The sequence below is a fragment of the Acidovorax sp. GW101-3H11 genome (assembly GCF_001633105.1).
Classification (GTDB): domain Bacteria; phylum Pseudomonadota; class Gammaproteobacteria; order Burkholderiales; family Burkholderiaceae_C; genus Acidovorax.
The window spans coordinates 1-54239 of the sequence record NZ_LUKZ01000029.1; the positions used below are offsets into that span (position 1 = coordinate 1).

Sequence of the window (54239 nt, forward strand, 5' to 3'; positions counted from 1 at the left end):
GGCTATGGCACCACCGACCACTTCATCGCCATGGCGTTCCTGATCGCTGGAAAGCTCACTCACCTGCCGGGCAGTCCTTTGCAAAAAGCAAGGGCCTGACCATGGCTATGGTGGGGAATGTGGCTTTCCACCCGAAACGGAAGAGAGCCGTTTTTTGGCCGCTACCGCGCGACCATCAAGCTTTTTAAGCTATCAAAAGTATAGTAATTGGCTGCTGGCCCAGCCGCTGGCTTGGTCGCTGATCAGTCTTCCACCGGGCGCACAGGCTTGGGGCGGGGGGGCTTGGTGGTGTGGATCAGCAGGGTGGCCTTGTCCATCTCGCCTGCCAGCATCGCGGGGTAGGCCTTGAGCGAATGGATGATGCAGTCCTCGATCAGCGTGCGCTGGTCGGGCGACGGCTTTTTCAGCACCCAGTTGGCGACTTCGCTCTTCACGCCGGGGTGGCCAATGCCGATGCGCAGGCGCCAGTAGTCGGGTGAGCCCAGCTGGCCGTGGATGTCGCGCAGGCCGTTGTGCCCCGCGTGGCTGCCGCCGCGCTTGAGCTTGACCTGGCCGGGGGGGATGTCCAGCTCGTCGTGCACCACCAGGATTTCCTCGGGCTGGATCTTGAAGAACCGCGCGAGCGAGGCCACGGATTTTCCCGAGAGGTTCATGAACGTCTGGGGCTGCAGCAGCCACACGCTCTGGCCGTGCACCGTGGTGCGGGCCACCAGCCCGTGGTAGCTGCGCTCGGGCACCAGCGTGGCCTTGAGTTCGCGCGCCAGGGCGTCAATCCACCAGAACCCGGCGTTGTGGCGGGTGGCCTCGTAGTCGGGCCCCGGGTTTCCAAGGCCTACAAACAGCTTGATCATGGGCGGGATTATCCGTGCGCGAAGGGTGGCAGAGAGGCGAGGGCACGCAGGTGCTGCGCGGCCGCTGAAAAACAAACGGCCCACCGAGGTGGGCCGTTGGTCAGGCCATATCCGCCGAGACGGGGCCTGGATGGAAAAGCAAGTGGATCAGCGAGTGGCTGATTACTTCTTGCCCTTGCCCTTGCCCTTGGCATCGGCAGCAGGTGCTGCGTCGGCGGGGGTTTCCACGACCACGACTGGAGGCACAACCGACACCAGCACGGGGTTGTTGTTCTGGCCGCCACGGATCTTGGCCGTCACGCCCTTGGGCAGCTTGATGTCCTTCAGGTGCAGGGAAGCACCCTTTTCCAGCTTGGACAGGTCCACAGCGATGAACTCTGGCAGGTCCGAAGGCATGCAGGTCACGTCCAGTTCGTTCACGATCGGGTTGACCATGCACTTGTCCACCTTGACGGCATTGGACTCTTCAGCACCGCTGTAGTGCAGTGGCACCTTCAGGTGCAGCTTGGTCTTGTCGTCCACGCGCTGGAAGTCGATGTGCAGCACCAGTTGCTTGTAGGGGTGGTATTGCACGTCGCGCAGCACAACCTTGGCGGTGGTGCCGGCCACTTCCATGTCCAGCACGCTGGAGTGGAAAGCTTCCTTCTTGAGGGCGTGCCACAGAGCGTTGTGGTCGATCTCGATCAGTTGGGGTTCGGTGGTGCCACCGTACACGATGCCAGGCGTCTTGCCCGAGTTGCGCAGACGGCGGCTCGCACCCGTACCCTGCTTGGCGCGCTCAAAAGCGACGAAGTTCATAGTTAGCTCCTGGAAAGAGGCGACCGCGACCAGTCATCCTCTGTTTTAAAAAGGCTTGCGGCATCATCGCCACCCGCCCACTGGTTGTTCCCAAACAGACAACAAGCCTCCCGAAGGAGGCTTGTGTGCAACCGCTGTGCATCGCTCCCGGTGGGAGCGGGTCAGAACAGGTTGTCTTGGTCCGAGAACAGGCTCATCACCGACTCACCCTTGGCAATGCGCTGGATCGTCTCGGCGATCAGCGGGGCCACGGAGAGTTGGCGAATCTTGGTGCATCCCTTGGCGTTGTCGCTCAGGGGGATGGTGTTGGTCACGACCACTTCGTCGAGGGCCGAGCCCTTGGCGATGCGTTCAATGGCGGGACCCGAGAAAATGGGGTGCGTGCAGTAGGCGTACACGCTCTTGGCGCCGCGCTCTTTCAGCACTTCGGCCGCCTTCACCAGCGTGCCGGCGGTGTCGATCATGTCGTCCATGATCACGCAGTTGCGGCCTTCGATTTCGCCGATCACATGCATGACTTCCGACACGTTGGCCTTGGGGCGGCGCTTGTCGATGATGGCCAGATCGCAACCCAGCTGCTTGGCCAGGGCACGCGCACGCACCACGCCGCCCACGTCGGGCGAGACAACGATCAGGTCTTCGTAGTTCTTCTGGCGCAGATCGCCCAGCAGAACCGGAGAGGCGTAGATGTTGTCCACGGGGATGTCGAAGAAACCCTGGATCTGGTCAGCATGCAGGTCCATGGTCAGCACGCGGGCCACGCCCACGGCCTGCAGCATGTTGGCCACGACCTTGGCGGTGATGGGCACGCGGGTGGAGCGGGGGCGGCGGTCCTGGCGGGCGTAGCCGAAGTAGGGGATCACGGCGCTGATGCGCTCAGCCGATGCGCGCTTGAGCGCATCGACCATGATCAGCAGTTCCATGAGGTTTTCGTTGGTGGGTGCGCAGGTGGACTGCACCACGAAAACATCGCGCGCACGCACGTTTTGCTTGATTTCGACGGTGACTTCACCATCAGAGAAGCGACCCACGTCGGCTGCACCCAGGGTGGTGCCGAGGTGCTGGGCGATTTCAGCTGCCATGCCAGGATTGGCATTGCCAGTGAAAACCATGAAGTCGGGGTGATTGGCTTGCATGAGAGTCCCAGCAATCTGAAAAAAAAGCCCGTACGCGAGAAGATATTTGGCAGGGGAAGAAGGATTCGAACCTTCGCATGCCGGAATCAAAATCCGGTGCCTTAACCAGCTTGGCGACTCCCCTACACAGGTCAACTGCCGAAAGCAGCCAACCTTAATTCTCGTCTGATGCCCACCCTGCCAGAGGATGAATCATCAGGTTTTCACATGCTTTGACTTGCCAGCCTTCGGGGGCGTTGTTCAAGTCCACTTCATGTGACATTTGTGCAAACACTGCACTTCCAGAGCCTGTCATTCTAGCCTGTAATCCTCGGTCTTTAAGCCATTCGATGGCTTGCGTGACTTGTGGGCAGAGGGCCTGAGCAACTGGCTGCAAGTCGTTTCGACCGAAGTCAAAGTGTTCTGCAGCAAAGCCTAAGATTGTAGCACTATCTGAATCGCGTTTCAAATTCGGCGACGAAAAAATTAATTTTGTCTCCAAACCTGCTGCGGGCTTCACGATGGCAAAGCGCGCTTGCGGCAGTTGGTGTGCTTTCTCAAGCGGCGTGATTGTCTCACCAATTCCTTCCACCCAAGCGTTGTTGCCGCGTAAAAAAAAAGGAATGTCTGCACCGAGCTGCAAGCCGATCGTTTCCAGTGCGCGGCGTGACATGCCCAGGCCCCAAAGTCGGTTCAAGGCGAGCAATGCTGTCGCAGCGTCGGACGAGCCTCCACCCATGCCAGCCTGGGCGGGAATGCGCTTGAGAACGCCGATGTGCGCGCCCAGCGTGCAGCCCGTAGCTGCTTTGAGTGCGTGTGCTGCTCGCAGCGTCAGGTCCATCTCGGGCAATGGGGTGCCCAGGTCTTCCCTGGAGATACTGCCATCGGAGCGCCGTTCGAAGTGCAGGGTGTCGCACCAGTCCACCAGCATGAAGACCGACTGGAGCAGGTGGTAGCCGTCGGCGCGCCGCCCGGTGATGTGCAGAAACAGATTGAGCTTGGCCGGAGCCGGCACGTCATATAGCGCTTGCATCGCAGAATGGGAAAAGTGGCGTAGGCTGAAGGCAATCGCCTCAGCGGGTCAGCACAATGCGCAAGATGGCTTGTGGGGTGGGGTGTTCGCGCCGCGCGGTGAGGCGGCCGTCCTTCATGCCAGACAGATCGGCCTGCCAGCCGGGGGCTGTGGCCTGGGTGCCGTTGAGCCAACTGAAAAGGGCTGCAATCGGGATGCGTGTGCCTGTCACGTCCAGCAGCAGCGTCTCCAGCGAGTCCGAGGTCCGTGTCTCCTGCCCGTTCTGCAGCGATGCCTGGCCATCTTTCCACTCCAGTTGGGCGATGCGGTTTCCAAACGGGCTCAAAAGCACCAGGCTGCCGCTTTCAGGGTTGCCCTGCAGCTCAAATGTGGCGGAGAAGGACTGCGCAGCCTGTCCATCGACCTGCAGGGCAATCCGCCCACGCCAACTGTCTTCTTCTTGGGATGCCCTCGAGGCTGGCTGTGCGCAACCCGCGAGCCACAGCACACAACAGGCGATCCACGACACCATCCAGCCGCGTTGAAGCACTGTGCTCAACTCCAGGCGATGTCTTCTGCCGCAGGCGTGCATCAAAGCCCTGCCCCAAGCCGCTTGAGTGTTTCTTTCAGTGTGTCGTTGTCGGGGCTGATGCGCTGTCCTTCTCTCCAGACTCTGGTAGCGCCTTCCTTGTCGCCCAGGCTCCACAGCACCTCGCCCAGGTGGGCTGCTATTTCTACATCCGGGCGGGCCTTGTATGCGGTTTCCAGAAGGCGCTTTGCATCGGCCTTGTTGCCCAGGCGGAATTCCACCCAGCCAAGGCTGTCCATGATGAAAGGATCATTCGGCGCAAATTCCAGCGCTTTCATGATCAACTGTTTGGCCTCGGCCAGTCGAAGCCCCCGGTCTGCAAGCGAATAGCCTAGTGCGTTGTAGGCGTGGTGGTACTGGGGTTGGCGGGCAATCACCTGGCGCAGCAACTGCTCCATGGTGTCCGGGTTGCCCATTTTGTCGGCCAGCATTGCCTGGTCATAGACCAGTTCGGCGTCGTCCGGGGCCAGCGCCACCATTTCCACTTGCACTTGGTAGGCTTCTTTGTACAGGCGCTGTTCACGCAGCAGTTGCACTTCGGCTGACAGCTTCATGCGCTGGTTTTCGGGCGAGGTTCCTGGCAGGTTGCGCAGCAACGCCCGCGCCTGTGCGAGTTTGCCTTGCCGTGCCAGCAACGATGCCCGGCGCATCTGGGCGCCAAACACTTCGTCTGCGTTGTCAATGCGACCCAGCCAGGCTTCGGCGGCCGCGAAGTCTTTCTTTTTTTCTGCAATTTGTGCATAGAGCAAGTAGGCCTGGGTCAGGCTTTTTTGTCGCACTTCTGTATCAGGGCTGGCGGAGGCCAGGTCGATGAAGCGCTGCAAAGAGGTTTCAGCGGCGGGCAGGCGGTTGTCCTGAAACTGCAGCGTGGCGACCACGAGCCAGGCTTCCGCCAGATCGGGCTTCTCCTTGGTCACGGCTTCCAGCTGGCGGCCAGCATCGGGATAACGCTGCAGGCCCAGCAGTACACGCGCATAGGCCATCCGCAGTTCGGGCACAGGCTGTTTTGCCAGCGCCTGAATCACAATGGGCTCTGCTTCTGGGACGCTTTCGTCCAAGAGTTCCAGTGCCAACCGCGCGGCATCCTCACTGGCGTTGTCCAGGTCTTGCGCCTTGCGCGCTGCATTCAGTGCGCCGCCTTTGTCGCCAGCGGCCAAGCGCAGGCGCCCCAGCGCAACCCAGGCAGCGGGGCCTGTCGCGGGGTTGGTCAGCTCGTCTATGAGGGCCTGTTCGACGACCTTGGCTGCCAGCGCCTTGTCGCTGGCACGTCCGTACATTTGGGGCAGTGCAGACAGCGAGGCCGCCTTGGCGCGGGGTGGGGACTGTGCGAGTTCCTGGCGCAACAGGTCCGGGGTTTCTCCAATGCGGTTGAGTGCCACCAGGATTTGCAGCACATAGCGGTTGGCCTCGCGGGATTGGGGCAGGGCCTCTTTCCATGCCCGGGCTGCAGCCAGGGCGTATTCGCCCGAGCGGGCTTGCAGGGCGATGTCCGCCGCCCGTTGGTAGAGCTGGCCGTCGGCGCTGCGGCGTGCGGCTTCGAGCATGAACGCGTAGCCGGCGCCAGGGTCACCTGTGCGTGCGCTGACTTCGCCCAGAAAAATTTCGTAGAACAACTCAGCGTCCAGGGCCGGGTTGGATGCAGCCGGTGGCCCACTGGTGGTGGCGCGGTTGACACTGCTGGGTTGCTGGGCCCATGCGGATTGGGCGGCAACCGCCACTGCGGCAGCGAATGCGGCGGTTCGAAAGCTGTGAAAGAGCACCATCGGGCCATAATAATCCATGCCTGTGAAGCCGTTGCCCGGCCTTTTGTATGCCTGAGTTGCCCGAAGTGGAAGTGACCCGCCGCAGCTTTGCCGAAGCGATTGCGGGAGCCAAAATTCAAGCCGTGGTTCTGGGTAAGCCACTTCGCTGGCCTTTGGGCTGTGACCCCCTGTCGTTGGTGGGTCAACAGGTCATGGGGCTGCGCCGGCGGGGCAAGTATCTGCTGGCAGACACCAGCGGGGGGCTTTTGCTGATCCATCTGGGCATGTCGGGCAGCCTGCGCTTTGCGTATGGTTTGCCAGCAGCCGGGCCACATGATCATTTTGATCTGGTGACAGACAAGGGAACCCTGCGACTGCATGATCCGCGCCGGTTTGGAGCAGTCGTGTTTGCAGCGGGTGAACAAGCACCCGTGGCGGTGAAGCTGCTCGGCGCCCTGGGCATGGAGCCCTTGTCGGACGCTTTCTCTTTGCCGGATTTTCAGGCAGGTCTGAAAAAAAGCCGTATGCCCATCAAGCAGTTGCTGCTGGCTGGTCATCTGGTGGTGGGTGTAGGCAATATCTACGCCTCCGAAGTGCTGTTCATGGCGGGCATCCGGCCCACGGCGGTGTCTTCTCGCATCGGAGCCGAGCGGGTGCGCCGCTTGTACGAGGCCATTCGTGTGGTGCTGGCGCGCGCCGTGGAGATGGGGGGCAGTACCTTGCGCGATTTTTCGAATGCGGAGGGCATGGCGGGGCACTTTCAGACCACCGCCAATGTGTATGGGCGCGAGGGCGCCCCTTGTCACACCTGTGGCGCGGCGATACGGCTTTTACGCCAGGGGCAGAGGAGCAGCTACTTCTGCCCCCAGTGCCAGCGGCCCTAGGAAGGAGCCGTTCAACGATTGGTGCGGAGACCCGCTGGGGGCGTCTCATAAAAGCACCCGCGTCCGGGCTTCCAACAGCCTGCGTGCGGTCGATGCTATATTTTGTGTATGTCTACCTTGTAGGCCATTCATAGATCTGTGGGAGCAAAGTGGGACCTTCATTCAACGAACAGTTCGACCAGCACGGCGCCTGGCGGCGGGAGTTCGCCCAGCAGCTCAAGCGACTGGCCGAGTGGATGTCCTCGCATGACCTGATGGATGCCGCCGTGCAGGAGCGACTGCATCGCCTGGAGGAACAGGTCCGCAGCGACAAAGTCATGGTGGCCTTTGTGGCGGAGTTTTCCCGCGGCAAATCGGAACTGATCAACGCGATCTTCTTTGCCGACTATGGGCGCCGCATCATGCCTGCGAGCGCAGGCCGCACCACCATGTGCCCCACTGAGTTGGGTTATGACGCCAATGTGGCGCCCAGTCTCCGGCTGCTTCCCATCGAAACCCGTCTGCAGATGCAGGGTCTTGCCGAGTGGCGGATGAAGGCCGAACGCTGGACAGAAATTCCCCTGGATGTTGGCAATGCGGACCAGATCGCCAAGGCCCTGGAGAAAGTGGCCGAGGTGCGCAAGGTCAGCCTGGACAATGCCCGAGCGCTGGGTTTTTGGCACGATGAGCTGACCGATGAGAACCCTGTGCCCGATGCCCAGGGCCTGGTGGAAGTGCCCATGTGGAGGCACGCCATCATCAACATTCCCCACCCGCTGCTCAAGCAGGGGCTGGTGATTCTGGACACTCCCGGCCTGAATGCCGTGGGCGCAGAGCCCGAGTTGACCGTCAACCTGATCCCGCAGGCGCATGCGGTGGTTTTCATTCTGAGTGCTGATACTGGCGTCACCCGCTCTGATCTTTCTATCTGGCGTGAGCATCTTGCGATATCTCCCGACAGCATGGATGCGCGGCTCGTCGTGCTGAACAAGATCGACACGCTCTGGGATACGCTGAACAGCGCCGAGCAGGTGCAGTCCCAGATGGAGCGCCAGTGCAGCACATCGGCAGAGATGCTGGGCGTGCCGCTGGAAAGGGTGGTCCCCGTATCCGCCCAGAAGGGGTTGGTTGCCAAGATCACGGCGGATGATGTTCTGCTTGAAACCAGTGGTTTGCCTGTTCTGGAGGAAGCCCTGGCCAAAGGCATTATGGGTCGGCGCAGATCCATACTGCGGGCGGCAGTTTCCGCAGGGGTGGCCAGCCTGCGCACAGAGACCGGGCGGGTGATTAACATTCGTCGCCGGGATCTGGACGACCAGATGGCCGAGTTGCGCAGCCTGCGGGGCAAGAACGCCTCGGTGATCGAATCCATGCGCCACCGCATCGAGCAGGAGCAGCGTGAATTCGATTTGAGCACCGCCAAGATCCAGGCCGTGCGTGCTGTGCACCTCAAGCTCTTGCGGGATGTGTTCCAGCAGTTGGGCGCCAAAGCGCTCAAGGCTGAGTTGTCGGAGTTGGCGCAAACGCTGCAGCAAAAAGGCCTCAAGCTGGGCGTCAAAAAAATCTATGTCCAGACCTTCGACAAACTGCGTGGAACGCTGGACAAGGCGCAGGCCTCAGGCACAGAAATCCAGGCCATGTTGGGTGGGACCTTCCGTCAGCTCAATGCCGAGTTCGGGTTCTCGCTTCAGGTGCCCACGCCGCCCCAGCTGGAACACTTCACGCACGACCTGAACCAGATCGAACAAAGCCATCTGCAGTACCTTGGGGTAGGCAATGCGCTGAAACTGGCGCAGCCGGAATTTGCCGAGCGGTTGGTGCGGGCCCTGGCCATGCGGTTGCGCACGGTGTATGAGTCTGCAGCCAACGATCTGGAACTGTGGAGCAAGTCGGCAACGGCGCAACTGGATGCGCAATTGCGCGAGCGCCGCCGCAGCTTTGCGCGTCGCATCGAGGCGGTGGATCGCATACAACAAGCAGCCAGCGGGCTGGTGGAGCGTATTTCGGAAATTGAGGCGGGTGAAGAGGCGCTGGGCTCGCTGGAGCGCAGGCTGCAGGAGCTTACCTCTCAGCTGATTGCCTTGCCGGGCCTGGAGCCCGCAGCTTCCGACGCGCATCTTGTCTCGGCATGAGTGCGCCCGCAGAGGGCGCGCGCGTCGCCGAGCGCGTGGTGGCATGGCAGGCCACCCATGGCCGCAACCACCTGCCCTGGCAGCAAACCCGAGACCCCTATCGCGTATGGCTGTCAGAGATCATGCTGCAGCAAACCCAGGTCAGCACCGTGCTGGACTACTACGCGCAGTTTCTGGCGCGATTCCCGGACGTCATTGCCTTGGCAAACGCGCCCCAGGACGAGGTGATGGGGCTTTGGAGCGGTTTGGGCTACTACAGCCGGGCACGCAATCTGCACCGTTGTGCGCAGCAGGTTGTGGCTGACCACGGGGGACTGTTTCCTCGCTCAGCGGAGGTCTTGGCGACCCTGCCAGGCATCGGCCGATCCACGGCGGGAGCCATTGCTGCATTCTGTTTCTCGGAGCGGGTGCCGATACTGGATGCCAACGTGCGGCGGGTGCTGACACGCCTGCTGGGGTTTGACAAGGACATGGCGTCTGTCGCCAACGAACGCCTGCTGTGGGGGATGGCGGATTCGCTGCTGCCCACCCAAGACCTGGCCCAAGCAATGCCCCGATACACCCAGGGGCTCATGGATCTGGGGGCCTCGATTTGTACCCCACGCGCTCCCCGCTGTTCCGACTGTCCCTTGATGGAGTCCTGCAAGGCGTTGGCAGATGGTGACCCCGAGCGTTATCCCGTCAGAACGCGCAAGCTGGTCCGCAGATCCGAGTCGTGGCAGTTGGTGATCCTCTGTGATGGCCTTGGTCGAGTCTGGCTGCAGCGGCGCCCCCCGACGGGCATTTGGGCAGGCATGCATTGCGTGCCGGTCTTTCCGGGCGATGCTGAATGCGCTGCTTTTGTGGAAAGCCTTGGCGACCCATCACAGTACTTGCAGGAAGAGCTGCCTGCCTTTTTGCATGTGCTTACGCACAGGGACTTGCATCTCCATCCAATACTGATCAGTGGGGATTTTGCGGGAGATGCCCTGGGGGATGGCGAGTGGCTCGGGCCGGACCAATGGCCGTCTGTGGGCTTGCCTGCCCCAATCCGCAAACTGCTGGACGCGACCCAAGCACGGTTGTGGTGAGGTGGTGAAGACGGGGGCTGATCCGCAACCCGATCGCAGCCCGATGCTCAGCGCCCGTCGAGTTCCCGGTGGCGCTTCAGCGCCGTCCAGCGGTCGCTGAAGGCCTCGGCGAGTCGTTCCACCAGATAGACCGAGCGGTGTTGTCCGCCCGTGCAGCCAATGGCGACCGTCACATAGCTGCGGTGGTTCCTGTCAAGCATGTCCAGCCAATGCGCCAGAAACTGCTCTATGTGGGCGCGCATGAGGCTGACATCGGGCTGGTGGCGCAGAAAGTCCGCGACGGGTTGGTCCAGTCCCGTCAGATCGCGCAGCGTCGGTTCGTAATGGGGGTTGGGCAACATCCGCACGTCGAAGACATAGTCTGCATCCATAGGGATGCCGCGTTTGAAGGCGAAGGACTGAAATACCAGGGTCAACTGCCCTTGCGCAGTAGACATCAGGCTCTTGACGTAGCTTTGCAGCTGCGACGCCCGTATCGTGCTGGTGTCGATGACATGCGACTGCTCACGCAAGTCGGCCAGCAGTTCGCGCTCCAGTTCGATGATCTGCACCAGGGCCCTTCGTCCCTGCTGAAGGTCGTCATGGGAGAGAGGGTGGCGGCGGCGCGTCTCGGAGAACCTCCGCACCAGGGTGTCGATGGTTGCATCCAGAAAGATCGATTGCACGGCCACGCCCTGGCTGCGCAGGCGATTCAGCTCCTGGGGGACCTGGTGCAGCGAGGTCGCGCTGCGCACGTCCATGGCGATGGCGACTCGGTTCCCGTGGTGGCGATGCTCCAGCGCAACGAAGGCGGGCAGCAGCTCGGGTGGGAGGTTGTCTACGCAGTAATATCCGGCGTCTTCCAGGGCATGCAGGGCCACGGACTTCCCGGAGCCCGACATCCCTGTGATCAAGACAATTTCAAGTGCCATCAGTCGCTTTCGGCCAGGGTTGTTGCCACATGGTTCAGCATCTCTCGGGCGTGGGCCAAGGTGGTGTCTGTTGAACGCTCGCCGCCCAGCATGCGCGCAATCTCGGCAACACGTTGCTCTTCCTGAACGGCCAGCACCATGCTGGTGGTGCCTTCTGGACTCTTGCGCTTGGACACCTTGAGATGGTGGTGCGCGCAGGCCGCGACCTGGGGCAGATGGGTCACAGCCAGGACCTGGCGGTCCCGGCCCAGTTGCTGCATCAATCTGCCCACGGTTTCTGCGACGGCGCCGCCCACGCCAGAATCCACCTCGTCAAAGATGAGGGTGGGCGCCATACCCAGCTCGCTCGTGGTGACAGAGATGGCAAGGGAGATGCGTGACAGCTCGCCGCCAGAGGCAACCTTGCCAATCGGTTTGGGGCTCATGCCTGGATGGCCAGCGACCAGAAAGACAACATCATCCATCCCGTGGGCTGCGGGTTCCTGGGCACGGGTCAGGGACACTTCAAACCGTCCGCCCTCCATGCCCAGTCCTTGCATGGCCTGGGTAATGGCCGTCGATAACTTGGGCGCCGCCTTGGCGCGCGCCTGCGACAGTGTCCGAGCGGCCACCTGATAAGCCTTGGCACTGGCCGCCTCGGCGGCTTGCAGCTGGTCCAAATCGGTGGCTGCGTCCAGTTGGTGCAGCTCGGCCTTCCAGTCCTGCAGCAGCGCTGGCAAATCCCCGGGAGGCCGCTTGTATCTGCGGGCGAGAGTCATCCATTGCGACATGCGTGCATCCAGCTCGGCCAGGCGTTGTGGATCAATGTCGGCATGCCGCAGGTACGAATGCAGTGAATGGACTACGTCGTTGGCTTGCGCAAGGCTGGATGCAAGGATATCGGCCAAACTGGCAAATTCGGGTTCGATATTCTCCTGGGTTTGTAGAAGCAAGTGGGCCTTCGTCAGGGCACTGAGTGCGCCCGCCTCATCGGCCTGCAGGGTTTGGATGGCCCCGTCAGCTGCATCCAGAAGCGCTTGTGCGTGCGACAGCCTTTTGTGTTGCGCATCCAGCTCATTCCATTCATCGGTAGCGGGGGCCAGCTTCCCCACTTCACTGATTTGCCATTGCAGGCGCTCACGCTCCTGCTGCAAGGTGGCCTGCGCCTGGCGCGCCTGCAGCAGGGCTTTCTGGTCCGCGCGCCACTGCGACCAACGGAGTTGGGTGTCGGCCGTGCTGGTGCCCGCAAACGCATCCAGCAATCCGCGCACTGATTCAGGCCGCGTGAGGCTTTGCCAGGCGTGTTGTCCATGGATGTCGAGCAGCATGTCCCCCAGTGCGCGCAACTGCGCTGCCGTGGCGGGGGTGCCGTTGATCCAGGCGCGGCTTTTTCCCTGGGCATCCACTGTGCGCCGCAGCAAAAGCATGTCGTCTGAATCAAACCCGGCTTCTTCCAGCCAAGGCCGGACATGCCTTGGGCAATCGAATTCAGCGCAGATGTCTGTCCGGGGGCTGCCCTCGCGCACAACCCCTGCATCCGAGCGCGCACCCAAGGCCAGTTGTAACGCATCAATCAGGATGGACTTGCCCGCCCCGGTTTCGCCGGTCAGCACAGTGAAGCCAGGCTGGAGTTCAAGTTCCAGCGTCTGGACAATCACAAAATCACGCAACGTGATTCGCCGGAGTGCCATGGTCAGGAGCCTCCCTCATTCCAGCGCAGCTTTTTGCGCAGCGTTGCAAAATAGTTCCAGCCCTGCGGGTGCAGGAACCGCACACAATGCTCTGACCGTTTGACCAGGATGCGGTCGCCGTGGAGCAGGGAGGCCAATGACTGCATGTCAAAGTTGGCACTGACATCGCGTCCGCTCACCACCTCTACGGCCACCTCCGTGGCGTCGGATAAAACGATGGGGCGGTTGGACAAGGTGTGCGGTGCAATGGGCACCAGCACCCAACCCGGGATGGATGGGTGCAGCATGGGGCCGCCTGCTGACAACGAGTAGGCTGTCGAGCCGGTAGGCGAAGCGATGATGAGCCCGTCAGCGCGCTGGTTGGCCACCAGCCGCCCACCCACCTCCACCCGCAATTCCACCATGCCAGATGTGGCGCCGCGGTTCACGACCACGTCGTTCATGGCAAGGGCTTCAAACACTATTCGCTCATCGCGCACCACAGTGGCATGCATCAGGGGGCGGAGATCCTCTTCGTATGCACCCTTGAGCATGGGTGAGAGGGTTGCCTGGTAAGTGTCAAACGGGATGTCGGTGATAAACCCCAGCCGCCCCTGGTTGATCCCGATCAGCGGCGTACCAAACCGTGCGAGCCTGCGGCCGATGCCCAGCATCGTGCCGTCCCCACCCACTACCAAGCCCAAGTCGCACCGGGCACCGATCTCGTCTACATTCAGCGAGGGGTAGTCATGCGTCAGCCCCGCATTGCTGGCGGTCTCCGCTTCCAGCGCCACTTCGCAGCCCTGGCGTTCTAGAAAGTGGGCGATGTCTTCCAAGGCCTGGCGAGAGCTGTCGCCCGTGGAGCCCGCAGATGAAGCTTGGTACTTGCCTATGAGTGCGACATGGCGGAAATTGGACGTCATCGCGAAATTACATCATTAAAATCATTCCATGCTCGATGACCGCGCCAAGTTGTTGCTCAAAGCCCTGGTCGAGCGCTATATCGCCGACGGGCAGCCGGTGGGGTCCCGCACCCTGTCCAGGGCTTCCGGCCTGGATTTGTCGCCTGCCACGATCCGCAATGTCATGGCCGATCTGGAGGAGCTGGGGCTGATCGCAAGCCCTCACACTTCGGCGGGTCGAATCCCCACCGCGCGGGGCTACAGGCTGTTTGTGGACACCATGCTGACTGTGCAGCGGGACCCGTTGACGGCCCCCCAGCTTGCCCCCGAGCAGCCGCAGAAGGTGATCGCCAATGCTGCCCAGCTGCTTTCCAATCTGTCGCAGTTTGTGGGTGTCGTGATGGCACCTCGGCGCACCTCCGTGTTTCGCCACATCGAATTTTTGAGGCTCTCCGAGCGGCGCTTCCTCGTCATCATCGTCTCGCCCGAGGGGGATGTGCAGAACCGGGTGATCTTTACCGAAGCGGACTACTCGCAGTCTCAGCTTATCGAAGCCTCCAACTTCCTGAATGCGCACTACGCGGGGCTTGCAATGGAGCAGGTGCGCGAACGACTGAAGTCCGAGGTGGATGTGCTGCGCGGCGAAATTGCGTCGCTGATGCAGGCTGCGGTGAATGTTGGGTCCGAGGTATTGTCGGAAGCTCAGGATGCAGTCGTCATCTCTGGTGAACGCAACCTGCTGGCCGTCAGCGACTTTTCCAGTGACATGGGCAACTTGCGGCGGGCCTTTGATCTCTTCGAGCAAAAGACGCAGATATTGCGCCTGCTCGATATCTCCAGCCAGGCCGAGGGTGTGCGCATCTACATCGGAGGGGAGAGCCAGGTCGTGCCTTTTGAAGAGTTGTCCATTGTCAGCGCCCCTTACGAAGTGGATGGCACGGTGGTGGGCACGCTGGGAGTGATCGGCCCCACGCGCATGCCGTATGACAGGATGATCCAGATTGTGGACATCACCTCCAAGCTGGTCTCTAACGCGCTCAGCCATCGCAAGTAAGCCCCTACAATACGGCGCTTGCCCCGTTGTATAGCGCTGGAGCATGGCTTGGGGCGTTAGCTCAGTTGGTTAGAGCAGAGGACTCATAATCCTTTGGCCGTTGGTTCAAGTCCAACACGCCCTACCACCCATCGTTCGCATGGGTGATCATCGTGATCAAGCCATTTTTCAACGGCAATGTGCTCTGTTTCTCTTTGAGACGCCTTGGAGTGCATTACAATCGTGGCTTGCGCTGAATTAGATTTTGTTTGCAGCATGCCACTACCAAGTGGATGCAAATAAAAAGGAAGATTTCAAGGGTCGCCAAGAAATCACGCTATAATTCAAAGCTTAGCGGCTGTAGCTCAGCTGGATAGAGTACTTGGCTACGAACCAAGGGGTCGTGGGTTCGATTCCTGCCAGCCGCACCAACAGGTAAGCCCTGCAAGTCTATGATTTGCAGGGCTTTTTCCTTTTTGGGGTGCGTTCTTCACGCTACCCGCTCCAGTGCCCTTGTGGGGACTTTTGGGGGACTTTGCTCCCCGGCCAGGCGTGCCTGGTGCTCAGCCCGCAGTGTTGCCAGCGATTTGTTCCACGCGCCGCTGTCGGCGGTGATCTTCTCCAGCGCCCCATGCAACTCCACGATCTGCGCCGTGCTGTAGTGCTGGGTCATGCTCCGGGTGCTGTGCCACAAGATATCCGCCACCGTGCCTTCGGCCACGCCAGCCTCGCGCAGGCGCATGCCCACGGTGTGCCGCAGGTCATGCACATGCAGATCGCCCAGGCCAGCAGCAGCCCGCGCGTTTTGCCAGCCCGTGTTGTTCATGGTCTGGATGCGGCGGTATTTCATCAGCGGGGCCTTGGTGGTGTTGGTTTTCCGCTCGCGGCGGTAGACGAACACATACTTGGGGTGCTGGCCCCGTGCTGCCTCGATCACCGACTGGGCGACCGAGTTGCACACGACCAGGCGGCCACGCTTCTTGCCCTTCACGTGTTCGCGGGGCACGTCGAACACTGAGATTCCCAGCTCGGGGATCTGGATCTCCCAATCCCACTCCAGGCTGCACACCACATCGTCACGCACGCCAGTGTTCAGAACGAACAGCGCCATGCGGGCCAGGTGGTCGGGCAGCTTGGGGAGCAGCTTGCGCTGCTGGCCCCAGCTGATGGGGGATGGTTCGCGCTGGTGGCCCACCAGGGGCAGCACGGTGATCTTGGGGGCCGTGTCGAGCCACGTGCGGCCATCTTGATCGCGCCAGGTGGTAGCGGCCAGATTGAGAATCCGGCGCACTATGCCCAGCGCGAGGTTGATGGTCTTGTTGGCGCGGCCTTCTTGTTTGCGCGCGGCGATGTACGGCGCCAGGGTGGCGTCGTGGATCTGCGCGAGTTCAAGCTGGCCGATGAAGGGCATGATCGATTTCAGCAGGATGGCCTCGGTTGCGAGCGAGGTTTTGTCCTGGTTCGTCAGCAGGTAGTGGGCGGCCACCCCGTCGAAGATGCGCGCCTGGCGGGCTCCGTGGAGCACCACCGCGCGCTTGTCGGCCAGCTGCTTGATCAGCCAGATTTCCGCTTCTTCATAACTAAGGAGACCGCGCTGGCGAAATCTCTCGCCCCGCCACCACTTGTCAACTTCCCAGGTGTTGTTGCTTTTGTTGGGGTAGATACCCCGAGTGCTTTGGCCCATGTGTTCCTTCCTTTCTGTTCGGGCCGTCCGTTCCTGGCCGCATTGTGCGCGCTGTCGTTGGCCGCGTCTTGTTCTGTGGGCTGCTGCTCGCCTGCCGCCTCGGCCTTCATGGCGTCGAAGAGCTTGTCCAGATCCTGGCGGTCGTAGATGAGACACACGCCCTGGTGGATGCCGGTGAGGTGGGGCGCCCAGTTGGCCTCCCAGGTGCGGCGCTTTACGCCGACGTAGGCCATGGCTTCTTGTTGGGTGAGGCCGCGTTTCATTTCAGGCGCTCCATTTCCCAGAGGTGGCTGGCATGTGAATGGGCGGCCTCGCGCGTTGGGAAGCCGCTGCTGATTGAGCCGATGACCAGCCTCCAGCAGGACGAATTGAAGTCCCAGTTCTCTAGCCAAACATAGAACCCGTTGTGGAGGGGGGACTCACGCCTGGGCTCAGGAGTCAATCCAGCGTCCGCATGAACGAGCTTTACACGGATAGCATGAAGCGGAGGAACTGAAAAAATCCAGGTGGTCCCGCCGCTGTGACGGTCCATGGCCTCGCCACGCAGCTTTGGAAGCAACAGGATGCAAGGCTTGCTGCGGCCAGCTTTGATCCAGGGATCGTCGCCACATGCATTGATGCAGTCGCAGGTGTCGGGGCCGTCAGAGCGTCCAGCGCATCGAGGTCCTTTGTCCCCGAGGCTGGAAGCGCCGCAGCGCGTCGGTGTAACGCAGGGCGCGCATTTTTCGGGTTGAGGCACTCGTGGCGCGGCAGCGGGGCGATTCTTTTTCATGATGGCACCGCCTCTTTCGGCACATTGAAGAACCCCAAGCGCCCCTTGAACGGCACGAAGGGAATGGGGCTACTGTCACGCAGCACGAAGCCGTGGGAGCCGTCTTGCTTCCAAGGGGATGGATGGTGCTGGCGGCAGTCGGTGACATGGGCCCAGCCGACGAAGCCGCCGCGCGGCAGGTCTTCGTAGGCGGGCATGCTGGCGGGCAGCAGGCCCATGCGCAGCAGCTCCTCGCATGTCTCGTCGTAGTAACGGCGGGCCATGGTCTGGCCTGCGTGCACCAGCAGGCGGCCCCGGAAGTTGGTGGGCCAATCACGGTTCTCGATGTCTTTGTGGCCGTGGACGATGAGCCAGGCCCACGGCTGGCGGATGCTGAGAGCGGGGATCATGCTGACACCTCCAGGCCCAGGTCGGACGGCGCCACGTGTAGCAGCTCGCCGCCGCCCTGGCTTTGCATGTGGGCGATGACGCGCTTGCTGGCGGTGTGTAGCTCTGCTGCGGACAGCTGGCGCAGCTGGTGGTCGTGCAGGTCAACCATGCAGGTGATGGCGTCCAGTTCGTAGTAGCGCAGCGGCGTGGGGTGCCATTCACCCGATTCGTTGCCGCGATCCAGCACGGATTTGATGGCGACCAGTGCGGCGTCGATGTGGCCCGACATGCCGCGCACGTAGCCCAGACGCTCGATCTCCAGCGCGATCAGCATTGTGGAGCGCAGGGTTTGCACCTGCAGCTCGGTGGCCACGCCCTCGCGCATGCGGGTGGCGCATTGGCGCACGGCGTCCATGGTCTCGCGGATCTCGGCCTCGGTGAGGCGCGAGGCGCGCTGCAGGGCCTTGCGGAGGGTATCCACGTTGGCCTTTTGGCGAGGCTGGGGGATGCGGTAGCGTGGGAGACCCATCAGATAGCCTCCAGCTCGGTGTAGTCCGCGATCAGGCCGTTTGCGCCGGGCAGATCGGGCACGTTGAGCATCCAGGCGCGGTCGCCGGTCTTGCTGGTGAGAACGCCTGTAGCGCCCTTGGTGAGCATCAGTGCGCCCTTGGCGTTCTTGAGGTCGATACGCACGCGCACGTGCTGGTTGGGCTCGAAGTTGTTGGCCTGGGGCGCCTGTTCGCTCATGGCCTGGGCGATGCCCGCCATCACCTCGGCCTGGCTGGCTTTGCCGGTGCCGTCCACGGCGCCCTTGGCTTTGCCTTTGGGCTTGAGGGCAGGTTTGGCCTTGTCGGCGACCGGAGGCGCGGCCTCGGCGTCGGCCTCGGCCGCGCGCTCGACGGCTTCGGCGTTCATGGCTTGCTGCACTTCGCGCTTGATGGCGCCGATATCGACCTTGGCAATGGGGGCCACTTCTTCAAGATGCAGGGCTTCGTCGGCGGGCCGGTTGAACATGGGGCCATGGTCGAAGGCGGCTGCGAGCATGAGCAGTACCATGTTCTGCACGCGCGGTGGGGATTCCGCCACCCCGCGCACAGCGCTCTGCAGGGTGTCGTCGCTGAAGCCTGGGCTCAGCTGGAAGATTTGCGCCAGGGCTTCATCATCCGTCTCGCGGGCCATGGTGAGGACGATGCGGTATGCGGCCTGCTGGGGCAGTGAATCCAGATCGTCGGGCTCGGCATCCACGCGCAGGCCCTCGATGGTGGCTCGCACTGCTGCGCTGCGCCAGCGTTGCTGGTATTCATCCTCCAGCTCTTCCTTGGTGCGCGTGGGGGCCTTCTTGCTCGCCTTGCCCGCCGCACCCTTGGCCTGCAGCGCTTCGCCCGCAGCACGCACGGGCACGGCTTCTACGACGCCGCCTGTGGGCGTTTCGATCAGCACCACCTTGCTCTGTGGCACTTCCTGGCCCAGCACTTCGCGCATGGGCTCTGTGCCGCCCTTCTTGGGCTTGTCCAGCAGGATGTAGCCCTTGGGGGTAGCGCCCTCGGTGGGCATCAGCTCGCGCGCCTCGCGGCCGGTGATGATCTGGCGGCCTTTGGCCTGGGCATCGGCCTTGAGGGCGTCGTAGTGGGCCTCTTTTTTGTCGGCAAAGCAGGCGGTGTCGGTACAGACGTCTGCACCCGCCTTGTCCCACAGCTCGGGGTTGGCGCCCGTGCGCTTGGGGCACTGGGTGCATGCGCCCACCTTGGGCAGCAGCTGGGCGTTGTCCAGGGCGAAGGGCGCCTGGGTGAGGTCCGTCATGTAGTTGCGCTGGGCCAGATCCTTGGCGCTGCGGTAGCTGAGCGGGCCGCCATCGGGGCCGCCCGTGAGCACCTTCCTGGTGAACTCCACCTGCAGGGCTGGTGTGGGGCGCTGGGCCACCAGCAGGGCCACGCTGCGGTTGAGCGTGCCCGCCTTGAGGGCTGCAATGGCCTCGGGGCAGATGTTGAGCAGGCGCAGGCTCTCGAACACGTGCGAGCGGCTTTTCTTGAGCGCGTCGGCCACGGCCTCGCGCGTCATGCTGAAGTCGTCGACCAGCTGCTGTATGCCACGTGCCTCGTCCAGAGGGTTGAGGTCTTCACGATGCAGGTTCTCGATCAGCTGCAGCACCACAGCGGTGGTGTTGTCGGCTGCGATGATCAGCACTGGCACGCGGCGCAGGCCTGCGATGCCAGCGGCCATGAAGCGGCGTTCGCCCGCGATGATTTCGTGCGTGGCGTGGCGGGTGGCCTCGTCGATGAACGTGTCTTGCAGGCGCTCGGCAGGCAGGCGGCGCACCAGCAAGGGTTGCAGCACGCCGTACACCTTCATCGTGGCGGCCATGTTCAGCAGGGCTTCGTCTTCGATGATCTGCCGGTTGGTCTTGCTGCGCACTAGTTCCGATAGGGACAGGGTGCTGTCAGCGGGCGCGGCCTGGGCGGCGTCGGCACCGACCAAAGTGAAGTCGGCCAGCGGCACGCTCACCTGTGCGGCGCCGCACTGCAGCCAGTAGCTGCGCCCGCCTGGTGGCTTGCCGATGACCTGGGCTTGCTGGCCTGCGTAGGGATGCTTGCCGCCGCCTTTGGCTGGCTTGGCGTCGGGGTTGATGGTGACCGTGAGGCCAATGAGTGGATCTTTGGTGGCCATGGTTTATGCAGGCTGTGGGGTGCGGAAGCTGGTGCGGCTGGGCAGGCGGAAGGCGTCTGTCGAGCCCGGGCGGTAGGGGTTGGTGCGCAGCTCGGGGCAGGTGTACGGGTCGCCCTTGGTGGTGCTGTTGCGCACGGGCACTTCGGCGCTGGCGATCTCAAGGCGCTCGCTCTTGCGGCGGGCCTGCAGCTCGGCCTGCGATGGCACGGGGCTGATGAGCACCTTGCCGGTGCCTGAGACTTTGGCCGTGGGAATGGGCTGCATTGCTGGGGTGTGTTTGCGGGCGGTCATTGCTTGATGCCTTCCGTAACTGATTGGATGTTGGTTGCCAGCGTCGCGTTGATGGCATCGCGTAGTTGGTGAAAGCGTTCGAGGTACAGCTGCGCCCAATCGGCCCAGCTGCGTTGTGCGCGGGCGGCGGTGTGCAGCTGCACCCAGTGGGCGGGTTCGACCTTGCGGCCCGGGGTGTCCAAGATGGCCCAAGGCGCCGATATGCCCTCGGTGTAGATGACGAGGTCGCGGCGTTCGGTGGCCAGCGCCATCAGGTCTATGGCCTTGATTTGCGCTCGATGGCTTAGGAAGATTCCCATCAGCCCGAAATGGCGGCGCACCGAGTTGGCCTGGGGCGATTCCAGCCGTTCCCACGCGCTACCCAGTTCCCACTTCACGGGGGAGCTGCAATCGCCCACATACACCTCGTGCGCGTCATGCATGAGGCAGGCCAGTTGCACAACTGCGGGGAGCATCAGGTGCGCAGCGATGTCGGCACAAAGCAGCTGGTGTTCCACCACGCTGTAGGGGCGGATGCAGTGGCCGGTGAACCGATTGATCTGCGCGCCCGCGTGGGCGATGACCTCGATGGAGTATCTGTTCTGGGCCATGTCGTACCCACTGAGGTAGTGGGGCATGCCATCGGCCGTGACGATCCAGTAGCTGCTCATGCTTGCGCCTCCGCCCTGAGTTGGTCGAGTTCTGCGGGAGTGAAAGGGCCAACGGCCATGGCGTGTTGGCTGCGGTTCACCACATCAATGGCCGCGCGCCACAGGCTTGCGGGGACGGCGTAGGCGTAGCCATCGGCCTGGGTGATGTCATGCACCAGCGACAGCGCGGGCACGGCTTGGGTGCCGTGTGTGACGGTTAGGCCCTGGTGTTGGCAGTAGTTGATCAACTCCAGCGCCACGAGCTGGGCTGCGTTGAGAGCCGCGCCAGGGGTGGGCTTGGCGAGGTCGGTAGCCAGCGCAACGTTGCCGTGGGCATCGGTGCTGAGCGTGAAGGTGACTGTGGTCTTGCGGGTCATTCCAGATCCTTTCGGGTGGATGGGGTTTGGTAGGGAAGGCCGATGTGCGCGGCGTCGCAGTCGAGGCGACGGGCGCGGAATCGGGGATTGGTTGCGTCCAGCTCGGCCACCTGGCCGCGCAGGCTGCGAGCCAGGGCGTTGGCCGCCATGTGGCTGGACGCGCTGCCGTTGGGGTAGGAGTGGCGTGCGCGCACTTCCTGTCCGGTGGCGGCGTCAGTCAGATGCACTTCCAGCAGCGGGATGCCCGCCGTGGTGGTGCGGCACACGCACGAGGTGACCTGACCGCGTATGCGTAGCTGCAGGGCGGCGGTCATGGGCGACCCCTTGGGCGGCGACGGCGTTCGCGCAGGTCCAGGTCCATGTGCGTAGCGGCCTTGATGCGCACGTGGTTGCCGTCGAAGCTCCACCAGTTGCGCAGGTAGGTCAGGATGAAAAGCAGGGCGCGCATGCTCAGCCTCCTCGGAGCACTACGGCCACCAGCGCCACCAGCAGGGCCGATGCCAAGGGGCGCAGTGGGCGCGTCTTGCTGCGGGCGTAGTAGGGGCCGTCTACCTGGATGGGGCAGCCGGTGTAAGCGCGGCGCTTGGGTTTGGGGGCCTCGATCACCATGAAGCGCCGGTCGTTCGTTCCCTCGGGCGGGAGGAAGTCCACCGCGCCCGATGTGAAGAAGATGGTGATGGGCCGCGCTGGAAAGTCAGCGGTGTGGAATGGCTTTGTGGGGGCCGGGAAGCGATCACCGGGGGCGGTGATCAGCTCCTTGATGTGGGCGCGGGCTGTCATCGCAGTGGCCCCACGGTGATGCTGCGGGCCTCTGGGTAGAGGGCGAAGGCGGCGTCCATGGCCTCCTGTGCGCTGTGGAAGATGTCGTCGTAGGGCTTGCGGCCCTGCACCTTGATGCGGAAGGTCAGCATGGGGATGCCTCCTTATGAGCGGCTTCGTGCTTGGGGGTGAAGACGGCGCGGCCTGCATCGGTGGGCTTCAGCTCGGCGTCGAGCAGGCCACGAGCTTCCAGGGCGCGGCGGGTGGCGGCGATCTTGAGCGGGCCACCGGCAAGGCCCTGGCCGATACGCTTGCCGTCAATAGCGTTGCGCAGCATGTTGCGCATGGCGGGGGAGAGGCGAGGCGGGCTCATGGCTTGGGCACCTCCACCAGATTGCCGAAGTTGTCAGGCACGTAGAAACGGAAATCGCTTGTCCATTCCTCGTGTCCCAGCACGGCCTTGCGTTTCTCGTAACCCATCCACACGTGGGCGCGACCTTCGGTCTTGGAGCGCCACACGACATGGCCTCTGCTGGAATACGAGTTGTCCTGCCCGTGCCAGCAAGCCTGCCGTGGATCTGGAGCGGCCAACAAAATCGCTTGCGGGTCTATCTCCACCCGCAGGTCGTTGGGCCACGGCTCGAACTTGAGCGTTGCTTCGTGCTGCTGGCGCAGTTCGTCAAGGTCGAGGCCGTTAGCCGTAGCGGCTTCCTCGGTCAGCAGTTCGTAGGTGCGGCTACCTGGCCCGATGAGCCACGCCAGGCGGGCATCGCGCTGCATCTGGCGCAGGATGTGGTGGACGGCGGCGCTCATGCTGCACCGCCCTTCTGGCGTGTCCGCTGGGCGCCAAAGCTGAAGTCAGTGACCGGATACTCAAGCAGGTACTGCCTAAACGCCTCGGCGCCGCCCTCGCAGTCGATCCAATGGTGGATCTCGCGGAAAAAGGCTGGTTGTGCCTCTTGGGATTCGGGCTCAATAACGAAGAACCGGCGCTGGGTGTCAACCAACTCCCACTGCACCGCTGAGCCAGACAAGAAAATGAAGTTCGCCTTGTTCTCTTCTTTCAGCGCGGGGTGGTATTTGCGGTTGATAGTGATCTCGGGCGATGTGATCCACGCCTTGATCTGCTCGCGTTTGGCGATAAGAGATCGGTGGCTGTGCTCCGCTTCGACTGCAACAAATCGGCGGTTTGACAGCCATTCATTGAAGACGCCATGTGCCTCTTCGGAACCCACGATGGCGCCGTGATCCTCGTAGATATCCACCATTACCTGGGCCAGCAAGCTCTTGCCAGACCCGGCGCCACCTTGGATGGCCACAGCGGCGGTGAGCTTGGTACCCGGTTGTTGCAGGGGGACTGCAAGCCAGCACAGAAGCCAGTGCATGTCGGCGTCGCACTGGGCGTCTGACTTCTCTGGCTGGCGCGTCAGGCGGCGCAGCAGCGCGAGCATTGGTTGTGCGGCTGTGTGCTTCATGCTGCACCGCCTTCCAGAGCCTTGCCGACATTCGCCTGCAGCAGCGCCAGCTCCAGCCGCGCCCGCACGCGGGGCGTGCAGAAGAAGTCCACGTCGTGCAGGGGCACGTGCTTGGTGCCCTCGCTGCCCCATTCGCACTCGAACAGGGCGGTGTCGTCGTCGGCGTCGCCCTGGGCGATCAGGTCGCTGGCTTCGGTGATGCCGTAGATGAGACCGCGATTACACCAGCCGATGGTGCTGATGTTCCAGGCCAGTGCCAGAAGTGCCTCGATGCGGGGGTGTGGAATCTCGCCGGTGGGGCAGTCGAAGAACACCCAGCGCTCTTGCAGGGGGCGGTCGCGCTCGGCCATGTCTCGGGGCAAGGAGACGATGGCGCGGTACAGGCGGCCGTGCGCTAGGTAGTGGGCGGGGTGGGGGTGGCTCCCGGGTAGCCGGGGCGCTGGGTTGGCTGGCGCTGCCGTTGGGCGGCAGGCCGTGCTTTGCAATGACATGAAACCTCCATCGCCCGGGGTGGGCGTGGAGGAATTCTACAATCGTAGATTGTTGACTGTCAACAATCGTAGAACGAGTGGAATCTATGTAGTTATTTGGGCTTCGTTTGTCCTTAGGGCGCCTACTCTGGGGACTGCACGCCGGTCACAACGCCATTTTCGACATAGACATATTGGGATTTGAATCCACCACGGTCGTACACCCACTGCTCGTGGCTACCGTAGCTCCCAACGCTGCGATTGATTTTCGTAGGTGCGCCCCATGATCGCCTCGCTTGCGCAGCGGTCATTCCGACCACAATCTTGCTGGTTGCAATTGCTGCATTAATTCGTGAGTCGCGCGGTGTGGTTGGGGGCACCTGATCGAGTTTTAGTGACTCAGCAGTTTTTGCGGTACTGGAGCAAGGAGCCTCTTGATAGGCTACTTTCCCATCAGCGCCGACGCATTTGTGGACGGCCCACGAGGAGCTGGAGTAGACCAGGAGGCATGCGGCCATCCAGCTTGCTTGGGATGCTTTCATGTCTCGCTACCCTCCTGAAATCTGGTTTGGAAATAGTAGATTTTGGCCGAAGGCCTACGGCTGAATGCGTCGGCTTTTACGTGCGTCGCTCTCTCTGGTTTTTACGATGCCTTGAATGAATGTATCTACGTTATTGATGTCTTCATTGCTGAGAAGGCGTTGAAAAACCTCTTGGCTTACCGTGAATGGCCAGTATGGAGGGCGGTGTAGTTCTTTCCGGATATCGTTCACGACGTGAGATTCGATGGGGTGTGCGCTTGCAGGCAAATCCATCGTCTGCCCCCACGTGACTTTTGCCTTTGCAACGGCAGTCCAGTCGGCTGATTCGTCCAGCAACTGCTCAAGGGTGAGTCCCAGGGCCTTTGCTAGGGCCGCTGCTTTTTCCGAACGTTTGCTGTCACGTACCTCGATTGCGCTGATGGTGCCGACGTCCACGCCGCTTTTCAACGAGAGGTCTTCTAGCTTCCAGCCATGAAACAGGCGGTAGCGTTTTACTTGTTTTCCTAAGGCCATGAAGAAGCCTAAACAACTGTAGATGCACGAGCAAATACGCTTGTAGACTTTTCGTCTTCTACAAGTGTAGAATTGTCGGCATGAACACACCGCATCGTGCCCAACCTCTCGATCAAGTGGCGTACGCGATTGAGATTGTGGGAGGCGCAGCCGCCCTTGCGCGGAGCCTCAATGTCACTACGCAAGCAGTTTGCTTCTGGAGGGATGGCAAGCGCCGACTTCCTGAGTCGCTTGGGGCGCGCATTGAGTCTGCGACTGGAGGGAGGGTTACGCGCCAAAGCCTGTGGCCGGACACCTGGAAGGAGGTCTGGCCGGAGTTGATTCCGGGCACTGATAAACACCCTCCAGCGCTTGACCAGAAAGCGCAGGCTGCTATTAAAAATGAAGTGGTGGAGGCTGCTCATGCGTAGCACCACCCGCCGCCACGCACTGTTGGCCTTGTTGAGCTTGCCGTTCACCCGCGTGAACGCAGAGCCGCAGTTCGTTTTCCTCTCCAGCGAGGTGCAGCCTGCGCTTCCGGCATGGCGCCCGACCGACTCATACCAAGCCTGGCGTTCGTCCAAACGGTTCGTGGTTGGCGGGCAGCTTGCGTCCCGCGAAGAGCTGCGCGCAGGGGCGCAGGCGCTCAAGCGCCGGATCGAGGCTTCGGACGCTGCTCTGTTACCCCAGCTTCCACCAACGTCTGGAGAAGCGAATTGAGCAAGTCGTCTCCCTTGCGGTCGGCGCTCTCCACGCAATCCATCATTTTCAGCAGAAAGACTTCCTGCTGGGCAGGCGGCAGGGTGGCCACCAGTGATTTCACGATGGCGCCCATGGCGTCCACCATGGTGTTGAGTGTTTTCGCGTTTGGTTCGATGTTCATCCCCAGCATTCTCAGCGAGGCCGCCCATGCATGAAGCCTTCACCCTCCAACTGCTTGAAATGGCCGAACGCTGGGCCGAAGCCGCTGGCACCACGCTGCGCCATCGCAAGTTTTTCGCGCCCACCGTGTTCACCGTGACCCGGCGCCCCGAGGAACGGGCGTTGCTGGCGGCGGCTGTCGAGCTGTACGACCTGGTCGGCGCTACGACTGAGGGCGTGATGATCTTGCGCTCCATGGGGCTGGAGCCTGACGCCGGCGCGCTGCTGGAGGGGCATGACCTGGAGGCGCGCTGGAATGAGTGGTGCGCCCAGCGCCTGAGCGGCAAGGATGACGGCTCAGCAGGGCAGGGGTGAGCGGCCATGGATAGCCACAAGCCAATCTTCGACGACGTGCGTGAGGTGGATCGTGCTTTCAGCCGTGTCAGCCTTGGCCCGGTGTTTTTGGACCCTGCGCCTGCTGCAGTTGTTTTATCCGCGCTTCTATTACGCCTGACCACTCCTCCCAGTGCTTCGGTTGCTGGAACTTCGGAGGCATCAGTGCCACTTGGTGATCCACCTCGGCTTCGTACTCCTCCAAAACAGAGGGGAGAGCCGCCAGAGGAACCCGATTCAGTATGGATTTCACCATCGCCCCGAGCGCCAACTGGCGGCTCATCGTCTGCCGAAATGTCTCTTGGAGGTCTGTGATGGCCTTGATGGTCTCTTGCTGGAATTTCTCGGGTTCGTGCATGTCCGCCCCCCTTGGCAGTGGTTGTGTCGAGGCTTCCATCGTATGCCAGGGGTGGGTGGGCACCCATCACGCGGGCGGAGGGCTGCGCCATGTCTGACGACCTTGAAGCCAAGTTCAACGCTTGGAGGGCCTCCAAGCGGTTCGTGATCGGAGCGGCGCCCTGTGTCAGCTGGCCGCAGCCACCGCAGCGCGGTGCATGTCCAGCAGGATGGTTTCTGTCGCTGTCTGGCCCTGCCGCTCTTCGTTCTTCGCCAGCCGTGCCAGGTCGTTGGCAAAGGCTGCTTGCTTGTCTGCTGGCAGTTGTCGCACGGTGGCGAACACCAGGGCGCCGAGGGCGTTGACGATGGCGTTCGCTGTTTCGGCTGTCAGCGGCAGGGTGTTGTCGTTGGCGTTGCTCATGTGTTCCTTCAATGGTTCCTGTTTTCGATTCGCGGGCGTTCGAGGCCCACGGGTCATTTTCCGCCACGTGGCCGCTTGCAGCGGTGGCCGTGCTTCCTCCCTTTGTGTTCCTTCCTCCCTCCTTGGGCGCACGGCTGGCGGGCTTTTTATTCATGGTGATTTCAGTGCATGGCTCCATGCACTGAAGTCTCTTTTTTTTGCCCAAAAAAAGCATTCCGAACGGTTCCGAATGATTCGGAACCGTTCGGAACGTTGCGGGCAGCACAGTCATGAGGTGAGCTGCTGTGAATGATCCTTTGCTATATGAAGATGAGCTGGACGCCGCTAAGGATGCGGTGAAGGCGTTGGGTGGCGCAAAGAAGGTCGGGCCGCTGATCTGGCCTGACAAGGCGCCGGAAACTGCTGCGCGCCATCTGCTCGATTGCTTGAACGGGTCGCGTGCCGAACGTCTGAGCCCTTCGCAGTTGCTGCTGCTGATGCGCCTGGCGCGCGAGGTGGGGTTTCATGGCCTGACGGCGTATCTGCTGCGTGAGGCGGGCTACGCGCCCCCGGTCCCCGTGGAGCCTCAGACAGAGGCGCAGGTGCTGGCCCGTCAGATGGAGGCCATGGTGGGGCAGTTCTCTGCGTTGACCCATCGCCTGGAGCGGTTGACCGGGGCAGGGCGCGGCTGATGGATAACTATCAGCAGGTGCTCTACCAGATGGCGCAGTTTGGCATCGAGCTGCGCGAAGGCCGAGACTTGCCGCTGAAGCTGGACACGCCCAAGAGCGTGACGTGCGGCAAGGGCGGTAAGGACTGGTACAAGCTTTATCTCTTCCGCCGCGACCCTGACAAGGGTGGTGGCACATACGTGACTGGCACGTTTGGCACCTACCGTCACGGCGGGGCCAGTCAGAAGGTGGATGTGGAGTGGGCGCCCCTGTCCCCCGAGGAGCGCGCGCGCCGGGCAGAGGAGCTGCGTGCGCAGCGCGCCCGGGCTGCGGTCGAGCGCAAAGCGGAGATTGCCAACGCGATGGCTGAGGCCATCGATGTGTGGCGCCGGGGCGTAAAGGATGGGCATTCGCCCTATCTGGAGCGCAAGGGTGTGACGGGCGAGGCCTGCCGCTACCTGGCCGAGCCCTTTGTGCTGCGCTGGCCGGGAGATCCTGGGGAAGATGACACGCGGGTGCACTTGCCCGAGGGCACGTTGCTGGTGCCGCTGCTGCGGTACGACTTGCCTCGTGAGGAAGCGCTGCGGGCGTTGCAGTTCATCCGCCCGGATGGGGCGAAGCTATACCAGCGGGGCATGGACAAGCCGGGGTGCTGCTTGCGCCTGGGCGATATCAGCGTGTCCGCCACCCCTTTGCTGTTTGTGGTGGAGGGCTATGCCACGGGTCTGACGGCGCGTGCGGCCATCGATGGCCAGTACCCGGTGTTCGTTGCCCTGGACGCGGGCAACCTGGCGCACGTGGTGCCGCTGTTGCGCAAGCTGTACCCGCACACCCGCATCCTGATCCTGGCCGACGACGATTGGCAAACGCGCGACCCTGTGTCGCACGATCTGACCAACCCTGGCCTCCATGCCGCCCGGGCTGTGGCCCGCAAGGTGGAGGGTTGTGATCTGGTTTGGCCCATCTTCAAGCTGGATACGCGGGACAAGAAGGACACCGACTTCAACGATCTGCAGGCGCGTGAGGGCCTGGATGCCGTGCGCAAGCAGCTGTCTGGCGTCGTCACGATGATGGCGAGGCGCTATGGCTGAAACAACGCCAGGCAGCGGACCACAGGGCGGGGCGGTAGAGCCCGCACCGACTGCAAGCGAAGCATTGCAGGCGCACGTTGCACCCGGCGCGCCAGCGCCGCACGATAGTTCTGTCGTTCGCGTGGACTTTGGCGCGGGCAAGGGGCAGGGCGGTGGTGCTGCGTCATCTGATGCTGAAAGCGGCCCCAGCTCGGCCCCGCCCCCCCTCCCCCAAAGTAGCGCAGCTGCGCGCATGTCGGGGGATGGGGGTGGTGACGCCGGGGAGCCTTCTGAGCCTCCAGCAGATGACGCCGCTGGCGACAAGCCGGTGCAGGGGCGCAAGAAAGAAAAGACCATCGACTGGGGTAAGTTCAATCACCTCGTCGAGCACTTTGTGCTGATCTACGGCACGGACACCGTGTGGGATGGCTCGGAGCGGCTGCAGATGAAGATCGCGAACATGGGCCACGCCCACGGCGCGGACATGGTGCGTATGTGGAAGTCCAGCGAGCGGCGGCGCACGGTGCGGCTGGATGACGTGGTGTTTGACCCCACGATGCAGTGCGACCCGGAAACGACGGTCAACCTGTACGACGGCATGGCCATGGTGCCCAAGGAGGGCAACGTGGACCCCATCCTTGATCTGGTGCGCTACCTGACCAGCCGGGCGGCCGAACACGATGCCGAGTGCGACGAGATCATGCACTGGCTGCTGTGCTGGCTGGCCTACCCGTTGCAGCACCCTGGCGCAAAGCTGCGCACGGCGGTGGTGATGCACGGGGATGAGGGCGCCGGTAAGAACTTCCTGTTCGACATCATGGTGGCGATCTATGGCAAGTATGGCGCCCTGGTCGGCCAGGACGAGCTGGAAGACAAGTTCAACGACTGGCGCAGCTGCAAGATGTTTGTGGTGGGGGATGAGGTGTCCAGCCGCGCTGAGCTGGTGCACAACAAGAACCGGCTGAAGGCGCTCATCACCAGCCCCACCGTGCAGATCAACCCGAAGAACCTGGCGCGTCGGGAAGAGAAGAACCAGATGAACATCGTGTTCCTCTCGAATGAGCTGCAGCCGCTGGCCCTGGACAACTCAGACCGGCGCTACCTGGTGGTGTACACGCCCCGGGCCAAAGACCCGGACTACTACCGCAAGCTGGGCCAGTGGCGGGACAACGGGGGCGCGGAGGCGTTCTATCACTTCCTGCTGACCTACCCCCTCGATGGCTTCCATCCCTACTCGCCCGCCCCCATGACGGCGGCCAAGGAGGCGCTGATCGAGATCAACCGCAAGAGCCCTGAGCAGTTCTGGGCGGAGTGGTCGGGTGGTGAGCTGGACTTGCCCTACCAGGCCTGCGCGGTGGATCAGGCGTATTCGGCATACCTGAAGTGGTGCCAGCGCACTGGCGACCGATACCCGTTCAAGCGCAATCAGTTCACGCCCACCTTAACCCGCTTTGCCGAAGGGCAGAGCAAGCCAGCCCGGATCAAGGCCATGAATGTCGCGCGCCCCGGTGAGGCAAAGAAGACCACGCGAATGCTGCTGGTCTGCGAGCCCGTGTTGCGGGCGCCTGATGCGGGGCCTGACGACTTGCTCATGACGGAAACCGAGTGGGCCACGGGCTCGGTCGTGAGCTTTGACAAGGCTCTCAAGAAGTACATCGGCTACGGGTCGGGCTCCCCCTCCCACGATGGCAGTGAGCCTGATGGAGGTGATGCATGAGCGCCCGCGCAGTTACACGGTTACGCAAGTGCGTAACGGCAAAACCTAGCACTGGCGCGGGGAGTTACGCGATTACGCGGTTACGCGCCTCCCGCACCTGTGCATGTGCGCAGGCATGCAGGCGGGCGCGTGTGTGCGTGCATGCATGTGTGTGCGTGTGCAGCGTAACCGCGTAATCGCGTAACTCGCTAGGCGTGGCGCGGGTTGTGGTGTTACGCGTGCGTGTAAGCGCGTAACTCGGTTTGTTCTTTTGAAGAAAGAAAAGGAAATGAAAGAGCTTGATGTGTTTGAGACCACGGGGGTGGATGTTGGCGCGGATCGTCTGTCGTCCGTGATCGAGGTGGTGGGGTCTCGGCGAGCGACACCGTTCTCGGTCAGTCGATTGGTCGTTGAGTCCACGCCTGGACGCCCGGACCAGCTCGGCCGGGTCTGGGTTGACCCTGTTTGGTCTGAGCCCACCCCCCCTGTAGGTACTCCCGGGGCCGTTCGCCATGGGGGTAATTCGACCCCCGCGCGGGCGCTAGTTGCTGGCGCTGGGAAAAGTCCGGGGTTTGGTCCGGTTTCGGGGGAATAGTCCGGTGGCGGTCCAACTTTTGAGCAAGGCGGCCTACGCGCGGCACCGTGGCTGCGATGAAAAGGCCGTGCGCAAGGCCATCGCCGAAGGGCGCATCAGCACCATCGACGGGAAGATCGACCCCGAGGTTGCGGATATCCAGTGGGCGAAGAACACTCGCGCCCGGGCCGATAGCAAGCGCACGGCAGGGAGCGGAGCCACTGATGCCGGTTCCCCCTTGCTTGAAGGCGAAGGGGCCGCCAGCGGCCCGAATTCCGCGCCCGGTGCGCCTGCCTCGAACGGATATGCCGACTACCGCGCGATGCGCGAAAAGGCCGACGCTGAAATGGCTGTGCGGGCAAACCTGAAAGACGCTGGCCTGCTGGTCGAACGCGCCCAGGTGCAGCGCGGCGCATTCGACGTGGTGCGCGCCTTCCGCGACTCTGTGATGGTCATCGGCCAGCGCGCAGCCCCCCGATGCATCGGACTTGCCGACTCCCGCGAGATCGAGCACGTGATCGTTGATGAAACCCGCAAGGCGCTGGAAGGCTTCGAGGCCCGCATGGCCGCGCTCTTGCCCAACAAGGAGACCACCTGATGAAAACCCCTCAATTCATCCTCGGCCTGGACGATGAGCAGCTGGTCGATGAGTTCGCCTGCGGCGGCGGAATGTCCGAGGCCATTGAGCAGGCCACCGGCCGCCATGTGGATATCGCCGTCAACCATGACGAAGACGCCTGCAGCATGCATGCGGCGAACCACCCCCAGACTGAACACCACTGGAAAGACGTGTTCGAGGTGTGCCCGCGCAAGGCCACGAAGGGGCGGGCCGTGGGCTTGCTGCACCTCTCGCCCGATTGCACCCACCACAGCCAGGCCAGGGGCGGCCAGCCGCGCAGTAAAAAGCTGCGAGGCCTTGCGTGGATCGCGCCTCGCTGGTGCGGCACGAAGCGCCCGCGCATCGTGACGCTTGAGAACGTGAAACAGATCCTGCAGTGGGGGCCGCTCATCGCCAAACGCTGCCCGAAAACCAAGCGCGTTGTGAAGATCGATGGCACCGTGGCCGCTGTGGGTGAACGCGTGCCCGTCCAGGAACAGCACCTGATACCCGACCCCAAGCGCGCGGGCAAGACCTGGCGCGCCTTCGTTCGCTCGCTGGAACGCCTGGGCTACGCTGTCGAGTGGCGCATCCTGTGCGCCGCCGACTACGGCGCCCCCACCACGCGCAGCCGCCTTTTTATGGTCGCGCGTTGCGACGGCGCCCCCATCGTCTGGCCCGAGCCGACCCACTTCAAGAACCCGGCCAAAGGCCAGAAGCGCTGGCGCTCTGCCGCTGAGTGCATCGACTGGAGCATCCCAGGCAAAAGCATCTTCGAGCGCGACAAGCCACTGGCCGACGCCACCCTTCGCCGAGTCGCGCACGGAATGAAGCGGTACGTCCTGGACAGCGCAGATCCGTTCATCGTGCAAATCGCCAACTGGTCGCGTGATGGTGTGACCAGCGCCCGCGATCCACTCTCCACAGTGACTGCCTGGCCGCGCGGCGGTTCGCATGCGGTGGTGGCCCCGGTGATGGTTCAGGCAGGCCACGGCCAAGGCACACCAGACGCACCGCGCTGGAGCTACGGCGCCAAGGATGTGCGCGACCCCGTGGGCACCGTCACCGCCAGCGGTGGCGGCCAGGCGCTGGCAGTGGGCACGCTGGTGCAGATGGGCTATGGCGAACGCGAAGGCCAGGCCCCGCGCGCCCTCGATGCGCGCCAGCCATTGGGCACGGTGGTAGGGGCTGGCAAGTTCGCCGCCGTCACAGCGTTTGTCGAGCAGGCCAACGGCGGCTTCAACGCTACCCTGGCCCGCGATGCGCGCGAGCCGCTGTCCACCAGCACTGCCACAGGCTCACAGCAGCGGCTTGTCACAGCCACCATGGTGGAGCCCACCCTCACGCCCGACCAGGAAGAGGGCGCCTTGCGCTGCGCAGCCTTCCTGATCCGGTACTACGGCCAGGGCGGGCAACTCGGCGACCTGCGCGAGCCCATGTCCACCAGTACCACCAAGGACCGCCTCGCGCTCGTCACGGTGTGGCTGCGCGGCACGCCCTACGTCATCGTAGATATCCAGCTGCGCATGCTCACCCCGCGCGAGCTGTACAGCGCCAACGGCTTCCCCAAGACCTACATCATCGACCGGGGCCACGACGGCCGCCTCTTCAGTAAGTCCACCCAGGTGCGGATGTGCGGCAACGCCGTGCCGCCTCCCTTGGGCAAGGCTGTGATCGAGGCGAACTGGAACAGCAAGGTTCCGATGAGGAAGGCTGCATGAACCTGGCAGACGGCTACGAACTCGTCGTTCGCGCCGCCATGGAGGCCGCGCGCCCCGACCCCGAGCTGCGCGTGGACGAATGGGCCGAGGAGTTCATGATCCTGCCCAAGAGCGGCCCCCAGCCTGGGCCGTTCCGCTTCGACCGCAGCTATCCAGCTCGGCGTGTGCACCAGGTGTTGTCGCCCAGCCACCCATGCAAACGCGTGGTGGCTAAGGTGGCCTCGCAGATGTTCAAGACGCAGACGGCCTTGAACTGGATCGGTGCACTGATGCACCGCAGGCCGCGCAACTTCCTGGCGCTGGAGCCCACCGACACGCTGGTCAAGCGTTTCTCGGCACGGGTCAGCACGATGATCCGCAACGTGCCCGAGGTCCGCGAGCGTGCTGCAGCGGCCAAGAGCCGTGACAGCCGCAACACTGTGCAGGCCAAGGACTTCCTCGGCGATGCCACCCTGTACATGAACACCGCAGGCTCGGCCGCTAACCTTGCAGAGGTCTCCGCGCCATACGTCTATGTGGATGAGATCGACCGGCTGGAGCTAAACGTTGATGACGAAGGCGACCCGGTGGAGCTGGCTGAGGCCCGCGCCACGCAGTACGCCAATGACTGCAAGTTTTTCTACACCAGCAGCCCCAGCGTGGAGGGCTTCAGCAAGATCGATGACCTGTTCAACATGGGCACCAAGGAGGAATATCACGTTCCCTGCCCAGACTGCGGGCACCTCCACCCCCTGGTGCTCGACAACTTCCGCTTCGAGCGAGATCCAGACACCGGCTACATGGACCGGGCGTGGTTTGTGTGCCCTGCGTGCTTCTTCGAGATCGACGAGCACTACAAGACCACGATGCTGCCTGATATCGGCGCGGGAGGAGAAGCGCGCTGGGTGGCTACGTCCACTGGTGACGGTGAAACAATCAGCTTCACCCTTTCGGCGTTTTACATGCCCATCGGGGCCATCACCTGGCTGTCGCTGGCTCGTCAATACGCACGGGCCAAAGACCGCCTCGCGCGCGGCGATCACGAAGGCATGCAGGTGTTCTACAACACCCGCCTGGGCCTGAGCTACCGCAACTCCGAGGCCAACACCACCGCCAAGCAACTGCAGGACCGGGCAGAAGCCAACCCGCCCCGCGTCATTCCTGACCAGGCCCTGGTGGTCACCATGTCCACCGATACCCAAGACACCCGGCTGGAAGTCCAGCTCGAAGCCTGGGGGCCTGGCATGGAGCACTGGGTTCTCGACTACATCGTGCTGCCCGGCCTGCCGTCCGACTCGCCCGAAGACCCCAAGAGCGTTTGGGCGCGGCTGGATGAAATCCGCCGCACCCCTTTGCTGCATGCCAGCGGGCGCGCCATCATGATCAGCGCCGACAGCATCGACGCGGCAGGTCACCACACGCAGGATGTGTACAACTACGGCGCGGCCCGCGCGCACCTGGGCTGCACCGTGCTGGGTGGCTCGCCTCGGCCCAACCGGCCCATCATCAGCAACTCGCCCAGCAAAGTGGATATCGACTGGGGCGGCACCAAGCGCCCTGGCGGTGTAGAGCGCTGGATGGTGGGCACCGACGTTGCCAAGGACTACCTTTTCAACCGCTTCCACCTGCTCGAAGGGCCGGGAGCCATGCACTTCCACGACAAGCTACCCGCAGAGTGGTTTGAAGGCCTGGTGGTGGAGCAGCCGCGCACCCGGTACGTCAAGGGGCGTGCTGTGCGGGAGTGGATCAAGCCCAACGGCGCGCGCAATGAGCCGCTTGACCTATCCGTCTACAACCTCGCTACGGCCTACCGCCTGGGCCTGCACAAGTGGTCCGCGCTCGACTGGCAGCGGCTGCGCGACAAGCTCATCCCGCCCACTGGTGACCTGTTCGCGCCATCTGTCGCGCCAGCACCGCCGCCGCCAGCGCCCGTCGTGACCGTCGCCGCCACCGTACAGACGTCTGTACGGTCCCCGGATGTGCCCCAGCAACCGACTCACGCACCGGCCTCCAGCCCTGCGCCAGCACCCACACCCACCATCAACCACGCCCCACCAGCGGGCCGCCGCATTCTTTCAAGGGGGATTTCATGACCGAAAACAACCACTACGACACCGAAGCCATGCGCCTGGCCGCCCCCGCGCCGCTGCAACACGGCCCCGAGGCACCGCCAGAGCTGAGCGAGGAACAGCGCGACCTCGATGACCTGTGCGAGCGCTGGGTCAACTGGAAGGCATCGCGCCGCCTGTTCGGGCCACCGCCCACCATGGGCAGCGTGCTCGGCCAGCTCAGCGGCACCCGCACTCGCCCACTCAAGCAGGGCGGGCCAGACGCAATCTGCAGTGCGGAGCTTGCGGCATTGCATGTGGCCTACACCTGCCAGCCCGATGCACTCGACAAGCGCGTGTTCGACCTGTACTACATCCACCGGGTGGCCCCCATCAAGGCGGCGGCCTCAGCGCTGGGCATTGGGCGCCAGCACTTCTACGCCGTGCTGGGAGACTTCCGCAAGCGCATTCACATGGCATCGAAGCACATCCTGGCGGAAGAAGAGGGGCGCCTGTCCAACATGCAGCACGCGCGGGCGGCGCGTAGCGCATTGGAGGAATGATCGTCAAGCGCTTTTTTGTCGCCTGTGGAGGCGACACTTTAGCGCTCGACTGCACCCGACAAAATGGCCCAAAATTCACCCTAAATCAGGTAAGTCTCAAAAGTCCGTAAACACTTTTGGAGGCCGTCATGTAAGCCTCAACCTACCGCCCCAACACCCCACCGCAGCAAGCGCAAGTGGTATCGCCCCCGGTCTCCGCAAGGAGCCGGGGGTTTTGTTTTGGAGTTTCAAAAGCCCATGTTGACCATCCGCCGCAGCGGCCCCACGCTCACCGAAATGGCCGCCCAGGTGCGCAGCGTGCCCGGTCGCATGGTGCCCTACGCAGCCGCCACGGCGCTCACGCGCTGCGCCCAGTACGCGCAGCGCACCGAGCTGCCCGCCGAGATGCGCCGGGTGTTCTCCAGTCCTGTGGCCTACACCCTCAACTCGCTGCGCATTGAGCCTGCGACCAAAGACACATTGAGTGCCCGGGTGATGGTCAAGGACACAGGCACCGGCAGTGGTGTGGCGCAAGAAAAGTTCCTGCAGCCCGAAGTTGAAGGCGGCGTACGCGGTCACAAGCGCATGGAAAACGCCATGCGCTACTTGGGTGTGATGGGTGCAGCGCAATACGCCATGCCCGGCGCTGGGCTTTCGCTCGATGCCAACGGCAATGTCAAGGGCGCCGAGGTTCGCACCATCCTCAGCGCACTCAAGAACATCCGTGGCGGCGTCGGCGCCAAGGGCCAGAAGGCAGGGCGTGGCCGCAAGCTCGCCAACGACATGTTCGTCGGCAAGCCCAACGGCGGCAACCGTCCTGACGGCATCTGGCGCCGTGAGGGCCAGCGCATCCGCGCCCTGTTCATCTTCACCACAGATGCCCCCGACTACAGCCGCCGCCTCGACTTCTCGGGCGTGGTGCAACGCGTGGCGCTGGAGCGCTTCCGTCCCGAGTTTGAAAAGGCTGTGGCAGCAATGCAGTCGCGTGGAGGTGCCTGGGCATGAGCGCACTCACCATCGAACAGTGGCGCGAGCGCCTGGCGGGCTACATCGCCTCCGAGAAGCGCATCCTGGGTTCGCAGGAATACACCGTGGGGCAGGGCGGCACAGCCCGCCGCAACCGCCGCGCCGACCTGGAGGCAGTGCAGGCTGGCATTCGTGAATGCAAAGACGAAATCGCCAAGCTCGAAACGGCTTCCGCCCCACAAACCCGGCGCGTGTTCCGCCTGCGCCCCTTCTAAGCCATGAAAGCCAACCCCATTGACCGCGCCATCGCAGCGGTAGCGCCAGCCTGGGCGGTCAAACGCGTGCAGGCCCGCGTGCAGCTCGCAGCGGTAACGGCATTGCCAGACCCCACCGTTGTGCAAGCATCCGACGACAGCACGGGCGGTAATTCCCCCGGCTTTGTGCGCCGCTTCTGGAACGCGGTGGCCCGCGATGCCCGCAGTGACACCCTGCGCAAGCTGCCCACCCAGCGCGCCCAGTCGCGCGAACTGGCCCGCACATCGCCCATTGCGGCTGGTGCCATTAACACCAACATCGACCGCGTGGTGGGCACCGGCCTGGCGCTGAGCAGCCAGCCCGCGCTGCAGGTGCTGGGCTGGACGCCCGAGCAGGCCATCGAGTGGAAGGCACTGGTGCAGCGCGAGTTCAGTCTCTGGGCCGACAGCACCGACTGCGATATCGAGCAGCAGCTCAACTTCTACCAGCTCCAGGCCCTGGTGCTGCGCTCCACGCTGGAGAGCGGTGATTGCTTCACCCTGCTGCCCGATGGCGACCGCACCGCCACCCAGCCCTATGCCCTGCGCTTGCAAGTGCTGGAGGCCGATCGCGTGGGCAATCCGCTCGGGCAGATGGACACGGCCACCTTGGCGGGCGGCGTCAAGCTCACGCCCAGCGGCGCCCCGCTGGAATACCACCTTTACAACCAGCATCCCGGCAGCTACCTGCCAGTAGCTGGCAGCAGCATCTTTGCGGGTCAGTGGGTGGCACGCCTGGGCCGCAGCGGGCGCCGCCGCATCCTCCACCACTTCCGCAAGCTGCGCCCCGGCATGCCGCGTGGTGTGCCCTACCTGGCTCCCATCATCGACTGCATCAAGCAGATCTCGCGCTACACCGACGCCGAGATCATGGCCGCAGTCATCACGGCCTATCTCACCGTCTTCATCGAAACACCCACGGGCAATGCCGCCCCGGTGTTCGACGGCCAGGCCGCTGTGTCGCAACAGCAGGACGTTGGCCTTGGCATGGGCAGCGTGGTGGGCCTTGCACCGGGCGAGAAGGCCACCATGGTCAACCCCGGCCGCCCCAACCCCAACTTTGGCCCCTTCATCGACTCGGTGATCAAGCAGATGGGCATTGCCTTGGGCCTGCCTTACGAGCTTCTGGTCAAGCAGTTCAACGCCAGCTACAGCGCCAGCAAGGCAGCGTTGCTGGATGCCTGGGTTTACTTCCGTGGCGTGCGCTACTGGCTCTCGCAGAGCTTCTGCCAACCCGTGTTTGAAACCTGGATGGCCGAGGCCGTGGCCATCGGCCGCGTGCCAGCCCTGGGCTTCTTCAACGACCCCATCCTGCGCTGGGCCTACACCCGCGCCGCGTGGCCTGGCGACAGCATGGGCAGCATCAACCCCAAGGACGAAGTAGCCGCCTACGTGGCCGCCATCGAGGCCCGCTTGATGACCCGCGAGCGTGCCGAGTGGGAGCTGTTCGGCAGCGACTGGAACGACACCTATGTGCAAAAGCTGATGGAGCACGAACGCCTGAACAAGGACGGCATGGCTCCAACGCCAAAGGCCGGGGCTGCAGCACCCCAGCCCACGCCCAAGCCAGAAGGCAAGCCCGCGCCTGACGCACCACCCACCAACGAAGACGACGCCCAATGAGCAGCAGCGATTTCACTCCCCTGGTCGAAACCCACCACCGCCGCCGCGTGGCCTTCGACCCCACCATCAACCTCGGCCACGTGCTGACCTTCGTCGGCTTTCTCATCACAGGCTTCTCGGCCTACAGCGCACTCGACAAGCGCGTGACGCTCATCGAATCGCAGTCTGCAACGGTGGTCGAGCGCACGCGCGAGCAGGACGTGCGCCTCAAAGACACCCTGGCCGAGATCAAGGGCGACGTAAAAGAGCTGCAGCGCTCGGTGAACGACGTCAGCCGCAACCTCAGCAGCACGCCCACGGCGCCTGCACGGAAGTAGCACCATGACTTTGCGAGACCTCATCCTCGGTGCCTGGGCCATCGAGCCCGACATGCTGCGCGAGCTGCAGGGCATTTATGCCACCCACCTGCGCGGCGACAAGATCGACATTGACGCCATCGAAGCCCGCATGGGTCGCCCGCTGGTGCATGAGCAGCAAGACTACAGCCTGGAGCCGGGTGGTGTGGCCCTGCTGCGCCTGTCGGGCGTCATGTCGCCAAAGGCCAATCTGTTCATGCGCGTCAGTGGCGGCATCAGCACTCAACTTGCCAGCCAACAGCTTGAAAGCGCTGCCGCAGATCCCCGCGTGCGGGGCATCGTGGTGGCACTCGACACACCGGGCGGCAACGTCATTGGCGTGCCCGAGCTTGGCGATACCGTGCGCTACGCCGCAGGGGTCAAGCCTCTGGTGGTGCATGTTGATAACCAGATGCACAGCGCGGGCTACTGGGTCGGTAGTGCAGCTAATGCCATCTACATCAGCGGCCCGGTGGTCACCGTTGGCAACATCGGCGTGGTGGTGGACCGGGAGTATGACCCGCAAGCCCGTACGCGCACCGAGAGCATCACGGCAGGCAAATACAAGCGCCTGACCAACGCATCCGAGCCGCTGTCTGCCGAAGCCCGCGCCGTAGTGCAGGCCGACGTGGACTATGTGTACACGCTGTTTGTCGATGCCGTCGCCGCCAACCGTGGCGTCACGGCAGATCAAGTCCTGGAACACATGGCTGATGGCCGTGTGTTTCGCGGTCAGAAGGCGCTTGACGCCGGGCTCGTGGACGGTGTTTCCACGCTCGACGACTTGCTGCAAGCCATGGCCGCAGACCCCGCCCAGTTTGCAACGCGCCGCAAGGCCGTGTTCAAAGCTGAGGCGGCCCTTCCGTCCCCAAGCGCCGGTGCTGCGCCCAAAGACACAACCTCAACCCGTGAAAAGGAACCCACCATGCCCGGTGAAAACCAAGCTCCCATCACGCGTGCGTCTTTCGAGCAGGACCACGCCCCACTGTTCGCCCAACTGCGCGGCGAATTCACCACCCTCGGCGCCACGCAAGAGCGCGAGCGCATCCAGACCGTCTTGGCCGTAGGTGACAACCTGCCCGGCCACGAGAAGCTGCTCAACACCCTTGCTTTCGACGGCAAGACCACGGCACCCGAAGCGTCCATGGCCGTTCTGAAGGCCGAAGGCGACCAGCGTGCCGCAGCTATCAAGGCTCACGCGGACGATGCCCCGCCAGCAGCCACGGGCAGCGCAGCGCCCTCCGACACGGTCACCAAGACCAAGGCCGAGCAAGCGCAAGAAGCCAAGACCTACGCCAAAGAAAAAGGCGTGGACTTTGTCACGGCCCTCAAGGAACTCGGCTTCGCGTCGTAACGCGCAGTCACTCCCAAACCCCTCAACTCTTGGAGAACGCAATGTCTTCTGGAAACTTTTCCCTGCTCACACAGACCGTAGCGGCGGCTGGCGCATTGGCGGCGTGCCGCTTCATCACCCAAGCCGGGGCCTATCCCGCCGCTGGCGCTGCCGCATTCGGCGTCACGCGGACCAGCGCAGCGGCAGCTGGTGACCTGGTGCCCACCGATGTACTGGGCACTTCCATCGCGGAGACCGGAGCCGCAATCACAAAGGACACGCCGTTGATGGTGGACGCCACCGGCCGCGTGGTTCCCCTCACCGTGGGCAGCAAGTCGCCGGTTGCCAAGTCGATGGAGGCTGCTGCAGGTGCTGGCGTCTTCATCGAAGTGCTGCTGGTGCCCAGCGCAGGCCTCGTGACGCCAGCCTCCTGATCGCAGAGCGACCAGGCCACCTTTCACAACTCCACAGGAGAAATCCATGAACCAACAAAACCTCTCCCAGACCCGGGTGATCGATCCGATCCTCACCGAAGTAGCGCGCGGCTACGGCGCTCCCAACGCGCGCATTGCCAACATTCTGTTTCCCATCGTTTCGGTGGGTGCCCGCGCTGGCACGATTCTCTCGTTTGGACCTGACAGCTTCCGTCTGGTCAACACGGCCCGCGCGCCTGGGGCAAACACCAAGCGCATCAAGCTCGGTTACGACTCGGGGAAGTATGCGCTGGTGGACCACCGCCTGGAAGGCGAAGTGCCCATTGAGCACGAAGAAGAGGCCGATGCAGTCCCCGGCATTGACCTGGGCAGCATGGCAGTAAACACTGTCCAGGACGTGATGGGCAACGAGCGCGAAAAGCTCGCTGCCGACCTGGCGCTGAACCCTGCGAACTACGCGCCCTCCAACAAGACCTCCCTCTCTGGCACCAGCAAGTGGAGCGACCCCGCCAGCGATCCAATCTCGGACATCAACGATGCCAAGGAAGTGGTTCGCAGCAAGATCGGCAAGAAGCCCAATGTTCTGGAAGTCGGTCCACGGGTGCTGATTGCGCTGCGGAACCATCCCAAGATCCTTGACCGCATCAGCACCACGGTCGATCGCGTCCCTGCGACGATTGAGCAACTCCAGCGCCTGCTGGAGATTCAAACAATCGTGGAAGGCGAAGCCACCTATCACGACGGCACGGAGTTCAAGGATATGTGGGGCCTTGATGCCTTGCTGGCCTACACAACCCCCGCCAGCATGCAGCGTCGTGGTTCGCCAAACTTTGGCTACACCTACCAGCTGAAGGACCGCCCGATTGTCGAAGAGCCCTACTTCGAGAAGAACCCGCAGACCTGGTACTACCCCGTCTCGGACGCGTACCAGCCAGTCCTGGTGGGCGCAACTGCTGGCTTCCTGTTCACTGGAGCTGCCGCTCCGGCTGCGTGATCATGGCCCGATACACCGCACTCACCCCCATCAAACACGATGGGAAGAAGTACGCTGTCGGCGCCTCCATCGACCTGACCAGGGCCGAGGCCGAGGCGCTGCCCGATGGGACCGTGGAGCAGCCGCGTGCCGACGACTCCGCCGCTCGCAAGGCGGCCGAGAAGGCGGAAGCCGAGCGCAAGCGCCGCGCCGATGCCGAGGCCGCGCAGAAGGCCGAAGCCGAGCGCCTGGCTGCTGAGCAGGCCGAAGCCGCCCGCTTGGCCCAGGAAGAAGCCGATGCCGCCGAGAAGGCCGAAGCTGAACGCCTGGCTGCTGAGCAGGCAGAGGCCGCCCGCCTGGCCGCCGAGAAGGCGGCAGCAGGCAACGGCGGCGCGCAGGGCTGACCACTGCCATGCTCGACCTCGAAGAAGACATGGCCGCCGTGTTCTACGGTCCCGACTTCGCCACCACCTTCACGCGCCAGCGGCCCCTGGTCGCTGACGTGGATGTGGTGCTGATCTTTGGGGTGGTCGATGAAGAGGCCCTGGATGGCCGCGCCATGGCCGCCACGCGCAAGGTGCAGATGCCTGCCACGCAGGACGTCCGCGCCGATGACGTGCTGGTGGCCAAGGAGGCCATCCCACTACTCGGCATCGCCGTAGGCGCCCGGTTCCGCGTGCTGGACAACCCCCAGCGCGTGAACGACGGTGCGGAGATGGAGGCGCTGCTTGGCAGCGTGTCGGCATGAGCACCCTCACGCCCGACAAGCTGCCGCAGGGCGCCCCCTTCGCCATCGGCGCCGCCATCGTTGCAGCGTTGCGTGCTGAACCCGCCCTGACCGGCGCCACGGTGCTGGACAACCCCAAGCGCGCCAGCGACCTGCATACCGGTGATCGCATCGTTTTTTTCGAGGACCAGGCAGACGATCCCATTGCCCAGCCCGGACAGTCGCAAAAGCGCACCTACGGCTTCACGGTGGGGGTCATCAACCGCACCCAGACTGACAGGCTTGGCGCCCACACCGACTATCGCGCGGCCAAGCGAGCTATTCGCAACTGCATGCCAGAGATCATCAAGCTGGTGCAGATCGAGGGCCGTGGCCTCGTAGAGGGTGCTGTGCGCTACCGCCTTGAAAACATCGACGTGGGAGGCGGGCTGGTGCTCGGCCTGTTCACGCTCGATTACCGCGATCCGGGCTGACCAGCCCGAGTCGAATCAACCCATCCGAAGCCCGCCACTGTGCGGGCTTCTTCGTTTTGAAGGAAACGATCATGACGACAACCGCACGCGCAATCCTGGCCGGTGGCCTGGTCTCTCTCAGCATCTGGGACACCGTTGCCCTCGCTTATGGCGGCTTCGGCTCCCCCCTCGACGCTGACAAGTTCGAGATCAAGCCCAACTTTGAAGAAAAGGTCAGCGAGTCCCGCTCCCACCTGGACTACGGCCAGGCCCGCGCCAGCGTGGTGTTGCCCAAGCCCACGGAAATCACCATCGAATTTTCGGCCGCCAGCGTTGAAGCGTTGGGCATGCAGTTCCAGGGCCTGATCCAGGCGCTCACCCAGTCCAGCGGAAACCAGCCTGCTGCTGACTTCACTTTGACCAAGGTCGGCGTGTGGTTGCCTCTGGGCAAGCGCAACATCAGCAGTACCGGGTTTGTTGTGACCGATGCGACTGCTGCTACCACTTACGACTTGGGCACTCACTACGAAGTCAACTGGCTGCGGGGCGAGATCATGTTCATCGCAGGCGCATCTGGCGGCCCTGACAAAGACGACGTGCTCAAGCTCGCAATGACTTGGGGCGCTGTGGACGGTAAGAAGATCCTGGGCGGCCGAGTTACCCAGGTGCGCTGCCAGGCCCGCCTCGACGGTAAGAACCTGGTGGACCACTCCCCCATCGAAGTGGACGTCTGGGAGTGCGTGCTGGGCTCCAACAACGGCTTCGACTTCCTGGGCTCCGACTACTCTGCCATCACCCTGAGCGGGAAGATCGTCACGCCCGCAGGCAAGACCGAGGGCTACGAAGTGCGCTTCCCCGGCGCCGCCACCTGATCTTGATCAGCGCGTAGGGCGCCGTACAGACGTCTGTACTGCGCCCATCAGCACCAGCACGGGCCATCCCACCACCACGGTGGCGATGGCCCCGCCACCCAGCGCCATCAGGCGCTCCGAATCCACCAGCAGGCCCAGCAGGGCCAGCGGGATGCCTGCGCACACCAGTGCGATGCACCAGACCAAACCTTTCATCTCCGTACCTCCAAAATGGCAGACCCCAAGATCAAATACGACATCGAAGCCGCCGTCAAGGGCGAAGCCGATGCCGAGGCGCTTGCCAAGACGCTGCGCGGGGTGGGTGATGTGCTGGAGGGCGACCTGCAGCAAAGCGCTCTAGCCGCAGCGCAGGCCCTGGAGGCGCTGGGCTCCAAGCAGCGGGCTATCGAAAACTTCGGCCAGCTCAAGCGCGAAACCACCGACCTGGAGGGCGCTCTCCAAAAGGCAACCGCCCAGGTGGACCGCCTGGGCAACGAACTGCCCCAGGCCACTGCAAACACCCAGCAGCTCAGCGCGGCCGAGCGCGCAGCAGCCACCGCCCTGGAACAGGCGCGCTCCAGCCTGCAGAGCAAGCGCGACACCCTCAAGGCTGTACGCGAAGAAACGCAGGGCGCAGCCCGGCGCACCGATGAATACAAGGCCACGGTGGCGGGCCTCAAGGAAGGCATCAAAACCGCCACGGCAGAGGTCAGAGACCAGCAGCAGGCCCTGCGCGGCACCGCACAGGCCACCGCCCAGGCGCAGAACGCCGAGGCCGCCCTGCGCAAGGAATACGACCTCGCCATCGGCTCCTCGGTCAGGCTCAGCACCGAGCTGGGCAACAAGCGCCGCGCCCTGTCCGAAACCCGCGAAATCATGCAGGCGGTGGGCATCAGCACCGCCAACCTGGCGCAGTCAGAGGCATCGCTCAAGGCCGCAGTCGCCCAGGTGCGGCAAGAAGTCGCAGCCCTCGCCCCCGCCTACCAGCAGGCCGCCGCCGCATCCAGCCAGTCCACCCAGGTGCAGGCGCAAAACCAGCGCACCTTGCGGGAGGGCATGACGTCCATCAGTACGCAGCTGCAGCGCATCCAGAACATCGCCACCGTGGCGTTGGGCGGCAGCTACGTGGGCGGCCTGGCAAAAAGCGTGGCCGACACCGCCGACCAGTTCCGCAACCTCGAAGCCCGCGTCAAGCTGGCAACGGGCGAAGGCCCCCTGTTCCAGGCCGCTTTCGCTGGCGTCACGCAGGTCGCCCTGCGCACCAACTCAGCGCTGGACGAAACCGGCACCCTGTTTACCCGCCTGGCAAAGGCGGGGACAGAAGCCGGGCAAAACGCCCAGGAAGCGCAGCGCAACGCGCTGGGCCTCACCGAGACCATCAACCAGGCCATCCAGCTTTCGGGTGGCTCTGCAGATGCAGCCAAGGCCGCCATCACCCAGCTCATCCAGGGCCTGCAGTCGGGCGTGCTGCGGGGTGAAGAATTCAACTCGGTCATGGAGCAGGCGCCCCGCCTGGCCCAGGCGCTTGCCAACGGCCTGGGGGTCACCACGGGCGAGCTGCGCAAGATGGCAGAGCAGGGCGCGCTCACCTCTGACGTGGTGATGAAGTCCCTCAAGGGCCAGGCCGATGTGGTGGCCGCCGAGTTCGGCAAGCTGCCCCCCACCGTGGGCCGCGCCCTGCAGAACCTCAGCACGCAGTGGACGCTGTACGTGGGCGAGTCCGACAAGGGCCTGATCTCCAGCGCCAATGCCGCCAAGGTCATCGACGCCCTGGCGAAGAACCTCGACACCGTTGTCAGCACCCTCACGGCGGCGGGCAAAGCCTGGGCCGCCATCAAGATCGCCGGGCTGGTGGCCGACTTCGCCCGCTGGGCCACGCAGATGCTCACGGCCACCACGGCGCTGGAGGCCAACACCGCCGCCGCCGTGCGCAACACCGCCGCACAGCAGGCCAACAGCGCCGCCCAGCTGCAGGGCGCAGCGGCCCAGACAGCCAACACCACGGCCACCAACGTCAACACCGCAGCCCGCGCGGCCAACGCCAAGGCCTGGGGCGAGATGGGCGCCTTCACCCGCGCCGCTGGTGCGGCCCAGGATGCGGCCACCGCAGCCACTGCCCGCAACACTGCCGCACTTGCGGCCAACGCCACCGCAGCATCGGGCGCCGGGGTGGTATGGCGCGGCGCCTCTGCACTCATCGGGCCGTGGGGCATTGCGCTGGCGGCCCTTACACCCGAGATCCTGGGCCTCACCCGAAGCCTGGGCGAGCAGATCGCCGTGTGGGCTGGCTGGGGCAAGGTGCTGGAGGAAAACGAGCGCAAGCTCAAGCAGATGGACGAGGCCATGAAGGCCCGGGCCGAGGCCATTGCTCGGCAGAACGCACTGTATGAGGAGGCGCGCAGCCGGTCATTCGACTTGACCAAGCAGTCCATTGCCCTCACTGCGGAATTTGACAAGCTGACCAAGGCTGGGGAGTCATCTGCTGAAGCCATTGCCAAGATCGGCAAGGACTTCAACGCCTCCAACTCCGAGGGCATCCGCGCGATGTCGTCGGCTCTGGACAAGCTGCTGGCCGATGGAAAGATCACCGCCTCTGAGTTTCAGGCGGCATGGGCAAAGGCACTGGAAGGCCAGGATCTGGCTGCATTCGAAGTGCGTGCGCGAAACGCATTTGCAGCAGTCGGGCAAGAGGCGGAGAAGCTGCGGATTCAGATTGACCAGGCCATCAAGAATGGGGCCTCTGACGAGGTTGTCAAAGCTCTGCAGCAGCGCCTGGAAGGGGCGCTATCCGCAGCAAGAAGGGAAGGCGAGCGCGTTGCCACGATGCTCGACCAGGTGGTCCGTTCGGCGGTCCAACGTACCGGCCTCGACTTCGACAACCTGGCGGGCAAGATCGGCGCAACCTCCCGCAGCGCCATCAACGACCTCGACGCCATCATCGGTGGGCTTGACCGGCTGAAGACGCAGGGCGTGGATACGGGCCGCGTGTTGGAGGCCAGCCTCACCAAGGCCATCGACACCGCAGACGGCCAGAAGGCCATCGATGAAGTGCGCTCGCGCATCGAGCAGCTGCGCAAGCAGCTGGGCGACAAGGTGGCAGACGGCCTGCTCGACCAGGCGCGCCAGAAAGCCGAGGAGCTGGGTGATGCCTTGGACAAGGCCAAGCCCGGCATCAACAGCCTGCGCGAGGCCATGCAGCAGCTGGGCATCACGTCTGACGAAACCCTCAAGAACACCGCCGCCAAGGCCAAGGAGGCATACGACACCATCGTCAGCAGCGGCAAGGCCAGCACCCGCGAGCTGTCTGAAGGTTTCGCCAAGGCCGCCGAAGCCGCCATTGCAGCCAACAAGGGCATCGCGCCCACGTGGGTCGAGGCCGGGGCTGCAGCACGCGGCTACACGCTGGAGGTGGACGCCGCAGGCAAGACCACCGTGCGCTCCATGGCCGATGCCAAGAGCGCAGTGGCGGGCGTGGGCGCCGCCGTGCGCGATGTGTCTGCCGACCTCAAGAAGATGGGCATCGACATCACGCAGGCCAGCGAACAGGTCAAGGCCCTGGCCGCCAGCGGCCAGATGCTGGCGGCTGGCTTCCAGTTCCGCCAGGACCAGCGCAACGCCGCCATCGACAAGTCCAAGTTCATGAACCAGGGGACCATCAGCTCGCAAGACCTGGTGCCCACCTTCAACACCCTGGCCGAAGCCGAAGCCTGGAAGAAGACCTGGCTGGAGCAGTACCACAAGGACAACGCCAACGTGTTCCGCCAGGGCGGCCAGCTCGGGTCGTTCATGAAAGACCTCACGCTGTTCGAGTTCGACGCAGAGCTGCGGTCCGTCAAGATGCGCAAGGCCATGCAGGACGCAAACAAGAAGGCCGAGGAAGAGGCCAAGCCCGGGGGCGGTACAGGCGGCGGTACAGGCGGCGGCACCGGGGGCGGAACGGGTGGGGGCACGGGCGGTGGCACGGGTGGCCCGCGCATTGACCGCATCGTCAATGTCTACATCGGCAACAGCCGCGCCTACCCCGTGCCCACCAACCTCAGCGGCGAGCACAGCATCCAAGACATCGCGCGTGAGGTGCTGCGCCTCATCGAGCAAGACAAGCGCTCTGCGGGCCTGTAACCACCATGACCATCACCCTCACCAAAGACGGCATTGCGCTGGAGCTGCCGCAAGACCTCATCTGGTCCGACGAACTCACCTGGTCTGCCGTGGCGCAGTCAAAGGAGCGCGGCATCTGGGGCACGTTGATTGTTGACGCCATGGCCCGCAACGGCGGCCGGCCCATCACCCTCACGGGCGACGGCAACAGCGCATGGATCACGCGCGGCGCACTGCTCACCCTCAAAGCCTGGGCGGCTGTTCCCGGCCAGCGCTTCACCCTGCAGCTGCTCGGGCAGACCTTCACCGTGATCTTTGACCACGGCACCGAAGAAGAGACCCGCGCCATGGGCATGGTGGCCGTCGTTGACTACAGCGACCCCGAAGAGACTGACTACCACTGCAGCCTCACGCTGCGTTTGCGTCCCGCGTGATGGACGACGTGCCCGAGGGCGGCGGCGGCCCCACCGGCACCGTCATCCCCTACGGCGGCAGCAACCACATCTTCCGCGACATCACCGAGGCCGACCGGGCCGGTGGCAACGTGTCCATCATGCAGGTGCATGCGGCGGTGATGACAAACAACGCAGAGCCCTACATGGGCGCGAACTTCATCCTGTCCATGCCGCCTACCGACCCCAACGTGTCGGTCACGCTGGCGAAGTGCAACCTGTTCGCCCGGCGCACCGAGATCGCAGCGGCCATTGCCAACTACCTGATCAAGGCGTCCGAGTGGTCGGGCTACCTGCTGGAGAACCATGTCCTGGGCCAGAAGAACATCCAGCTCTTCCACCGCCCGGGCACGGCCACGCCGCCCATCGGCCGCACCCTGGTGCTGATCTACAACGAAGGCCTGCCCGACGAGCGCGCGCAGTACATCCGCGTCACGCGGGTCACCACCGAGACCCGCACGTTCACCTACAACGCCAACGGCAGCTTCGTGGACTTCCTGGGCTCGGTCACCCAGCTCGACCTGTCCGACAGCCTGCGCTTTGACTTCCCCGGGAGCCCGCCCGACCGGGGCTTTGGGCGCGACCCCAACAAGACCATGATCCGCGACACCTCGGTGGCGGATGCTGCGGAATACTACGGCGCGGCCCCCACAGTGCTGGCCGCCGTCATCGGTGATTCGGTGGTGAAGGTGGACAGCATCTACACCCAGCTCGTGCCCAACTCGCGCACCGAGACCTCGGCCCTGGACCAGCGCCCGGCCGCCACGCGCGGCATTGTGCTGGCCGACGCCCCGCGCCGCGTGGAGATCGCCGTGGCCGCCCACACCCAGCGCATCAAGATCGGCCAAGAGAACCGGGGTTTCAACCACGTCTTCATGCTCAAGCCGCTGCCTGAGCCAGGCACGGTCACCGTGAGCTGGATGGCGCTGGGCACCTGGTACGAGCTGCAGGACGACGGCGCAGGCGTCTTCACGGGCAGCGGCGTGGGCCAGCTCATCTATGACACCGGCAGCGGCAGCGTGACGCTGCCCGTGCAGCCCGACGTGGGCAGCGCCCTGATCATCCAGTGGGGTGAGCGCGTGGGCTACACGAACCGCAGCAGCCAGGGCGCGGCCATCCGCGCGCCCGAGTATTGCTGGACGTTGGAACATGAGGGTGTGGTGCCTGGCTCCCCCGAGTTCACCTGGTTCAGCGCGGGCGTGCTGCGCACCGCCACGGCCGATGCCGCAGGCGTCATCAGCGGCGACGCGACCGGCCGGGTGGACTACCCGAGCGGCACTGTGCTGCTGCGCACCGTGTACCTGCCCGACCCGGGCGACGAGATCAGCACTGCTTACGACACCGACGTGGTGGTCAAGGAGCTGCTCACCCCCAGCGCACCCGACGCTGGCGGCTACATCACGCTCAACCTGGCCCAGCAGCCTGCGGCGGGCACCCTGCAGATCGAGTGGGCCACGGCCCGCACCACCAGCAACACCAGCGGCGGCAGCGTCACGCAGACCAACGCGATCAAAAACGCCGGTGTGACCTACACAACGCGCTCAGTGCCCGAATACAGCGCGCCAGAGTCCACCAGCGGCAGCACCGGCAGCAATTTCGTGAACTGGCCGCAAGTTTCTTGAGGAGACACCACCCATGCCCATCACCTACGTTGAGCGCCCATTCACCATCACCACCACCAGCGGCAGCTCAAGTACGCTGACGCAGGAATCCGGCCGCACTGCTGATGGCCGCATCGTCGTGGCCCAGACTGTCACCGACGACGGCGCAGGCGCTTTCATCGGCGGCCTGGGCACCGTCAACTACGGGGCCAAGCAGGTCAACCTGCGTGNCGGCAGCTCAAGTACGCTGACGCAGGAATCCGGCCGCACTGCTGATGGCCGCATCGTCGTGGCCCAGACTGTCACCGACGACGGCGCAGGCGCTTTCATCGGCGGCCTGGGCACCGTCAACTACGGGGCCAAGCAGGTCAACCTGCGTGTTGTGCAGTTCGACCGCAGCACCGAGTCGTACAAGAGCGACTACGACAACGCCACCGAGTTCGGAAACACCGTGGGCGATGGCAGCGGCAGCAGCAATGCCGACAGCCGCAAGGGCGCGTCCTACGGCACCACCAGCGTGGGCGAACAGATCCTGGCTACCTCCAGCGTGGTCGCACGCTACCGGGTGGCCCCTGCGGTGGTCACCGCCCGCACCGACAGCTTCCAGCCCCAGTCCATCGTCATCGACCTGTGCCCCTACACATCCGATTCCATCGTGCCCGGCAGCGTGCAGTTTGTGTGGATGGGCGAGACGTACACCGACTTCGAGGGCGTGATCTACCGTGGCCGTACGGGCAGCAACCCTGGCATCAACTCGGGCCGCATCGACTACGCAGCAGGCACCGCGCGCATGACCGACTACGTGGTCGGCCCCAACCCCGCCGCCATCACCCTGCAAAGCCTGTGGACCCGGCGCAGCGCCTGGAAGACCGCCAGCATCTTCATGCGCACCCAGGCCGCGCCCATCAAGCCCACGGGCTACGTGCTCACGCTCACCGACACCGCAGGCAACGCCCTCACGGCCACGGGCGACCTAGATGGCAACCTGCTGGGCACCCACATGTGGGGGCACATCGACTACCAGACCGGGGTTGTTGAGCTGCAGTTTGGCGACTTCGTTGTGGACGCCACCTTGACCGCAGCCCAGAAGGCAGAGTGGTGGTACGACGCGGCCGACGTGGGTGCGGTGGAGCCGGGCAAGATCTGGCGCCCATGGCCGGTGGACCCCACCACGCTGCGCTACAACAGCGTGGCCTATTTCTACCTGCCGCTGGACGCCGATATCGTGGGACTGGACCCAGTGCGCCTTCCGCCTGATGGTCGGGTGCCCAAGTACCGGGTGGGCAGCTATGTGGTGATCGGCCACACGGGCGTGGTGCCCGCTGCCACCTACGCGGACGGCCAGACGGTCAACTGCGCCCGCGAGCGCCTATCGCGTGTCTACCTGATCGGCGCGGACGGACTGCTCATCCGCACCGGCTACGCACCCAACCTCGACGCGGGCACCATCGCGATCTCCGACGTGACCGGCTGGGTCCAGCCCGTGACGGTGAAGCACCGCATCGAGCAGATGGCCCGCGTGGCCGACGTGCAGATCGACGGCACCCTCAAGCTGACCAAGCAGCTCGCCCACAACTTCCCGGTGGGGAGCATCGTGTCCAGCGCCATCATGGCGGGCAACCTGCGCGCCCGTGCGCTGCCGGTGTTCGACCAGCAGACCTGGGACGGTGTGACCTGGTCCGACGTCACGGTCGGCAACCCTGCGCCGTCCACCTACAACGACGGCGCCTTCCCCGTGGTGGTGACAAACGCAGGCGCAATGACCGAGCGCTTTGCCCTGCGCGTGCTCACTGGCGGCACCGATGTCGAGGTGATTGGCGAGCACGTGGGCAACCTGGGCACGTTTAGCCGCAACACGGCCATCGCCCCCATCAACCCTGTGAGCGGCGCCCCTTACTTCACGCTGGCCGCCGCAGGCTGGGGCGCTGGCTGGGTGCCCGGCAACACGTTGTTCCTGCCCACCGTGGGGGCGTACTACCCGCTCGTGGCCATCCGCGCCACGCAGCCTTCCGAGGCCATCGGCACCGACTACGCCTTTGAACTTACCGAGCGCGGCGATATCGACCGCGCGCCCACCAACCCCGTCATCTAAGCCGCAACCATGATCTACACCTTTGATTCCGCAATGACCGGCGCCTCGGTCCTGTCTGGCTCTGCAGGGGCACTGCGCAGCGTGCTCAAGTCCTGCCTGGTGGATGGCTTCGGTGCTGGTGCCGTGGCATCGCTCACCGTCAATGCTGGCATTGCCACTGCCAACTATGCGGGCTCCCATCCCTTCCGCGTGGGCAGCGTGGGCCAGTTCGCAGGCTCCACGCCAGCAGGTCTCAATGGGCAAAAGCCCATTCTGAGCACCACGGCCTCAAGCGTCACGTTTGCCGCGCCTGGCGTTCCCAACGGTGCAGCCACCGGCACCATCACCAGCAAGCTCGCCGCCGCTGGCTGGCAAGAGCTGTTTGCGGGCACCCTGACCAACGTGATGTGCGTCAAGCCCACCGTGCCCGAGGCCTCGGGCTGCGTCCTGCGCGTGGCCGACACCGGCACCACCAACGCCCGGGTGCGCGCCCATGAGAGCATGACGGACGCGTCCACCGGCCCCGGCACCACGCCGCTGGAAGCCCAGGTGGCCGGGGGTCTGTACTGGCCCAAGAGCAGCGCAGCCAACGCCACGGCGCGCGCCTGGTATCTGGTGGCCGACGAGCGCGCCTTCTTCCTGGCCGTGGACCCAGCAGGCACGGGCCGGTTCACGGTGCTGTTCGCGGGTGACCTCGCCAGCTTTAAAAGCGGCGATGCCTACGGCTACCTGGTCACCGGCAACGAAGCCGACCAGGCCAACGTCAGCACCGTGCCCAACGGCTGCGTGGGCTACTCGCACCGCAGTGCCCGGGTGGGTGCCTACCTGGTGCGCTCCCACACGGCCATCGGCCAGGCGATTGCCGCGCAGCGCATCGGCGCCCACCACAACGGCAGCACGGCGGATGCCTACGCGGGCACCTCGGGCTATTCGTGGGGCACGTACCCCAACGGCCCCAACAACGGCCTGTTGACCGGCCCCCTGGAGCTGGTCGCGCAGGGCATCCGGGGCTCCTTGCCGGGCCTGCTGCACCCGGTGCAAGACCTGGGCGCAGCGTTTTCCAACGGCGGCAACGTGGACGGCACCGACGACTTGGCCGGGCGCCGCCTGCTGGCGATCCGCACGGCGCCGCCCGCTGGTGCCGTGACCGCTGGGACTGTGTTCCTGGACACCACCGGCCCCTGGAGCCGCTGAGCATGGCCGCGCGTTTTTGGAGGCTCAGCGGCTTCATGCTGGGGGGTAACGACCTGGAGCTGGCAGAGATTGCGCTGCTCAACGGCACAACGCGCCTCGATGGCGCCGCCACCCTCACGGCCAGCCATGCGCCCATCACGGGCACGCTGGCTGCGCTCAAGGACAACGACGTGGGCAGCAGCTGCCGTTTCGCCGCGCAGGCCGTGGCCTCGGCCGGGTTCTTCCTGCACTGGGACATGGGGTCTGATGTCGAGGTGGACGGGCTGCGCCTGGCTGCTGGCGCATCCGAGCAGCGCTGGCCTCAGTCGCTCTCGCTGGCCTATTGGAACGACGCACAGGGCTGGATGTTCGTGGCCGAGGGCACAGGTCTACTGTTTCCCGGCACCAATGCCTGGGCTGCAGACGCTGTTGCGGGCTTGATCCCCACCACTTGGAATCCAGCGGACAAAGGGCCAGGAGTCACGTTGTCTGATGGCGATCTTTACGCCAGCAGCAGTTTTTACTACTACGCGGTGCGCAGCGTGCACGGGGTTTCGGCCCGGAAGTGCTATTGGGAGGTTTCTGAACTGACCGGCTACTCGATGCCAGGGATCGCGACTGCAGCGGCGCCGGTTGAGGTCTTGACGGCAGAAGGTGCGTACCCAGGCGCCAATGCGCACGGCTGGGGCTACTACAGCTACTCCACCGGGGTGATCTATCACGGCGGGGTCGAGGTTCTCACCGGGTTGCCCACTATCGGGTCATTCACTGTCCTGA

Annotated in this window: 60 protein-coding genes and 3 tRNA genes (1 of these 63 running past the window's edge); 31 read left to right on the forward strand and 32 right to left on the reverse strand. The window is 63.9% G+C overall.

Going from position 1 to position 54239, the window contains the following annotated elements; all coding sequences use genetic code 11:
• Positions 1-242 precede the first annotated feature (242 nt).
• The 7 genes from pth to A1D30_RS20380 all read right to left on the reverse strand — a co-directional run bounded on the left by pth (position 243) and on the right by A1D30_RS20380 (position 6146).
• Positions 243-851, reverse strand: a complete 609-nt coding sequence (gene pth / locus A1D30_RS20350) for an aminoacyl-tRNA hydrolase (protein ID WP_063462555.1) — start codon at positions 849-851, stop codon at positions 243-245.
• A gap of 162 nt (positions 852-1013) precedes the next feature.
• The gene (locus tag A1D30_RS20355; RefSeq protein ID WP_063462556.1) at positions 1014-1649 is read right to left on the reverse strand and encodes a 50S ribosomal protein L25/general stress protein Ctc; all 636 of its coding nucleotides are present in this window, start codon (positions 1647-1649) and stop codon (positions 1014-1016) included.
• 161 nt (positions 1650-1810) lie between these two features.
• Positions 1811-2785 (reverse strand): ribose-phosphate pyrophosphokinase, encoded by a 975-nt coding sequence (locus A1D30_RS20360; protein ID WP_063462557.1) that lies wholly within the window; start codon positions 2783-2785, stop codon positions 1811-1813.
• 47 nt (positions 2786-2832) lie between these two features.
• Positions 2833-2909 (reverse strand) — tRNA-Gln (locus tag A1D30_RS20365).
• 30 nt (positions 2910-2939) lie between these two features.
• The gene (gene ispE / locus A1D30_RS20370; protein WP_063462558.1) at positions 2940-3797 is read right to left on the reverse strand and encodes a 4-(cytidine 5'-diphospho)-2-C-methyl-D-erythritol kinase; all 858 of its coding nucleotides are present in this window, start codon (positions 3795-3797) and stop codon (positions 2940-2942) included.
• A gap of 40 nt (positions 3798-3837) precedes the next feature.
• Positions 3838-4326, reverse strand: a complete 489-nt coding sequence (locus tag A1D30_RS20375; RefSeq protein ID WP_347336245.1) for a lipoprotein insertase outer membrane protein LolB — start codon at positions 4324-4326, stop codon at positions 3838-3840.
• Positions 4327-4367: 41 nt separating this feature from the next.
• Positions 4368-6146 carry a tetratricopeptide repeat protein gene (locus A1D30_RS20380; RefSeq protein ID WP_063462560.1) on the reverse strand — a complete coding sequence of 593 codons (1779 nt, stop codon included), beginning with the start codon at positions 6144-6146 and terminating at the stop codon, positions 4368-4370.
• Positions 6147-6175: 29 nt separating this feature from the next.
• On the opposite strand from A1D30_RS20380, the gene mutM reads away from it, so the two are divergent.
• From mutM to mutY, 3 genes are all read left to right on the forward strand, one after another.
• Complete coding sequence (gene mutM / locus A1D30_RS20385) at positions 6176-6991, forward strand: bifunctional DNA-formamidopyrimidine glycosylase/DNA-(apurinic or apyrimidinic site) lyase (protein ID WP_063462561.1); 816 nt, start codon at positions 6176-6178, stop codon at positions 6989-6991.
• A 149-nt stretch (positions 6992-7140) separates the two neighbouring features.
• Entirely contained in the window at positions 7141-9102 is a 1962-nt protein-coding gene (locus tag A1D30_RS20390; protein WP_063462562.1) for a dynamin family protein, read from the forward strand.
• On the forward strand, positions 9099-10172 hold the full coding sequence (gene mutY / locus A1D30_RS20395; protein WP_063462563.1) for an A/G-specific adenine glycosylase: 1074 nt from the start codon (positions 9099-9101) through the stop codon (positions 10170-10172). Before A1D30_RS20390 ends, mutY begins: the two co-directional genes overlap by 4 nt.
• A 47-nt stretch (positions 10173-10219) precedes the next feature.
• Here the strand turns inward: mutY and rapZ are convergent, their stop codons facing one another.
• Genes rapZ through A1D30_RS20410 form a run of 3 tightly spaced genes read right to left on the reverse strand, consistent with a single transcriptional unit; the run spans position 10220 to position 13655 of the window.
• Positions 10220-11083, reverse strand: a complete 864-nt coding sequence (gene rapZ, locus A1D30_RS20400) for an RNase adapter RapZ (RefSeq protein WP_063462564.1) — start codon at positions 11081-11083, stop codon at positions 10220-10222.
• Complete coding sequence (gene recN, locus A1D30_RS20405; protein WP_063462565.1) at positions 11083-12753, reverse strand: DNA repair protein RecN; 1671 nt, start codon at positions 12751-12753, stop codon at positions 11083-11085. The genes rapZ and recN overlap by 1 nt, the downstream gene beginning before the upstream one ends.
• Before the next feature lie 2 nt (positions 12754-12755).
• On the reverse strand, positions 12756-13655 hold the full coding sequence (locus A1D30_RS20410) for an NAD kinase (RefSeq protein ID WP_063462566.1): 900 nt from the start codon (positions 13653-13655) through the stop codon (positions 12756-12758).
• A 28-nt stretch (positions 13656-13683) separates the two neighbouring features.
• Between A1D30_RS20410 and hrcA the strand changes: the two genes are divergently transcribed.
• From hrcA to A1D30_RS20425, 3 genes are all read left to right on the forward strand, one after another.
• Complete coding sequence (gene hrcA, locus A1D30_RS20415; protein ID WP_063462567.1) at positions 13684-14688, forward strand: heat-inducible transcriptional repressor HrcA; 1005 nt, start codon at positions 13684-13686, stop codon at positions 14686-14688.
• Between the two features lie 50 nt (positions 14689-14738).
• Positions 14739-14815 (forward strand) — tRNA-Ile (locus A1D30_RS20420).
• Positions 14816-15021: 206 nt separating this feature from the next.
• Positions 15022-15098, forward strand: a tRNA-Arg gene (locus tag A1D30_RS20425).
• 59 nt (positions 15099-15157) lie between these two features.
• Here A1D30_RS20425 and A1D30_RS26505 read toward each other — a convergent pair.
• The 18 genes from A1D30_RS26505 to A1D30_RS24945 form a co-directional block, all read right to left on the reverse strand.
• Positions 15158-16078: a tyrosine-type recombinase/integrase gene (locus tag A1D30_RS26505; protein ID WP_277922026.1), complete on the reverse strand. Its 921-nt coding sequence runs from the start codon at positions 16076-16078 to the stop codon at positions 15158-15160.
• Positions 16079-16221: 143 nt separating this feature from the next.
• Positions 16222-16614, reverse strand: a complete 393-nt coding sequence (locus A1D30_RS26510) for a hypothetical protein (RefSeq protein WP_157891347.1) — start codon at positions 16612-16614, stop codon at positions 16222-16224.
• A 505-nt stretch (positions 16615-17119) separates the two neighbouring features.
• Entirely contained in the window at positions 17120-17512 is a 393-nt protein-coding gene (locus tag A1D30_RS20440) for an ASCH domain-containing protein (RefSeq protein WP_242421959.1), read from the reverse strand.
• A complete protein-coding gene (locus tag A1D30_RS20445; protein WP_063462570.1) occupies positions 17509-18021 on the reverse strand; it encodes a hypothetical protein in 513 nt (170 codons plus the stop codon). Before A1D30_RS20445 ends, A1D30_RS20440 begins: the two co-directional genes overlap by 4 nt.
• Positions 18021-20156 carry a ParB/RepB/Spo0J family partition protein gene (locus A1D30_RS20450; protein WP_063462571.1) on the reverse strand — a complete coding sequence of 712 codons (2136 nt, stop codon included), beginning with the start codon at positions 20154-20156 and terminating at the stop codon, positions 18021-18023. The genes A1D30_RS20445 and A1D30_RS20450 overlap by 1 nt, the downstream gene beginning before the upstream one ends.
• A 3-nt stretch (positions 20157-20159) precedes the next feature.
• The gene (locus tag A1D30_RS20455) at positions 20160-20447 is read right to left on the reverse strand and encodes a hypothetical protein (protein ID WP_131798501.1); all 288 of its coding nucleotides are present in this window, start codon (positions 20445-20447) and stop codon (positions 20160-20162) included.
• A complete protein-coding gene (locus tag A1D30_RS20460) occupies positions 20444-21097 on the reverse strand; it encodes a hypothetical protein (RefSeq protein ID WP_063462573.1) in 654 nt (217 codons plus the stop codon). Before A1D30_RS20460 ends, A1D30_RS20455 begins: the two co-directional genes overlap by 4 nt.
• Positions 21094-21453, reverse strand: a complete 360-nt coding sequence (locus tag A1D30_RS20465) for a hypothetical protein (RefSeq protein ID WP_063462574.1) — start codon at positions 21451-21453, stop codon at positions 21094-21096. The genes A1D30_RS20460 and A1D30_RS20465 overlap by 4 nt, the downstream gene beginning before the upstream one ends.
• Positions 21450-21767 carry a hypothetical protein gene (locus tag A1D30_RS20470; protein WP_063462575.1) on the reverse strand — a complete coding sequence of 106 codons (318 nt, stop codon included), beginning with the start codon at positions 21765-21767 and terminating at the stop codon, positions 21450-21452. Before A1D30_RS20470 ends, A1D30_RS20465 begins: the two co-directional genes overlap by 4 nt.
• Positions 21764-21901, reverse strand: coding sequence for a hypothetical protein (locus A1D30_RS25885; protein WP_157891348.1), 138 nt, complete (start codon positions 21899-21901; stop codon positions 21764-21766). Before A1D30_RS25885 ends, A1D30_RS20470 begins: the two co-directional genes overlap by 4 nt.
• Positions 21902-21903: 2 nt before the next feature.
• The gene (locus tag A1D30_RS20475) at positions 21904-22233 is read right to left on the reverse strand and encodes a hypothetical protein (RefSeq protein ID WP_063462576.1); all 330 of its coding nucleotides are present in this window, start codon (positions 22231-22233) and stop codon (positions 21904-21906) included.
• Positions 22230-22364, reverse strand: a complete 135-nt coding sequence (locus A1D30_RS26665; protein ID WP_277922025.1) for a hypothetical protein — start codon at positions 22362-22364, stop codon at positions 22230-22232. Before A1D30_RS26665 ends, A1D30_RS20475 begins: the two co-directional genes overlap by 4 nt.
• A complete protein-coding gene (locus A1D30_RS20480; RefSeq protein WP_131798502.1) occupies positions 22358-22585 on the reverse strand; it encodes a hypothetical protein in 228 nt (75 codons plus the stop codon). Before A1D30_RS20480 ends, A1D30_RS26665 begins: the two co-directional genes overlap by 7 nt.
• Entirely contained in the window at positions 22582-23025 is a 444-nt protein-coding gene (locus tag A1D30_RS20485; protein WP_063462578.1) for a hypothetical protein, read from the reverse strand. The genes A1D30_RS20480 and A1D30_RS20485 overlap by 4 nt, the downstream gene beginning before the upstream one ends.
• On the reverse strand, positions 23022-23687 hold the full coding sequence (locus A1D30_RS20490; RefSeq protein WP_131798503.1) for a primase-helicase family protein: 666 nt from the start codon (positions 23685-23687) through the stop codon (positions 23022-23024). Before A1D30_RS20490 ends, A1D30_RS20485 begins: the two co-directional genes overlap by 4 nt.
• Positions 23684-24178, reverse strand: a complete 495-nt coding sequence (locus A1D30_RS20495; protein ID WP_131798504.1) for a hypothetical protein — start codon at positions 24176-24178, stop codon at positions 23684-23686. The genes A1D30_RS20490 and A1D30_RS20495 overlap by 4 nt, the downstream gene beginning before the upstream one ends.
• Positions 24179-24300: 122 nt before the next feature.
• Positions 24301-24699 carry a DUF4124 domain-containing protein gene (locus A1D30_RS25320; protein ID WP_109791005.1) on the reverse strand — a complete coding sequence of 133 codons (399 nt, stop codon included), beginning with the start codon at positions 24697-24699 and terminating at the stop codon, positions 24301-24303.
• A gap of 54 nt (positions 24700-24753) precedes the next feature.
• Positions 24754-25212: a helix-turn-helix transcriptional regulator gene (locus tag A1D30_RS24945; RefSeq protein ID WP_082836554.1), complete on the reverse strand. Its 459-nt coding sequence runs from the start codon at positions 25210-25212 to the stop codon at positions 24754-24756.
• An 80-nt stretch (positions 25213-25292) separates the two neighbouring features.
• Between A1D30_RS24945 and A1D30_RS24950 the strand changes: the two genes are divergently transcribed.
• A complete protein-coding gene (locus tag A1D30_RS24950; RefSeq protein WP_082836555.1) occupies positions 25293-25622 on the forward strand; it encodes a YdaS family helix-turn-helix protein in 330 nt (109 codons plus the stop codon).
• A gap of 215 nt (positions 25623-25837) precedes the next feature.
• Here A1D30_RS24950 and A1D30_RS20500 read toward each other — a convergent pair whose 3' ends face one another.
• Positions 25838-26074: a hypothetical protein gene (locus A1D30_RS20500; protein ID WP_131798505.1), complete on the reverse strand. Its 237-nt coding sequence runs from the start codon at positions 26072-26074 to the stop codon at positions 25838-25840.
• 26 nt (positions 26075-26100) lie between these two features.
• On the opposite strand from A1D30_RS20500, the gene A1D30_RS20505 reads away from it, so the two are divergent.
• Positions 26101-26427 (forward strand): hypothetical protein, encoded by a 327-nt coding sequence (locus A1D30_RS20505; RefSeq protein WP_063462582.1) that lies wholly within the window; start codon positions 26101-26103, stop codon positions 26425-26427.
• A gap of 67 nt (positions 26428-26494) precedes the next feature.
• Here A1D30_RS20505 and A1D30_RS20510 read toward each other — a convergent pair whose 3' ends face one another.
• Positions 26495-26803, reverse strand: a complete 309-nt coding sequence (locus A1D30_RS20510) for a hypothetical protein (RefSeq protein WP_063462583.1) — start codon at positions 26801-26803, stop codon at positions 26495-26497.
• Between the two features lie 165 nt (positions 26804-26968).
• Positions 26969-27202, reverse strand: a complete 234-nt coding sequence (locus A1D30_RS20515; RefSeq protein WP_063462584.1) for a hypothetical protein — start codon at positions 27200-27202, stop codon at positions 26969-26971.
• 284 nt (positions 27203-27486) lie between these two features.
• Here A1D30_RS20515 and A1D30_RS20520 point away from each other — a divergent pair, with 284 nt between their 5' ends.
• The 18 genes from A1D30_RS20520 (at position 27487) to A1D30_RS20605 (ending at position 44088) form a co-directional block, all read left to right on the forward strand.
• A complete protein-coding gene (locus A1D30_RS20520) occupies positions 27487-27873 on the forward strand; it encodes a hypothetical protein (RefSeq protein WP_063462585.1) in 387 nt (128 codons plus the stop codon).
• Positions 27873-28943, forward strand: coding sequence for a toprim domain-containing protein (locus A1D30_RS20525; RefSeq protein WP_063462586.1), 1071 nt, complete (start codon positions 27873-27875; stop codon positions 28941-28943). The genes A1D30_RS20520 and A1D30_RS20525 overlap by 1 nt, the downstream gene beginning before the upstream one ends.
• 232 nt (positions 28944-29175) lie before the next feature.
• Complete coding sequence (locus tag A1D30_RS20530) at positions 29176-30639, forward strand: DUF5906 domain-containing protein (protein ID WP_199866023.1); 1464 nt, start codon at positions 29176-29178, stop codon at positions 30637-30639.
• Between the two features lie 641 nt (positions 30640-31280).
• The gene (locus A1D30_RS20535; RefSeq protein WP_131798506.1) at positions 31281-31790 is read left to right on the forward strand and encodes a hypothetical protein; all 510 of its coding nucleotides are present in this window, start codon (positions 31281-31283) and stop codon (positions 31788-31790) included.
• A complete protein-coding gene (locus A1D30_RS20540; RefSeq protein ID WP_063462589.1) occupies positions 31790-33511 on the forward strand; it encodes a DNA cytosine methyltransferase in 1722 nt (573 codons plus the stop codon). Before A1D30_RS20535 ends, A1D30_RS20540 begins: the two co-directional genes overlap by 1 nt.
• Positions 33508-35583, forward strand: coding sequence for a terminase gpA endonuclease subunit (locus A1D30_RS20545; protein WP_063462590.1), 2076 nt, complete (start codon positions 33508-33510; stop codon positions 35581-35583). Before A1D30_RS20540 ends, A1D30_RS20545 begins: the two co-directional genes overlap by 4 nt.
• Positions 35580-36101, forward strand: a complete 522-nt coding sequence (locus A1D30_RS20550) for a hypothetical protein (protein WP_063462591.1) — start codon at positions 35580-35582, stop codon at positions 36099-36101. The genes A1D30_RS20545 and A1D30_RS20550 overlap by 4 nt, the downstream gene beginning before the upstream one ends.
• A 237-nt stretch (positions 36102-36338) precedes the next feature.
• Positions 36339-37085 carry a hypothetical protein gene (locus A1D30_RS20555; RefSeq protein ID WP_131798507.1) on the forward strand — a complete coding sequence of 249 codons (747 nt, stop codon included), beginning with the start codon at positions 36339-36341 and terminating at the stop codon, positions 37083-37085.
• Positions 37082-37321, forward strand: coding sequence for a hypothetical protein (locus tag A1D30_RS20560; RefSeq protein WP_063462593.1), 240 nt, complete (start codon positions 37082-37084; stop codon positions 37319-37321). The genes A1D30_RS20555 and A1D30_RS20560 overlap by 4 nt, the downstream gene beginning before the upstream one ends.
• A 3-nt stretch (positions 37322-37324) precedes the next feature.
• Positions 37325-38962 (forward strand): phage portal protein, encoded by a 1638-nt coding sequence (locus tag A1D30_RS20565; RefSeq protein ID WP_082836556.1) that lies wholly within the window; start codon positions 37325-37327, stop codon positions 38960-38962.
• Positions 38959-39279 (forward strand): hypothetical protein, encoded by a 321-nt coding sequence (locus A1D30_RS20570; protein ID WP_063462594.1) that lies wholly within the window; start codon positions 38959-38961, stop codon positions 39277-39279. The genes A1D30_RS20565 and A1D30_RS20570 overlap by 4 nt, the downstream gene beginning before the upstream one ends.
• A 4-nt stretch (positions 39280-39283) precedes the next feature.
• Complete coding sequence (locus A1D30_RS20575; RefSeq protein ID WP_063462595.1) at positions 39284-40651, forward strand: S49 family peptidase; 1368 nt, start codon at positions 39284-39286, stop codon at positions 40649-40651.
• A gap of 41 nt (positions 40652-40692) precedes the next feature.
• Positions 40693-41064 (forward strand): DUF2190 family protein, encoded by a 372-nt coding sequence (locus tag A1D30_RS20580; protein ID WP_063462596.1) that lies wholly within the window; start codon positions 40693-40695, stop codon positions 41062-41064.
• Between the two features lie 46 nt (positions 41065-41110).
• Positions 41111-42058 carry a hypothetical protein gene (locus tag A1D30_RS20585; protein WP_063462597.1) on the forward strand — a complete coding sequence of 316 codons (948 nt, stop codon included), beginning with the start codon at positions 41111-41113 and terminating at the stop codon, positions 42056-42058.
• 2 nt (positions 42059-42060) lie between these two features.
• Entirely contained in the window at positions 42061-42441 is a 381-nt protein-coding gene (locus tag A1D30_RS26100; protein ID WP_063462598.1) for a hypothetical protein, read from the forward strand.
• 8 nt (positions 42442-42449) lie between these two features.
• Entirely contained in the window at positions 42450-42785 is a 336-nt protein-coding gene (locus A1D30_RS20595; RefSeq protein WP_063462599.1) for a hypothetical protein, read from the forward strand.
• Complete coding sequence (locus A1D30_RS20600) at positions 42782-43237, forward strand: hypothetical protein (RefSeq protein WP_063462600.1); 456 nt, start codon at positions 42782-42784, stop codon at positions 43235-43237. Before A1D30_RS20595 ends, A1D30_RS20600 begins: the two co-directional genes overlap by 4 nt.
• Before the next feature lie 71 nt (positions 43238-43308).
• Complete coding sequence (locus A1D30_RS20605) at positions 43309-44088, forward strand: hypothetical protein (protein ID WP_131798508.1); 780 nt, start codon at positions 43309-43311, stop codon at positions 44086-44088.
• Positions 44089-44094: 6 nt separating this feature from the next.
• Here the strand turns inward: A1D30_RS20605 and A1D30_RS20610 are convergent, their stop codons facing one another.
• Positions 44095-44283, reverse strand: a complete 189-nt coding sequence (locus A1D30_RS20610) for a hypothetical protein (RefSeq protein WP_063462602.1) — start codon at positions 44281-44283, stop codon at positions 44095-44097.
• 15 nt (positions 44284-44298) lie between these two features.
• Here A1D30_RS20610 and A1D30_RS20615 point away from each other — a divergent pair, with 15 nt between their 5' ends.
• The 5 genes from A1D30_RS20615 to A1D30_RS26105 all read left to right on the forward strand — a co-directional run.
• Positions 44299-48186: a tape measure protein gene (locus A1D30_RS20615; RefSeq protein WP_063462603.1), complete on the forward strand. Its 3888-nt coding sequence runs from the start codon at positions 44299-44301 to the stop codon at positions 48184-48186.
• A 5-nt stretch (positions 48187-48191) separates the two neighbouring features.
• Entirely contained in the window at positions 48192-48599 is a 408-nt protein-coding gene (locus A1D30_RS20620) for a hypothetical protein (RefSeq protein WP_063462604.1), read from the forward strand.
• Complete coding sequence (locus tag A1D30_RS20625; protein ID WP_063462605.1) at positions 48599-50239, forward strand: hypothetical protein; 1641 nt, start codon at positions 48599-48601, stop codon at positions 50237-50239. The genes A1D30_RS20620 and A1D30_RS20625 overlap by 1 nt, the downstream gene beginning before the upstream one ends.
• A 2080-nt stretch (positions 50240-52319) precedes the next feature.
• Complete coding sequence (locus A1D30_RS20635) at positions 52320-53483, forward strand: hypothetical protein (protein WP_063462606.1); 1164 nt, start codon at positions 52320-52322, stop codon at positions 53481-53483.
• Between the two features lie 2 nt (positions 53484-53485).
• Positions 53486-54239, forward strand: the 5' portion of a protein-coding gene (locus tag A1D30_RS26105; RefSeq protein ID WP_199866024.1) for a hypothetical protein. Its footprint extends 596 nt past the window's final position; only the first 754 of its 1350 coding nucleotides appear in the window; it begins with the start codon at positions 53486-53488; its stop codon lies off the right edge, out of view.

Bases quoted from the DNA above. Each gene is read 5' to 3' on its own strand.
- A1D30_RS20515 (WP_063462584.1), bottom strand. From the start codon at position 27,202: ATGAGCAACGCCAACGACAACACCCTGCCGCTGACAGCCGAAACAGCG.
- A1D30_RS20615 (WP_063462603.1), top strand. From the start codon at position 44,299: ATGGCAGACCCCAAGATCAAATACGACATCGAAGCCGCCGTCAAGGGC.
- A1D30_RS20455 (WP_131798501.1), bottom strand. From the start codon at position 20,447: ATGACCGCCCGCAAACACACCCCAGCAATGCAGCCCATTCCCACGGCC.
- A1D30_RS24950 (WP_082836555.1), top strand. From the start codon at position 25,293: ATGAACACACCGCATCGTGCCCAACCTCTCGATCAAGTGGCGTACGCG.
- A1D30_RS20355 (WP_063462556.1), bottom strand. From the start codon at position 1,649: ATGAACTTCGTCGCTTTTGAGCGCGCCAAGCAGGGTACGGGTGCGAGC.
- A1D30_RS20440 (WP_242421959.1), bottom strand. From the start codon at position 17,512: ATGATCCCCGCTCTCAGCATCCGCCAGCCGTGGGCCTGGCTCATCGTC.
- A1D30_RS20550 (WP_063462591.1), top strand. From the start codon at position 35,580: ATGACCGAAAACAACCACTACGACACCGAAGCCATGCGCCTGGCCGCC.
- A1D30_RS24945 (WP_082836554.1), bottom strand. From the start codon at position 25,212: ATGGCCTTAGGAAAACAAGTAAAACGCTACCGCCTGTTTCATGGCTGG.
- recN (WP_063462565.1), bottom strand. From the start codon at position 12,753: ATGGCACTCCGGCGAATCACGTTGCGTGATTTTGTGATTGTCCAGACG.
- A1D30_RS20445 (WP_063462570.1), bottom strand. From the start codon at position 18,021: ATGGGTCTCCCACGCTACCGCATCCCCCAGCCTCGCCAAAAGGCCAAC.
- A1D30_RS20540 (WP_063462589.1), top strand. From the start codon at position 31,790: ATGAAAACCCCTCAATTCATCCTCGGCCTGGACGATGAGCAGCTGGTC.
- A1D30_RS20570 (WP_063462594.1), top strand. From the start codon at position 38,959: ATGAGCAGCAGCGATTTCACTCCCCTGGTCGAAACCCACCACCGCCGC.
- A1D30_RS20410 (WP_063462566.1), bottom strand. From the start codon at position 13,655: ATGACGTCCAATTTCCGCCATGTCGCACTCATAGGCAAGTACCAAGCT.
- A1D30_RS20635 (WP_063462606.1), top strand. From the start codon at position 52,320: ATGATCTACACCTTTGATTCCGCAATGACCGGCGCCTCGGTCCTGTCT.
- A1D30_RS20525 (WP_063462586.1), top strand. From the start codon at position 27,873: ATGGATAACTATCAGCAGGTGCTCTACCAGATGGCGCAGTTTGGCATC.
- A1D30_RS20580 (WP_063462596.1), top strand. From the start codon at position 40,693: ATGTCTTCTGGAAACTTTTCCCTGCTCACACAGACCGTAGCGGCGGCT.
- A1D30_RS20555 (WP_131798507.1), top strand. From the start codon at position 36,339: ATGTTGACCATCCGCCGCAGCGGCCCCACGCTCACCGAAATGGCCGCC.
- A1D30_RS26100 (WP_063462598.1), top strand. From the start codon at position 42,061: ATGGCCCGATACACCGCACTCACCCCCATCAAACACGATGGGAAGAAG.
- A1D30_RS20480 (WP_131798502.1), bottom strand. From the start codon at position 22,585: ATGAGCCCGCCTCGCCTCTCCCCCGCCATGCGCAACATGCTGCGCAAC.
- A1D30_RS25320 (WP_109791005.1), bottom strand. From the start codon at position 24,699: ATGAAAGCATCCCAAGCAAGCTGGATGGCCGCATGCCTCCTGGTCTAC.
- A1D30_RS20575 (WP_063462595.1), top strand. From the start codon at position 39,284: ATGACTTTGCGAGACCTCATCCTCGGTGCCTGGGCCATCGAGCCCGAC.
- A1D30_RS20360 (WP_063462557.1), bottom strand. From the start codon at position 2,785: ATGCAAGCCAATCACCCCGACTTCATGGTTTTCACTGGCAATGCCAAT.
- mutM (WP_063462561.1), top strand. From the start codon at position 6,176: ATGCCTGAGTTGCCCGAAGTGGAAGTGACCCGCCGCAGCTTTGCCGAA.
- A1D30_RS26510 (WP_157891347.1), bottom strand. From the start codon at position 16,614: ATGAAACGCGGCCTCACCCAACAAGAAGCCATGGCCTACGTCGGCGTA.
- A1D30_RS20490 (WP_131798503.1), bottom strand. From the start codon at position 23,687: ATGAAGCACACAGCCGCACAACCAATGCTCGCGCTGCTGCGCCGCCTG.
- A1D30_RS20505 (WP_063462582.1), top strand. From the start codon at position 26,101: ATGCATGAAGCCTTCACCCTCCAACTGCTTGAAATGGCCGAACGCTGG.
- A1D30_RS20610 (WP_063462602.1), bottom strand. From the start codon at position 44,283: ATGAAAGGTTTGGTCTGGTGCATCGCACTGGTGTGCGCAGGCATCCCG.
- A1D30_RS20470 (WP_063462575.1), bottom strand. From the start codon at position 21,767: ATGACCGCCGCCCTGCAGCTACGCATACGCGGTCAGGTCACCTCGTGC.
- A1D30_RS20585 (WP_063462597.1), top strand. From the start codon at position 41,111: ATGAACCAACAAAACCTCTCCCAGACCCGGGTGATCGATCCGATCCTC.
- ispE (WP_063462558.1), bottom strand. From the start codon at position 3,797: ATGCAAGCGCTATATGACGTGCCGGCTCCGGCCAAGCTCAATCTGTTT.
- A1D30_RS26665 (WP_277922025.1), bottom strand. From the start codon at position 22,364: ATGCTGACCTTCCGCATCAAGGTGCAGGGCCGCAAGCCCTACGACGAC.
- A1D30_RS20600 (WP_063462600.1), top strand. From the start codon at position 42,782: ATGAGCACCCTCACGCCCGACAAGCTGCCGCAGGGCGCCCCCTTCGCC.
- pth (WP_063462555.1), bottom strand. From the start codon at position 851: ATGATCAAGCTGTTTGTAGGCCTTGGAAACCCGGGGCCCGACTACGAG.
- A1D30_RS20495 (WP_131798504.1), bottom strand. From the start codon at position 24,178: ATGTCATTGCAAAGCACGGCCTGCCGCCCAACGGCAGCGCCAGCCAAC.
- A1D30_RS20510 (WP_063462583.1), bottom strand. From the start codon at position 26,803: ATGCACGAACCCGAGAAATTCCAGCAAGAGACCATCAAGGCCATCACA.
- A1D30_RS20465 (WP_063462574.1), bottom strand. From the start codon at position 21,453: ATGACCCGCAAGACCACAGTCACCTTCACGCTCAGCACCGATGCCCAC.
- rapZ (WP_063462564.1), bottom strand. From the start codon at position 11,083: ATGGCACTTGAAATTGTCTTGATCACAGGGATGTCGGGCTCCGGGAAG.
- hrcA (WP_063462567.1), top strand. From the start codon at position 13,684: ATGCTCGATGACCGCGCCAAGTTGTTGCTCAAAGCCCTGGTCGAGCGC.
- mutY (WP_063462563.1), top strand. From the start codon at position 9,099: ATGAGTGCGCCCGCAGAGGGCGCGCGCGTCGCCGAGCGCGTGGTGGCA.
- A1D30_RS20460 (WP_063462573.1), bottom strand. From the start codon at position 21,097: ATGAGCAGCTACTGGATCGTCACGGCCGATGGCATGCCCCACTACCTC.
- A1D30_RS20485 (WP_063462578.1), bottom strand. From the start codon at position 23,025: ATGAGCGCCGCCGTCCACCACATCCTGCGCCAGATGCAGCGCGATGCC.
- A1D30_RS25885 (WP_157891348.1), bottom strand. From the start codon at position 21,901: ATGCGCGCCCTGCTTTTCATCCTGACCTACCTGCGCAACTGGTGGAGC.
- A1D30_RS20450 (WP_063462571.1), bottom strand. From the start codon at position 20,156: ATGGCCACCAAAGATCCACTCATTGGCCTCACGGTCACCATCAACCCC.
- A1D30_RS20625 (WP_063462605.1), top strand. From the start codon at position 48,599: ATGGACGACGTGCCCGAGGGCGGCGGCGGCCCCACCGGCACCGTCATC.
- A1D30_RS20595 (WP_063462599.1), top strand. From the start codon at position 42,450: ATGCTCGACCTCGAAGAAGACATGGCCGCCGTGTTCTACGGTCCCGAC.
- A1D30_RS20620 (WP_063462604.1), top strand. From the start codon at position 48,192: ATGACCATCACCCTCACCAAAGACGGCATTGCGCTGGAGCTGCCGCAA.
- A1D30_RS20530 (WP_199866023.1), top strand. From the start codon at position 29,176: ATGTCGGGGGATGGGGGTGGTGACGCCGGGGAGCCTTCTGAGCCTCCA.
- A1D30_RS20500 (WP_131798505.1), bottom strand. From the start codon at position 26,074: ATGAACATCGAACCAAACGCGAAAACACTCAACACCATGGTGGACGCC.
- A1D30_RS20545 (WP_063462590.1), top strand. From the start codon at position 33,508: ATGAACCTGGCAGACGGCTACGAACTCGTCGTTCGCGCCGCCATGGAG.
- A1D30_RS20605 (WP_131798508.1), top strand. From the start codon at position 43,309: ATGACGACAACCGCACGCGCAATCCTGGCCGGTGGCCTGGTCTCTCTC.
- A1D30_RS20380 (WP_063462560.1), bottom strand. From the start codon at position 6,146: ATGGATTATTATGGCCCGATGGTGCTCTTTCACAGCTTTCGAACCGCC.
- A1D30_RS20560 (WP_063462593.1), top strand. From the start codon at position 37,082: ATGAGCGCACTCACCATCGAACAGTGGCGCGAGCGCCTGGCGGGCTAC.
- A1D30_RS20475 (WP_063462576.1), bottom strand. From the start codon at position 22,233: ATGACAGCCCGCGCCCACATCAAGGAGCTGATCACCGCCCCCGGTGAT.
- A1D30_RS20565 (WP_082836556.1), top strand. From the start codon at position 37,325: ATGAAAGCCAACCCCATTGACCGCGCCATCGCAGCGGTAGCGCCAGCC.
- A1D30_RS26505 (WP_277922026.1), bottom strand. From the start codon at position 16,078: ATGCCCTTCATCGGCCAGCTTGAACTCGCGCAGATCCACGACGCCACC.